Source organism: Variovorax sp. YR752 (genome assembly GCF_943372545.1).
In genome coordinates, this window is sequence record NZ_CALRZC010000043.1 from 1 (window position 1) to 45,972 (window position 45,972).

45 protein-coding genes and 1 tRNA gene are annotated in these 45,972 nt (G+C 70.0%); 25 read left to right on the plus strand and 21 right to left on the minus strand.

The window, feature by feature from the left end:
- The 7 genes from AAG801_RS12780 to pedF all read right to left on the minus strand — a co-directional run.
- Window positions 1-292: hypothetical protein (locus AAG801_RS12780; protein ID WP_341888706.1), on the minus strand; the 292-nt coding region annotated here is incomplete at its 3' end.
- A 3-nt stretch (window positions 293-295) separates the two neighbouring features.
- A complete protein-coding gene (locus AAG801_RS12785; RefSeq protein ID WP_341888707.1) occupies window positions 296-550 on the minus strand; it encodes a MoaD/ThiS family protein in 255 nt (84 codons plus the stop codon).
- Window positions 547-1,818 (minus strand): FAD-dependent oxidoreductase, encoded by a 1,272-nt coding sequence (locus AAG801_RS12790; RefSeq protein WP_341888708.1) that lies wholly within the window; start codon window positions 1,816-1,818, stop codon window positions 547-549. The genes AAG801_RS12785 and AAG801_RS12790 overlap by 4 nt, the downstream gene beginning before the upstream one ends.
- Before the next feature lie 68 nt (window positions 1,819-1,886).
- Complete coding sequence (locus tag AAG801_RS12795; protein WP_341888709.1) at window positions 1,887-3,734, minus strand: aldehyde ferredoxin oxidoreductase family protein; 1,848 nt, start codon at window positions 3,732-3,734, stop codon at window positions 1,887-1,889.
- 13 nt (window positions 3,735-3,747) lie between these two features.
- Window positions 3,748-4,224 (minus strand): 4Fe-4S dicluster domain-containing protein, encoded by a 477-nt coding sequence (locus AAG801_RS12800; RefSeq protein ID WP_341888710.1) that lies wholly within the window; start codon window positions 4,222-4,224, stop codon window positions 3,748-3,750.
- A 134-nt stretch (window positions 4,225-4,358) separates the two neighbouring features.
- Complete coding sequence (locus tag AAG801_RS12805; RefSeq protein WP_341888711.1) at window positions 4,359-5,177, minus strand: transporter substrate-binding domain-containing protein; 819 nt, start codon at window positions 5,175-5,177, stop codon at window positions 4,359-4,361.
- Window positions 5,177-5,659 (minus strand): cytochrome c-550 PedF, encoded by a 483-nt coding sequence (gene pedF / locus AAG801_RS12810; protein ID WP_341888712.1) that lies wholly within the window; start codon window positions 5,657-5,659, stop codon window positions 5,177-5,179. Before pedF ends, AAG801_RS12805 begins: the two co-directional genes overlap by 1 nt.
- Window positions 5,660-5,885: 226 nt before the next feature.
- On the opposite strand from pedF, the gene AAG801_RS12815 reads away from it, so the two are divergent.
- From AAG801_RS12815 to AAG801_RS12850, 8 genes are all read left to right on the plus strand, one after another.
- Entirely contained in the window at window positions 5,886-7,970 is a 2,085-nt protein-coding gene (locus AAG801_RS12815; protein ID WP_341888713.1) for a sigma-54-dependent Fis family transcriptional regulator, read from the plus strand.
- Between the two features lie 345 nt (window positions 7,971-8,315).
- Window positions 8,316-9,026, plus strand: a complete 711-nt coding sequence (locus AAG801_RS12820) for an MBL fold metallo-hydrolase (protein ID WP_341888714.1) — start codon at window positions 8,316-8,318, stop codon at window positions 9,024-9,026.
- Window positions 9,026-9,703, plus strand: coding sequence for a hypothetical protein (locus AAG801_RS12825; protein WP_341888715.1), 678 nt, complete (start codon window positions 9,026-9,028; stop codon window positions 9,701-9,703). Before AAG801_RS12820 ends, AAG801_RS12825 begins: the two co-directional genes overlap by 1 nt.
- Window positions 9,704-9,706: 3 nt before the next feature.
- Window positions 9,707-10,312 (plus strand): hypothetical protein, encoded by a 606-nt coding sequence (locus AAG801_RS12830; RefSeq protein ID WP_341888716.1) that lies wholly within the window; start codon window positions 9,707-9,709, stop codon window positions 10,310-10,312.
- Between the two features lie 10 nt (window positions 10,313-10,322).
- Window positions 10,323-10,817 (plus strand): hypothetical protein, encoded by a 495-nt coding sequence (locus AAG801_RS12835; RefSeq protein WP_341888717.1) that lies wholly within the window; start codon window positions 10,323-10,325, stop codon window positions 10,815-10,817.
- A complete protein-coding gene (locus tag AAG801_RS12840; RefSeq protein ID WP_341888718.1) occupies window positions 10,814-11,509 on the plus strand; it encodes a hypothetical protein in 696 nt (231 codons plus the stop codon). The genes AAG801_RS12835 and AAG801_RS12840 overlap by 4 nt, the downstream gene beginning before the upstream one ends.
- A gap of 10 nt (window positions 11,510-11,519) precedes the next feature.
- Window positions 11,520-12,737: a CaiB/BaiF CoA-transferase family protein gene (locus tag AAG801_RS12845; RefSeq protein ID WP_341888719.1), complete on the plus strand. Its 1,218-nt coding sequence runs from the start codon at window positions 11,520-11,522 to the stop codon at window positions 12,735-12,737.
- A gap of 76 nt (window positions 12,738-12,813) precedes the next feature.
- On the plus strand, window positions 12,814-13,404 hold the full coding sequence (locus tag AAG801_RS12850) for a lysophospholipid acyltransferase family protein (RefSeq protein ID WP_341888720.1): 591 nt from the start codon (window positions 12,814-12,816) through the stop codon (window positions 13,402-13,404).
- 9 nt (window positions 13,405-13,413) lie between these two features.
- Here the strand turns inward: AAG801_RS12850 and AAG801_RS12855 are convergent, their stop codons facing one another.
- The 3 genes from AAG801_RS12855 to AAG801_RS12865 are packed head-to-tail and all read right to left on the minus strand — an operon-like array spanning window position 13,414 to window position 15,187.
- Window positions 13,414-14,397, minus strand: a complete 984-nt coding sequence (locus AAG801_RS12855) for a sodium-dependent bicarbonate transport family permease (protein WP_341888721.1) — start codon at window positions 14,395-14,397, stop codon at window positions 13,414-13,416.
- Window positions 14,394-14,819 carry a TerB family tellurite resistance protein gene (locus AAG801_RS12860; protein ID WP_341888722.1) on the minus strand — a complete coding sequence of 142 codons (426 nt, stop codon included), beginning with the start codon at window positions 14,817-14,819 and terminating at the stop codon, window positions 14,394-14,396. The genes AAG801_RS12855 and AAG801_RS12860 overlap by 4 nt, the downstream gene beginning before the upstream one ends.
- 26 nt (window positions 14,820-14,845) lie before the next feature.
- On the minus strand, window positions 14,846-15,187 hold the full coding sequence (locus AAG801_RS12865) for an HPF/RaiA family ribosome-associated protein (RefSeq protein WP_341888723.1): 342 nt from the start codon (window positions 15,185-15,187) through the stop codon (window positions 14,846-14,848).
- A 100-nt stretch (window positions 15,188-15,287) separates the two neighbouring features.
- Here AAG801_RS12865 and AAG801_RS12870 point away from each other — a divergent pair, with 100 nt between their 5' ends.
- The 11 genes from AAG801_RS12870 to AAG801_RS12920 all read left to right on the plus strand — a co-directional run bounded on the left by AAG801_RS12870 (window position 15,288) and on the right by AAG801_RS12920 (window position 26,878).
- Entirely contained in the window at window positions 15,288-16,175 is an 888-nt protein-coding gene (locus AAG801_RS12870; protein WP_341888724.1) for a LysR family transcriptional regulator, read from the plus strand.
- Window positions 16,176-16,357: 182 nt separating this feature from the next.
- Entirely contained in the window at window positions 16,358-19,447 is a 3,090-nt protein-coding gene (gene fdnG / locus AAG801_RS12875; protein WP_341888725.1) for a formate dehydrogenase-N subunit alpha, read from the plus strand.
- 11 nt (window positions 19,448-19,458) lie between these two features.
- Entirely contained in the window at window positions 19,459-20,334 is an 876-nt protein-coding gene (fdxH, locus tag AAG801_RS12880; protein WP_341888726.1) for a formate dehydrogenase subunit beta, read from the plus strand.
- Window positions 20,334-20,960 carry a formate dehydrogenase subunit gamma gene (locus AAG801_RS12885; RefSeq protein WP_341888727.1) on the plus strand — a complete coding sequence of 209 codons (627 nt, stop codon included), beginning with the start codon at window positions 20,334-20,336 and terminating at the stop codon, window positions 20,958-20,960. The genes fdxH and AAG801_RS12885 overlap by 1 nt, the downstream gene beginning before the upstream one ends.
- Before the next feature lie 4 nt (window positions 20,961-20,964).
- Window positions 20,965-21,972, plus strand: a complete 1,008-nt coding sequence (gene fdhE / locus AAG801_RS12890; protein WP_341888728.1) for a formate dehydrogenase accessory protein FdhE — start codon at window positions 20,965-20,967, stop codon at window positions 21,970-21,972.
- The gene (gene selA / locus AAG801_RS12895; protein ID WP_341888729.1) at window positions 21,969-23,414 is read left to right on the plus strand and encodes an L-seryl-tRNA(Sec) selenium transferase; all 1,446 of its coding nucleotides are present in this window, start codon (window positions 21,969-21,971) and stop codon (window positions 23,412-23,414) included. The genes fdhE and selA overlap by 4 nt, the downstream gene beginning before the upstream one ends.
- Before the next feature lie 4 nt (window positions 23,415-23,418).
- On the plus strand, window positions 23,419-25,335 hold the full coding sequence (selB, locus tag AAG801_RS12900; protein ID WP_341888730.1) for a selenocysteine-specific translation elongation factor: 1,917 nt from the start codon (window positions 23,419-23,421) through the stop codon (window positions 25,333-25,335).
- Window positions 25,336-25,342: 7 nt separating this feature from the next.
- Window positions 25,343-25,435 (plus strand) — tRNA-Sec (locus tag AAG801_RS12905).
- A gap of 147 nt (window positions 25,436-25,582) precedes the next feature.
- Window positions 25,583-26,026 (plus strand): glycine cleavage system protein H, encoded by a 444-nt coding sequence (locus AAG801_RS12910; RefSeq protein ID WP_341888731.1) that lies wholly within the window; start codon window positions 25,583-25,585, stop codon window positions 26,024-26,026.
- On the plus strand, window positions 26,023-26,418 hold the full coding sequence (locus AAG801_RS12915) for a DsrE family protein (RefSeq protein ID WP_341888732.1): 396 nt from the start codon (window positions 26,023-26,025) through the stop codon (window positions 26,416-26,418). The genes AAG801_RS12910 and AAG801_RS12915 overlap by 4 nt, the downstream gene beginning before the upstream one ends.
- 61 nt (window positions 26,419-26,479) lie before the next feature.
- Complete coding sequence (locus tag AAG801_RS12920; RefSeq protein WP_341888733.1) at window positions 26,480-26,878, plus strand: hypothetical protein; 399 nt, start codon at window positions 26,480-26,482, stop codon at window positions 26,876-26,878.
- A gap of 11 nt (window positions 26,879-26,889) precedes the next feature.
- Here AAG801_RS12920 and AAG801_RS12925 read toward each other — a convergent pair whose 3' ends face one another.
- Complete coding sequence (locus tag AAG801_RS12925) at window positions 26,890-28,818, minus strand: sigma-54-dependent Fis family transcriptional regulator (RefSeq protein ID WP_341888734.1); 1,929 nt, start codon at window positions 28,816-28,818, stop codon at window positions 26,890-26,892.
- A 338-nt stretch (window positions 28,819-29,156) separates the two neighbouring features.
- Between AAG801_RS12925 and AAG801_RS12930 the strand changes: the two genes are divergently transcribed.
- A complete protein-coding gene (locus tag AAG801_RS12930) occupies window positions 29,157-30,677 on the plus strand; it encodes an aldehyde dehydrogenase family protein (protein WP_341888735.1) in 1,521 nt (506 codons plus the stop codon).
- Here AAG801_RS12930 and AAG801_RS12935 read toward each other — a convergent pair.
- Both AAG801_RS12935 and AAG801_RS12940 read right to left on the minus strand, forming a co-directional pair.
- Entirely contained in the window at window positions 30,647-32,152 is a 1,506-nt protein-coding gene (locus tag AAG801_RS12935) for a histidine kinase (protein ID WP_341888736.1), read from the minus strand. The two genes, AAG801_RS12930 and AAG801_RS12935, sit on opposite strands and share 31 nt — an antisense overlap.
- A 435-nt stretch (window positions 32,153-32,587) precedes the next feature.
- Window positions 32,588-34,327 carry a PQQ-dependent methanol/ethanol family dehydrogenase gene (locus tag AAG801_RS12940; protein WP_341888737.1) on the minus strand — a complete coding sequence of 580 codons (1,740 nt, stop codon included), beginning with the start codon at window positions 34,325-34,327 and terminating at the stop codon, window positions 32,588-32,590.
- A gap of 277 nt (window positions 34,328-34,604) precedes the next feature.
- Here AAG801_RS12940 and AAG801_RS12945 point away from each other — a divergent pair, with 277 nt between their 5' ends.
- Together AAG801_RS12945 and AAG801_RS12950 are read left to right on the plus strand one after the other, a co-directional pair.
- The gene (locus AAG801_RS12945; RefSeq protein ID WP_341888738.1) at window positions 34,605-35,057 is read left to right on the plus strand and encodes a phage tail protein; all 453 of its coding nucleotides are present in this window, start codon (window positions 34,605-34,607) and stop codon (window positions 35,055-35,057) included.
- Window positions 35,054-35,464, plus strand: a complete 411-nt coding sequence (locus tag AAG801_RS12950; protein WP_341888739.1) for a phage tail protein — start codon at window positions 35,054-35,056, stop codon at window positions 35,462-35,464. The genes AAG801_RS12945 and AAG801_RS12950 overlap by 4 nt, the downstream gene beginning before the upstream one ends.
- Window positions 35,465-35,468: 4 nt before the next feature.
- Here the strand turns inward: AAG801_RS12950 and AAG801_RS12955 are convergent, their stop codons facing one another.
- The 4 genes from AAG801_RS12955 to AAG801_RS12970 all read right to left on the minus strand — a co-directional run bounded on the left by AAG801_RS12955 (window position 35,469) and on the right by AAG801_RS12970 (window position 40,093).
- Complete coding sequence (locus AAG801_RS12955; RefSeq protein ID WP_341888740.1) at window positions 35,469-36,410, minus strand: quinoprotein relay system zinc metallohydrolase 1; 942 nt, start codon at window positions 36,408-36,410, stop codon at window positions 35,469-35,471.
- Window positions 36,407-37,198, minus strand: coding sequence for a quinoprotein dehydrogenase-associated SoxYZ-like carrier (locus AAG801_RS12960; RefSeq protein WP_341888741.1), 792 nt, complete (start codon window positions 37,196-37,198; stop codon window positions 36,407-36,409). The genes AAG801_RS12955 and AAG801_RS12960 overlap by 4 nt, the downstream gene beginning before the upstream one ends.
- A 245-nt stretch (window positions 37,199-37,443) precedes the next feature.
- Window positions 37,444-39,513, minus strand: coding sequence for a TonB-dependent receptor (locus tag AAG801_RS12965; RefSeq protein WP_341888742.1), 2,070 nt, complete (start codon window positions 39,511-39,513; stop codon window positions 37,444-37,446).
- 136 nt (window positions 39,514-39,649) lie between these two features.
- Entirely contained in the window at window positions 39,650-40,093 is a 444-nt protein-coding gene (locus AAG801_RS12970) for a hypothetical protein (RefSeq protein WP_341888743.1), read from the minus strand.
- 126 nt (window positions 40,094-40,219) lie between these two features.
- Between AAG801_RS12970 and AAG801_RS12975 the strand changes: the two genes are divergently transcribed.
- From AAG801_RS12975 to AAG801_RS12985, 3 genes are all read left to right on the plus strand, one after another.
- A complete protein-coding gene (locus tag AAG801_RS12975) occupies window positions 40,220-40,810 on the plus strand; it encodes a HupE/UreJ family protein (protein WP_341888744.1) in 591 nt (196 codons plus the stop codon).
- A complete protein-coding gene (locus AAG801_RS12980; protein WP_341888745.1) occupies window positions 40,807-41,403 on the plus strand; it encodes a HupE/UreJ family protein in 597 nt (198 codons plus the stop codon). The genes AAG801_RS12975 and AAG801_RS12980 overlap by 4 nt, the downstream gene beginning before the upstream one ends.
- Window positions 41,404-41,547: 144 nt before the next feature.
- Window positions 41,548-42,873 carry an SAM-dependent methyltransferase gene (locus AAG801_RS12985; RefSeq protein WP_341888746.1) on the plus strand — a complete coding sequence of 442 codons (1,326 nt, stop codon included), beginning with the start codon at window positions 41,548-41,550 and terminating at the stop codon, window positions 42,871-42,873.
- Here the strand turns inward: AAG801_RS12985 and AAG801_RS12990 are convergent.
- From AAG801_RS12990 to AAG801_RS13005, 4 genes are all read right to left on the minus strand, one after another.
- Window positions 42,836-43,666, minus strand: a complete 831-nt coding sequence (locus tag AAG801_RS12990; RefSeq protein WP_341888747.1) for a M90 family metallopeptidase — start codon at window positions 43,664-43,666, stop codon at window positions 42,836-42,838. The two genes, AAG801_RS12985 and AAG801_RS12990, sit on opposite strands and share 38 nt — an antisense overlap.
- A 57-nt stretch (window positions 43,667-43,723) precedes the next feature.
- Entirely contained in the window at window positions 43,724-44,725 is a 1,002-nt protein-coding gene (locus AAG801_RS12995) for an XdhC family protein (RefSeq protein ID WP_341888748.1), read from the minus strand.
- Between the two features lie 11 nt (window positions 44,726-44,736).
- Window positions 44,737-45,291: a carbon monoxide dehydrogenase subunit G gene (locus tag AAG801_RS13000; protein WP_341888749.1), complete on the minus strand. Its 555-nt coding sequence runs from the start codon at window positions 45,289-45,291 to the stop codon at window positions 44,737-44,739.
- A gap of 7 nt (window positions 45,292-45,298) precedes the next feature.
- Window positions 45,299-45,972: VWA domain-containing protein (locus tag AAG801_RS13005; RefSeq protein WP_341888750.1), on the minus strand; the 674-nt coding region annotated here is incomplete at its 5' end.

Consider the following 45,972-nt stretch of genomic DNA (forward strand, 5'->3'; position numbering starts at 1 on the left):
CCCCTCGCTGCGTGTACAGGTCGAAGTAGCGCATGAAGTCCTGGCGCTCGGCCTCCCCGACGCCCTCGAAGTGGAATGCGATCGCCAGCCGCGGCATGCGCAACAGCGCGATCTGCCGCGGCGGCATTTCGCGCCACGCGAGTTCGAGGCGGCCCGTGCCAATGGCCACCTCGGCCGAACGCGGCATGAGCCGCAGCGCGCAGCCATTCACCGCCCCCGGCAGCCACATCAGCAGCTCGGCCTCGGTGCAGCCCATCTCCCGCTTGAACTCGGCGGGGTAATACGCCTGCACCGGTCAGCCCCCGGCGATCGGCGGCCAGATGGCGAGCACGTCGCCGTCCGTCAGCACGTGGCTCAGGCGCTGCTCGGGCGGCACGTAGACCCCGTTGACGAGCACCAGGTGCACCAGCTTCTCCGGCAGGCCGAAGGGCTCGATCGCCTGCGCGACCGCACTGCCCTCGGGCAACTCGAGCGGCACACGGTTGTCGTAGCGGTTCTCGGCGGGCAGGTACTGCGTCAGGCTGGCGTAGAGCTTGAAGGTGATTTTCATTTCGGCGGGACGAGCGCGCGCGTGGCCTGCCCCTGCGCGCTGGCGAGATAGGCCTCCATCAGCAGCGTCGGGTCCTGCTTCAGCCGGTCCTTCCACTCGCCGAGCTTCACCTGCCCTTCGACCAGCCCGCGCATCACGCCGACGTGCTCCGTCCAGCCGATGCTGTTGCAGCCGACCATCACGTCGTCCTTGAACTGCAGGCTGAGGTGGCGGCCCGCCGGGCGGTCGGTCAGCTCGACGTGTTCGCCGCCGTCCACGCCCTGCCAATTGCCGAAGCTGGTCGAGATCAGGCCCAGCGTGTCCAGCACGTTGATCTGCGTGACTCCCTTGAGCACGGCCTTCCTGCCGACCATGTTCATGGCGGCGATGTAGGCCTGATCGGCCGCGTTCGGCTGGATCGCGCTGACGATGGTCTTGCCGCTGACGATGTCGAAGGCCTCGGCACAGTCGCCGGCCGCGTAGACGTTGGGCACCGTGGTCTGCAGGTGCTCGTCGGTCAGCACGCCGACCAGGCACTTGATCGGCGAATCCTTCAGGAAGCCGATGTTCGGCTTCACGCCGGTGGCGCTGATGACCAGGTCGACGTCCAGCGACTGGCCGTTGGAGAGCTTCACCGTCATCGCGCCGCCGGCCGCTGCCGTGATGGCATCGACCCGCGAGCCGGTGAAGACGCGCACACCCTTCTTCTCGCACCAGTCCTTGATCATGCCCCCGGCGGTGGGGCCCATCATGCGCGGCACCATGCGGTCGCCCATCTCGACGACGGTCAGCTCGACGCCGCGCGCCGCCAGCGCCTCCATGATGATGCAGCCGATGAAGCCGGCGCCCATCTGCAGCACGCGCGCGCCCTTGCCGGCGCGCTGCGCGATGGCGCGCGCGTCGGCCAGCGTCCAGCAGCTGTGTACGTTGGGCAGGTCCATGCCGGGGATCGGCGGGCGCACCGGGCTGGAGCCGGTGGCGATCAGCAGCCGGTCGTAGGGCAGCGAGCTGCCGTCTTCCAGGTGCACCTGGTGCCGCCCGGTGTCGATGCCCTTGGCACGGCCCTGCTTGCGCTCGATGCACAGCGACTCGAAGTGCCCGGCGCCGTGGCGCAGGTGCGTGCCCTCCTCCTGGATGTTGCCGATCAGCAGGTAGGGGATCGCCATGCGCGAGTAAGGCGCCTCCGGCTCGTCGCCGACGAGGATGATGCGGTCGTTGGGAGCGTGCTTGCGGATCGTCTCCGCGGCGATCACGCCGGCCGGGCCGGCGCCGAGGATCACGTGGTTCATGTCGTCGATTCCTTCAAAGAAAGAAGGCGGTCTTGCAACCGCCTTCGATCGTCAGCCGCGAACGTGGGTCAGAGTCCCAGGCGCGTGCGCGTCTCCGGCTTGAGCTGGCCGTCGGCGTCCCAGCCGCGTGCGGCGTAGTACTTCGGCAGCATCTCCGGCAGCTTGTTGACCAGGCCCTTGGCCGGGCCGGTCTTGGCCGGTTCGGTCAGCAGCCGCTTGGGCAGCGTGTCGTCCTTGGCGGTGAAGCCGGCGCGGTTGTTGAAGTCGCGCTCCATGTTCCAGATGCGCTCGCCGATCTTGGCCATGTTCTCCAGCGTGAACTCGGGGCCGCAGGCCGCGGCCACCTGCGGCGCCACGTCGGCCAGGCCCCAGGCGAAGCTGGTGAAGATGCAGATGCCGGCCGAGTCGAACGCGGCGGTGGCGTCCTGGAAGGCGATCACCAGTTCCGGCTTGCCCTCGGCGGTCAGCGGGTCGGTCTTGACCGGGATGCCGAGCACCTCGGAGGCCACGGTGTAGCCGCGCAGGTGGCAGGCGCCACGGTTGCTGGTCGCGTAGGCCAGGCCCATGCCCTGGATGCCGCGCGAGTCGTAGGCCGGGAACTCCTGGCCCTTGACGCTCATCGTCAGGTCGGGGTGGCCGTACTTCTTGGTCAGCCGCGCCGAGCCCTGGCCGATCTCCTTGCCGAAGCCTTCGCCCTTGGCCGTGATCTCGGCGAAGTAGGCTAGCGCCTGCGCGCTGCCGAACTTGGCGTCGATGCCGAGTTGCTCCTTGGTCAGCACGCCCATGTCGTAGAGCTCCATCACCGCGCCGACGGTGGCGCCGAAGGAGATCGGATCGAAGCCCTGCTCGTTGCACAGCAGGTTGGCGTACTGCAGCGCTTCCAGGTCGTTGACGCCGTTGGCCGCGCCCAGCGCCCAGGCCGCCTCGTACTCCAGGCCACCGGAGGCGCCCCAGTACTGCGGCTTGTTCTCGACCGTGAAGTGGCCCTGGTCCATCTTGCTGATGCGGCCGCAGGCGATCGTGCAGCCGAAGCAGGCCTGGTTGGTCACCAGGTGCTTCTTGCCGTCGGTCTTGCGCGGCGTGGCCATGGCCTCGGCGGAGATGTCCTTGGCGCCTTCGAACTGCACGTCGCGGTGGTTGCGGGTCGGCAGCGCGCCGATCTCGTTGATGACGTTCATCAGCACCTGGGTGCCGTAGGTCGGCAGGCCCTGGCCGGTGACGGCGTTGTCGGCGAGGATCTTCTTCTTCTCGAAGGTGACCTTCATGAACTCCTTGGGGTCGGCGACGTTGCCCACGCCCTTGGTGCCGCGCACCGCGATCGCCTTGAGGTTCTTGCTGCCCATCACGGCGCCGACACCGGAGCGGCCGGCAGCGCGGTGCAGGTCGTTGACGACCGCGGCATACAGCACCTGGTTCTCGCCCGCCAGGCCGATGCTGGACACACGCGCCAGCGGCTGCTGCAGCTGCTTCTTCAGCGTTTCTTCCGTCTCCCAGACGCTCTTGCCCCACAGATGGCCGGCATCGCGCAGTTCGGCGACGTCGTCCTCGACGTAGAGGAACACCGGCTTGGCCGAGCGGCCCTCGAAGATGACCATGTCCCAGCCGGCCATCTTCAGCTCGGCGCCCCAGTAGCCGCCGGAGTTCGAGCAGGCGATGGCGCCGGTCAGCGGCCCCTTGGTGACGACGGTGTAGCGGCCGCCGGTGGAGGCCATCGTGCCGGTCAGCGGGCCGGTGGCCCAGATCAGCTTGTTGGCCGGCGACAGCGGGTCGACCTTGGGGTCGACCTCTTCGACGATGTACTTGGTGGCCAGGCCGCGCGAGCCGAGGTAGGCGCGCGCCCAGTCCATGTTGAGAGGTTCCGACTTGACGGTGCCGGCGGTGAGGTCGACGCGGAGGATCTTTCCAGCCCAGGACATGTGTGTACTCCTCTTACGCGGCGGAGGGTTGATTGCCGAGCTTGTCGGCCCAGGCAGCCATCTTGTTCAGGCCCGTCCAGTTGGCATCGACGTAGGTGATGGCGCCGGTCGGGCAGGCGGTCGCGCAGGCCGGGTCGCCGCCGCACAGGTCGCACTTCTGCACCTTGCCGGTCTCCTGCACGTAGTTGATGGTGCCGAACGGGCAGCTGATCGTGCAGACCTTGCAGCCCACGCAGGTGGTCTCGTTGACGACCTTGGCGCCGGTCAGCTTGTCCAGCGTGATGGCTTCCACCGGGCAGGCATGCAGGCACCAGGCCTCGTCGCACTGCGTGCAGGTGTAGGGCACCTTGCGGCCGGTGTGATGGAAGTCGAACACCTTGATGCGCGACTTGGCCGTGGCGTAGGTGCCGTAGTTCTCGAACGAACAGGCCATCTCGCACTGGAGACACCCGGTACATTTTTCCGGGTTGATGTGGAGCGTCTTCTGCATGAGGCTTCCTCGGGTTTGGGCGTCAGCGCGTGCTATGCACGACTCTGCATAGCTTGCTGAGGCCGGGCGAGAGTCACCATCCGGGGGAAACCCTAGGATTTGCTCCAGCGCGTCACAGCGCCGGAGCCTTTCGGTCAGACAGGGCGCCAGGCCAGGTTGGCGCGGGCGAAGATCTCCGCCAGGCGGCCACTGCCGGCCAGCTGGTTGACCGCGGATTGAAGGGCTTGCGCCAGTTCGGTGGCGTCCTTCTTCACCGCCATGCCCACCGCCCAGCCGTCACGCGGTGCGCGCGGTGAGGGCAGCGGCTCGATGGCGAAGCGTGCATCGCCGCGCAGCACCGCCTGCAGTTCGGAGAGCAGCCCGGCGGCCGCCGGCACCTCGCCGCGCTTCAGGGCGAGCGCCGCCTCGACGCCGTCCTTCCACTGGGTGCGCAGGTTGTCGCGCAGCGCGCCACCGTCCGCGCCGATCAGCAGCCAGCCGGCCATCGACTGGCCGGGCACCGCCACTGCCTTGCCGGCGAGCTGCCCGAGCGACTCGAGCACCGGCAGCTGCTCGAGGTTGCGCGCGATGGCGACGCGCTCGCGCCAGTACGGCGCGAAGATGCTGACCTGCGGGCTGCCCTGCATCAGCGGGCGGTCCACCGGGACGTGCAGCATCACGTCGGCCGGGCCGAAGCCGAGGTAGTGGCCGCGCCAGACCATGTGGCGCAGGTCGTCCTCCATGCTCTCGTCGGCTGCGAAGGGCAGCAGCGAGAGCTTGACGCCCAGCGATTCGGCGAGTGCGGCTGCCAGTTCGACATCGATGCCCGCCCCCTCGGCATGGAAGGGCGGCATGTCCTTGTAGATCGCCACGGTCAGCACGCCTCGCGCCCTGACCTTGTCCAGCGGCGTGGCCGAGAGCAGCCTCGGCAGCGCGGCGAGGACTGCCGCTTCGAGCACCTGGCGCCGGCGCATCACAACGGCTTCTCGCGGCGCGTTTCCAGGTAGGCCTTGATCGACCAGACCGCCTCCTGGTTCATCATCCCTTCGAAAGGCGGCATGTAGACCGCGCCGTTGCGGGTGCGGCCCTTGCGCACGGTGCTGGCGAAGTACTCGTCGATCTCCTTCACGCAGGCCGCCTTCTTCTTCTCGTCCTTCAGCGTGGCGCACTCGTTGTCGAGCTTGCGCAGGTCGGGCGCGATGCCGCCGGAGATCGCCTCCAGGCCGTGGCAGCGCGCGCAGTTCTGGTTGTAGGCGGAGGTGCCGATCTTCACCGCCGCATCGTTCTTGCGGAACGGGTTCTCGGCACGCCAGGCGTCGCCGAGCTTGGGCAGGCCGGTGGTGTCTACCGCCTGCGGCGTGACGTCGCCGTGCGCCCAGGCGGCGCCCGGGCAAGCGGCGCCGATCAGCAGTGCGCCGGCAATGAGGAGTCGATGGCGGGAACGAGTGCGGAACATGGCTTGTCTCCTGGACGGTCGGTTTGGAATGGGCTCGCCGTCTGCAAACGTCATGCCATGCAAAGGTGTTGCAAACGTGAACAGTCGGGCCATTGCTGTCCGTGCTGTCCCTCGGTGGACAAACCGGTCCGCCGGGCCGACAGTCGCCTCCAACGTGCGCTTGTGCGCACGACGATGAAGCCGACGCAGACAACCTGCTCGACACGCAGGCAAGGAAACGGAAGTCATGTCCACGAGCCGGAATTCGGGCCACCGCAACTGGGGCGCAAGCGACGCCGCGGCGCCGCCGCCATCGAGCCAGCCCGCGCGCGACGGGCTGATCCAGCAGTCGCACGAGCGCTGCGCGGCACTCGGGCTGACGCGCATCGAGCGGCCCGACTACGCGCCGCTGATGCGCAGCGACCTGAACGTTGCGCGCGAGCGCAACCAGCGCCTGTTCGCGCACGCCGCACCGGTGATGGAGATGCTCTACGAGCAGATCGTCAACACCGAGAGCATGATCGTGTTGACCGATGCGAACGGCACCATCCTGCACTCGATCGGCGACAACGACTTCCTCGAACGTGCCGGCAAGGTCGCACTGCAGCCCGGCGTCAACTGGGCCGAGCAGAGCAAGGGCACGAACGCGATCGGCACCGCGCTGTTCGAGGAGCGGCCGACGCTCGTCCACGCCGACGAGCACTTCATGCACGCCAACCACTTCCTGACCTGCTCGGCGGCGCCGATCTTCGACCCGCGCGGCAACATGCTCGGCGTGCTCGACGTGTCGGGTGACCAGCGCAGCTACCACCAGCACACCATGGGGCTGGTGCGCATGTCGGCGCGCATGATCGAGAACCACTGGCTCTCGGACGACTACAGCAACCGGCTGCGCCTGCACTTCCACAGCCGTGCCGAGTTCATCGGCACGCTGCTCGAGGGCATCATCGTCGTCGGCTCCGACGGCAAGATCCTCGGCGCCAACCGCAGCGCGCTCGACCAGCTCGCGATGACCGGCATCTCGCTGCGCGGCCACACGCTGACGACGCTGTTCGGCACCACCGTGGCGGCGGTGCACGACCACTTCCGCGCGCCGCTGCCGGTGCCGATGACGCTGTCGGTGCCCACCGGCCTGCGCTTCCAGGTCAGCGCGCGCATCGACTGGTCGTCGCGCCGCGTGTTCGGTGGCCTGCCCGAGGGCTTCGACGACACCAGCAGCAGCGGCGTGCCGCGCGCCTCGGCGCCAGCGCCGACGCACTCCGGCGAAGCCGTGGCCAAGGCACCCGCCGGCCTGCAGTTCCTGCAGACCGGCGATGCGCAGATCCAGACGGTGGTGCAGAAGGTCAGGCGCATCCTCAACCGCGACATCCCGCTGCTGATCCTCGGCGAGACGGGCACCGGCAAGGAACTGCTCGCGCGTGCGGTGCACCAGGAGTCGAACCGCGCCAAGCAGGCCTTCGTGGCGGTGAACTGCGCGTCCATCCCCGAGTCGCTGATCGAGGCCGAGCTGTTCGGCTACGACGAAGGCGCCTTCACCGGCGCACGGCGCAAGGGCGCGGTCGGCCGCATCGTGCAGGCCAACGGCGGCACGCTGTTCCTCGACGAGATCGGCGACATGCCGCTGGCCCTGCAGGCGCGGCTGCTGCGCGTGCTGCAGGAGCGCTGCGTCACGCCGCTGGGCAGCCACAAGACGATCGCGGTGGACATCGCGGTGATCGGCGCGACGCACCGCAACCTGCGCGAGATGATCGAGCATCAGCAGTTCCGCGAGGACCTGTACTACCGACTCAACGGCCTGGTGCTGCGCATGCCGGCATTGCGCGAGCGCAGCGACCTCGGCGTGGTGGCGCGGCGCATCCTGCAGAGCGAGTGCCCGCAGGGCGCGCCGGAGATCAGTCCGGCGGTGATGGACCTGCTCGCCCGCTACCACTGGCCAGGCAACATCCGCCAGCTCGCCAACGTGCTGCGCACGGCCGCGGTGATGGCCTGCGGCGAGGCGCAGATCACCGAGGCCCACCTGTCTGACGACTTCCTCGAGGACGTTCGCCGCCTGCCGGCGCGCGACGCCGCACCCGCGAGCGCGTTGCCGGCGACACGATCGTTTCAGCCGGCGCCAGCCGCAGCATCGGCGGCGCCGCCGATGCCCGCTCCCGCGCAACCGGCGCCTGCGCCCGCACCCGTCACGGCCAACCGCACGCTCGAGGAGGTCGAGATCGAGATGATCCGCAGTGCGCTCGAAGCCGCCGGCGGCAACATCTCCGAGGCGTCCAAGCGCCTGGGCATCAGCCGCAACACCATCTACCGCAAGCTGCGCTGGAAGAAGCCGGGCTGATCAACGCGGGAAGGTGCGCTCCACCTCGCTCGGCACCGGCTGCTCGCGCGGGCGCCGGCACAGGCAGCGGCCGACGGAAGGGCGACTGCGGGCAGCAGGGCCGCCAGCGCATCCGTGCACAAGCCCCGGGATATCCCTGTGCCAGGGCCTGACGCGGCTGCTCCCGCATGGAGCAGGTGACGCCACGCCGGGCGCGGCATAGCGGGCGTCGCCCCCCGAGAGCGCGGCGGCATGGCTCTTGCAGCCTCGTGCCATGCAGGCGTACTGCGCAATGACTCGAACAACATGAAGATCCTCGTGCTCGGCGCGGAAGGCCGGGCGGTTTGCCGACAGTGTGCTCCGACCGTGCTGGCATCGCGACACCTGACGTCACGGACCTGCGGCACCATCGCCGTGGCCGGCGACGACGACCGCTGGCTGCTGGTCAACGCCTCGCCAGACATCGCCGATGACGCGCGCATCGACGTGGCCGCCGCCGCGGGCCGCGTCGCCGGCCTCGTGCTGCTCGATGCTCAGCTGGAACATGCAGGCACGCTCGCTCGCCTCGCCCGCGGAAGGACCCTCGATCTCTACGCCACACCGGGCGTGTTCGAAGAGTTGACCGGCCGGCTGCCGATGCTCGGCCTGCACGATGGCGGCGGCTCGCTGCGCTGGCACCTGGTGCCGGTGGCGGGCGACGTGCGCAGCGCGGAGTTCCGCGTCGAAGGGCTGGAGTCGCTGCGCTTCGTCGCGGTCGACGACGGTGGCTGCGCCGCGCCGGGCTCGCAGCGCCACCCGGAGGCGCTGGTCGGCGACAGCATCGCGCTGCTGATCGAGGACCGCCGCGCCGGCCAGCGCCTCGTCTACTCGCCGGGTGCGAGCAGCGGCGCGCTGCCGTGGATGGAGGGTGCCGACTGCCTGCTCGTCAATGGCTCGGGCTGCCCGATGTCTGTGCCGCAGCCCTCGCCCGACGCGCGATTCGCGGCCACCGGCGCGCGGCGCACGGTGTTCCTCCACTTCGGCGACGACGTCGAGGGCCTTGAACTGGCCTTCGCCGGCATGGAGATCGACCTGTGATGCTGTCCAGCGCAACGCCGCGCCCCGGCGCGCCGGCCATCGAGCCGATCTGGCTGGAGTGGTTCGCCCTGGCCGGCATGTTCGCCTTCGCCACCTGGATGCTCGGCGGCCGCGGCGTGTGGGCGCTGCTGCTGCACTCCGATCCGACCGGCCTGACGCTGGTGATCATCGTGGTCTTCGTCGCGGCGACCCTCTGGTGCGGCGCACGCGCGCGCGAACTGCAGCAGCAGCGGCGCTGGCTCGAAGCGGCACGCAGCGGCGGCTCGGCCAGCGGCTGGGCGGCCGACTACTGGGCCGCGCTGCGCGCAGCGCCGCGCGACGCCGGCGCGCCGCTGGACCTGCTGCTCGAGCGCAGCCACGGCGCCCATCACACCGCCTGGTGGGTCAACGGCATCCAGCTCAAGCTCGGCCTGCTCGGCAAGGTGATCGGCTTCTCCATCCTCGCCATCGAGATCGGCCAGATCCAGAACTTCGACGCCTCGCAGTCGCAGGAGTTGCTGCGCAGCCTGACCACCGGCCTGGGCGTGGCGCTGCTGACCACGATGGTCGGCCTGGTCGGCAACATCCTGCTCGGCCTGCAGCTCACGCGGCTGGATCGTTATGCCGACATGCTGGTGGCCGACGCGCAGCAGCACGGGCTGTCGCACGGCCTGGCCATCGACACAGGGGAGTGCTGACGCATGCGCCAGCGTCGCTTCTCCCGCGAAGCCGAGGTCGACCCGTTCTACGACATGTTGTTCAACATGCTGATCGCCTTCGTCTTCTGTTTCATCATCGCGCTGCTGGCGATGAACCCGAAGGCGCTGAAGGCCGGCGACATCCCCTCCAAGGCCGAGTACATCGTGAACGTGTCCTGGCCGGACCTGAACCCGAACGACATCGACACCTGGGTGCAGGACCCGGCCGCCAACCTGGTGTGGTTCCGCGCCCGCGAGGCCGGGCTGATGCACCTGGACCGCGACGACCGCGGCCTGGCCAACGACGTCATCGTGATCAACGGCAGGCAGGTCGCCAACCCGCTGAACACCGAGGTGGTGACGATCCGCGGCATCGCGCCGGGCGAGTACACCGTCAACGTTCACTACTACGAATCGGGCAACGGCCAGCCGGTGGAGGTGACGGTCTCGGTGATCAAGGTGAACCCGCGCGCCGAGGTGGTCTTCTACGGCAACGTCACGCTCTCACGCAAGGGCGACGAGGCCACCGCCGCGCGCTTCACGGTGCTGAGCGACGGCAGCGTGAGCAACGTCAACACCCTGCCCCGGACCCTGGTGCAACGCCTATGACGCAACGCCCATGACGACTGCCGTCGTGCTGAGTTTCGCCGCCCTCGTGCTGCTGTGCACGCTGGCGCTGCTGTGGTCGCGCTGGCCGGCCTGGCTGAAGGCCCTGCTGGTGGTCGGCGTGACCGGCTTCTACTTCTATGCCGACGGCCAGGTGCACGGCCTGGCCGGCTGGCCCCGCCGCGATGCGCTGCCCGAGCGCTTCGTGCTGCTGGCCGCCGTGATCGAGGAGCCGAACAGCAAGACCAAGGGTGCGCTGTACGTGTGGGTGAACGAGCTGCAGGACGGCAAGCCCTCCGCCCAGCCGCGCGCCTACCAGCTGCCCTACGCGAAGGACCTGCATGCGCTGCTCAACGAGGGCATGAAGAAGGTGCGCCAGGGCATCAGCCAGATGGGCACGGCCGAGCCGAAGACAGGCCCGAAGGGCTTCTCGTGGCTGCGCCCGGGCAGCGACGAGCAGAACGTCAAGATCCGCGACCTGCCTGTGCCGCAGTTGCCCGAGAAATGAAGCGCCTGCACCTCATCGGCCTGGCACTGCTGACAAGCGCCTGTGGCGCGCCGCAGGACGACTCCTACTTCCCGCTCGCCAGAGGCCACCGCTGGGCCTACGACATGCGCACGGAGTGGGAGAACCACATCGTCGAGCACGAGCAGCGTGTGATCGAAACGCTCGGCCTCGACGGCCTTGCCTCGGGCGAGGCCTGGCGTCGGCGCAGCGACAGCGGCGTCGACTACTGGCTCAGGAGCGACGCCAGCGGCATCTACCGCGTCGCCACCAAGAGCGAGCTGCAGGAGGAACCGGAGCCCGACAAGGAGCCGCGCTACGTGCTGAAGGCGCCGCTCGTGGTCGGCACCGGCTGGCGCGCCAGCACCACCGCCTACCTGCTGCAGCGCCGCCAGGAGTTCCCGCGCGAGATCCGCCACAGCCATCCGGACGTTCCGATGAACTACACCATCGAGGCCGTCGGCGAGAGGCTCGCCACGCGCGCCGGCAGTTTCGACAACTGCCTGCGCATCAAGGGCGTCGCCGCGCTGCGCCTGTTCGCCGACCCGGTGGTCGGCTGGAAGGACATGATGCTGACCACCACCGAGTGGTACTGCGCCGGCGTCGGCCTGGTGAAGCTGGTGCGCGAGGAACCGGCGCAGTCGACCTTCCTGACCGGCGGAACGCTGACAATGGAGCTGGTCGATTGGCATTGACGGCTCCTCCTTGACTCACACCGCCACGCTTCCCCTGTCCGGCATCCGCGTCGTCGAGTTCACCCACATGGTGATGGGCCCGACCTGCGGCATGGTGCTGGCCGACCTCGGCGCCGAGGTCATCAAGGTGGAGCCGCTGGCGGGCGATTCGACACGCCGCCTGCTCGGCTCGGGCGCCGGCTTCTTCGCGATGTTCAACCGCAACAAGAAGAGCATCGCGATCGACGCCAAGGACCCGCGCGGCCGCGAGATCGTGCTCAAGCTGATCGCCGGCGCCGACGTGTTCAGCGAGAACTTCAAGGCCGGCACGATGGAAGCGCTGGGCCTCGGGCCGCAGACGCTGCAGCGCCTGAACCCGCGCCTCGTGCATGTCGCGCACAAGGGCTTCCTGCCCGGTCCCTACGAGCACCGCACCGCGCTCGACGAGGTGGTGCAGATGATGGGCGGCCTGGCCTACATGACCGGCCCGGAAGGCCGGCCTCTGCGCGCCGGGACGAGCATCAACGACATCATGGGCGGCCTGTTCGGCGCCATCGGCGCGCTGGCCGCGCTGTGGCAGCGGCAGCGCACGGGCCACGGCCAGGAGGTGAGCAGCGCGCTGTTCGAGAACAACGTCCTGCTCGTCGCGCAGCACATGATGCAGTTCGCGGTGACCGGGCAGCCCGCCGCACCGATGCCCAGCCGCATCAGCGCCTGGGCGCTGTACGACGTGTTCACCGTGAAGGACGGCGAGCAGATCTTCCTCGCCGCGGTGAGCGACACGCAGTGGGCGGCGATGTGCCGCGCCTTCGGCTTCGACGACCTGCTCGCCGATGCGCGCCTGGCCTCCAACAACGATCGCGTGCGCTCGCGCGAGTGGATGCTGCCGCTGCTGCGCGAGCGCTTCGCCGCGTTCGGCGCAGCCGAACTCGCTGCGCGCTTCGAGGCCCACGCCCTGCCCCATGCGCCGATCACCCGGCCGCAGGAGCTGTTCGACGATCCGCACCTCGCCGCCACCGGCGGGCTCGCTCCGATTCACGTGCCGGCCGATGCCAGCGTGGCCGGTCATGCACTCGACACGCGAGCGCCCTTGCTGCCGATCACGATGGACGGGCAGCGCCTGCCGGTGCGCGAAGGCCCGCCGTCCATCGGCGAGCACACCGGCGCCGTGCTGCGCGAGGCCGGCTATGGCGACGCCGAGATCGCCGCACTGCGCACTGCCGGGGTGATCGCCGGCGATTGCGCCTGATCAAGCCCCGCATGGGGCCGCGGCCGACGGGGCCTGCGCAGGCCCGACAATGCGCGGCCCGCAGCCCCCGCAGACCATGCACCTCACCCTCTTCAGCACGCCCGTCGTCAACCGCGTGCTGCGCGCCATCTCGCTGACCTTTCTCAGGCTCAACGGCTGGACCATCGAGGGCAGCCTGCCCGCGAGCGCCGCGAAGTCGGTGCTCATCGCCGCGCCGCACACCAGCAACTGGGATCTGCCCTACACGCTGATGACCGGCTTCGCGCTCAACCTGAACCTCTACTGGATGGGCAAGGCCAGCCTGTTCGCGCCGCCCTTCGGGCCGGTGATGCGCTGGCTCGGCGGCATTGCGGTCGACCGCTCGAAGAGCAACAACCTGGTCGCCGCCTCGGCGCAGGCACTGCGCGATGCCGACGGGCCGGTGCAGCTGGTCGTGCCGCCGGAAGGCACGCGCGGCCGCACGCGGCAGTGGAAGACCGGCTTCTACTTCATCGCGCTGGAAGCAAAGGTACCGATCGTGCTGGCCTACATGGACTACGAGCGCAAGGCCGCCGGCCTGGGCCCGCTGTTCGTGCCGACCGGCGACGTCGAGCGCGACATGGAGGAGATCAAGCGCTTCTACGCCGGCGTGAAAGGCCGCAACGCGGACCAGTTCGAAGCGCAGTGACGGGCTGCCTCAGCCCAGCACCCGCTGCGCGATGGCCACGTACAGCGGGATGCCCAGCAGGATGTTGAACGGGAAGGTCAGCCCGAGCGACATGCCGACATACAGCGACGGGTTGGCCTCGGGAATCGCCTGCCGCACCACCGCCGGCACGGCGATGTAGGAAGCGCTGGCGGCCAGCACCATCAGCAGCGCGCCGTCGCCCGCCGACAGGCCGAGTGCGCGGGCCAGGCCGAGGGCCAGCGCGGCATGCGCCAGCGGCCCGAGCAGCGCATAGCCGAGCAGCCAGGGCGACTTGCCCTTCAGGTCGCCCATGTGGCGCGCGGCGAGCAGGCCCATGTCCAGCAGGAAGAAGGCCAGCATGCCCTTGAACAGGTCGACCGCGAAGGGCTTCATCGCCGACTCGCCGGCCTCGCCGGTGAGGATGCCCACCACCATCGCGCCGAGCAGCAGCAACTGCGCGCCGTCGGTGAAGGACTCGTGCAGGATCTGCCGCAGCGCAGGCGCCGGCCGAGCGGGGCCGGCCGACGCGCCGCCCGCTGCGGCCTGGCGCTGCCGGGCCAGGTTGGCCAGCACCACGGCCATGACGATCGCCGGTGATTCCATCAGCGCCATGGCCGCCGCCATGTGGCCGCCGAAGGCCACCCCATGGGTGTCGAGGTACTGCACCGCGGTGATGAAGGTCACCGCGCTCACCGAGCCATAGGTGGCGGCGATCGCCGCCGCGTCGAAGCCGCCGAGCACGCGGCGCAGCAGCAGGTAGCCGATGGCGGGAACGACGAGGGCCAGCAGCAGCGCGGCCGCCAGGCTGATCGTGACCTGCGTCGTCAGGCCCGAGGCCGACAGCGCGAAACCGCCTTTCAGGCCCAGCGCCATCAGCAGGTACAGCGACAGGAAGCGCGAGATCGGCGCCGGGATCTCGAGGTTGGAGCGCAGGCCGCCGGCCAGCAGCCCGAACACGAAGAACAGGATCGCCGGATCGAGGAAGCTGGTCACGCAGGCTGGGCGACCGCGTCACCGGCGAACATCTCGCGCTGCAGGCCCCATTGTTCGACGGCGGCGCCGAGCACGATCGCCTCGCCGTCGGCGACGTGGTCGTCCGCCTGCACGACCTTCAGGCACAGCCGCAGCACCTTCAGACGCAGGCCCGGATCGTCGACCTCGGCCATCAGCTGCGCCAGCGTGCGCGGGTCGATGCGGCAGGTGTCGTCCCAGCTCAGGTGCGCGCTGTGCAGCAGGTCTTCGCAGAAGCCGTGCAGCACGGCGTGCAGGTCCTCACGGGCCAGGCCGAGCTGCTCGTGGGCACCACAGCGCTCGAGCGCGTCGAGCTCGGACTTGGCGAGATGGCCATCGGCCAGCAGCGTCAGCGCGACGATGCGGGCGGCGGCCTGCGGGCTGTTGGTGGGGTAGCTGCGCATGGCGGATCCTTGGTGGTGGGGGGAGGTCATTCGGAGGCGCCGAGCGCCACGGGCCGATGGCGTGCACGCCCGCGGCCGCGGTGCAGCAGGCGCACCAGCGCCCGCGCCGCTCGGGCCAGCGCGCTGTCCAGTGCCGTGCGCCAGTCGCGAGCGATCGAGGTGATGACGACGCTGCGGTCACCGTCGGTGCGCAGCTCGACCTGGCAGCGCTTGTCGACGCCGCCGCGCGGGCCGTTGATGTCGGACAGCAGCACCTTGGCGCGCGGCACCAGCCAGGTCAGCCGGCGCATCACGAAACGCACACGCTGTTCGGCCAGCGGGCGCAGCCGGGCGCCCTCGGGATCGCGGGACTCGAAGACCACTTGCATCGCTGAATCTCCATGGGTGGGCGGGAGCCTGGAAGATAGGGGCGGGAGGCCACGTCAAAAAGCAGACAATCGATGATGCTCACTTCGAGAAAAGCTGACGATGAGCCTGCACTACAGCTACCGCCACCTTTACTACTTCTGGGTCGTCGCCAAGGAGGGCGGCATGGCGCGCGCCGCCGCGCGCCTGGGCATGGCGGTGCAGACCGTCAGCACGCAGGTGCGCGAGCTCGAGCGTTCGCTCGGGCATGCGCTGTTCAAGCCGGCCGGCCGCGGCCTGGCCCTCACCGACGCCGGGCTCGCGGCGCTCCGCCAGGCCGAGCAGATCTTCCAGCTCGGCGAGCAGTTGCCCGGCCTGGTGCGCGACGCCGCCACCACCCAGAGCGTGCGGCTGGCGGTGGGCATTGCCGACAGCCTGCCCAAGCTGGTGGTGCAGCGCCTGATGGCGCCGGTGATCGCCGAGCCGCAGCTTCGCCTGCTGTGCCACGTCGACGAGTTCGAGGACATGCTGGCCGAACTGGCGCTGCACCGGCTCGACGTGGTGATCGCCGACCGGCCCGCGCCGCCGAACGCCAACCTGCGGCTCTACGGCCACCGGCTCGGCAGCAGCCCGCTGTCGTGGTACGCGCCGCCCTCGCTGTGGGCGGCGGCGCGGCGCGACTTTCCCCGCTCTCTGGCCAAGGTGCCGGTGCTGCTGCCGACCACCCACGCCGCGGTGCGCGCCCGGCTGGAGCAATGGTTCGAGCGCGAGGGCCTGGAGCCGATGCGCGTCGGCGAGTTCGAGGACAGCGCGCTGCTCAAGACCTTCGGCGCCGAGGGCATGGGCGTCTTCCCGGCGGCCGACCTGATCCACGCGGACCTGCTGCGCCGCTACGGCGTCAGGCGGATCGGGCCCTGCGAGGGTGTCGAGGAGCACTACCACGCCATCGGCACGGAGAAGAAGGTGGCGCACCCGCTGGTGCAGCGCCTGCTGGCGCACCGCAAACCCTGAGGCCGGTGGCGGCGCGCAGCGCGACAACTTGTCGCACGGCCCGAGCGCAAGGCCTGTGAAGGAGGATTCATAAGGGTTCGCGGGCATCGGGTCGTGCCCGTGCGTCGGTTCAAATCTGCGCAGCTCTGCCGTGACGCAGGCCTCATTTCGCCGAGCCGCAGGCTCGCAGGAGATCGACTGAGATGGACATGAACCGGAGGCAATTCTTCCGGGTCAGCGGAGCGGGGCTGGTGGGTTCCAGCCTCGTCGCGTTGGGCTTCTCGCCCACGGCGGCACTCGCCGACACACGCAACTTCAAGCTGGCTCGCACCACCGAAACCCGCAGCACCTGCCCGTACTGCTCGGTCAGTTGCGGCCTGGTGATGTACACGCTCGGCGACAAGGCGAAGAACGTCAAGTCGACCATCATCCACGTCGAGGGCGACCCCGACCACCCGGTCAACCGCGGCACGCTGTGCCCCAAGGGCGCCGGTGTGATGGACATGATCCAGTCGCCCAACCGCGTCAAGGTGCCGCAGGTGCGCGAGGCCGGCTCGAACGAGTGGAAGAACATCTCGTGGGACGAGGCGCTGACGCGCGTGGCCAGGCACATGAAGGCCGACCGCGACGCCAACCTCGTCAAGACGGTCGAGAAGGACGGCAAGCAGATCACGGTGAACCGCTGGAACAGCACGGGCTTCCTGATCTCCTCGGCGTCCTCCAACGAATCCGGTTACCTCGCTGTCAAGGTCGCTCGCGGCCTGGGGATGGTTGCACTCGATACGCAAGCACGTATCTGACACGCGCCGACTGTGTCCAGTCTGGGCCAGACCTTCGGTCGCGGTGCGATGACCAACTCGTGGACGGATATCAAGAACACCGATCTCGTCCTCATCATGGGCGGCAATGCCGCCGAAGCACACCCCTGCGGCTTCAAGTGGGCGGTGGAGGCCATGCAGCAGCGCAAGGCGAAGCTGATCGTGGTCGACCCGCGCTACACGCGCAGCGCGGCGGTGGCGGACATCTACGCCCCGATCCGGGTGGGCACCGACATCGCCTTCCTGGGCGGTGTCATCAACTACCTGATCTCGAACAACAAGATCCACACCGAGTACGCCAAGTTCAACACCGACCTGACCTTCCTGACCAAGCCGGACTACAAGTTCGACAACGGCCTGTTCAGCGGCTACGACGAAGGCAAGCGCGCCTACAACAAGGCGAGCTGGGGCTATCAGCTCGGTGAAGACGGCTATGTCAAGGTCGACGAGACGCTGCAGGACCCGCTGTGCGTCTACCAGCAGCTGAAGAAGCACTTCAGCCGCTACACGCCCGAGCAGGTCAGCCGCATCACCGGCACGCCGAAGGAGTCCTTCCTGAAGGTGTGCGAGGCGATGGCCGAGACCTCGGCGCCGGACAAGGTGATGACCATCCTGTACGCGCTGGGCTGGACGCAGCACACGGTGGGCAGCCAGAACATCCGCACGATGGCCATGATCCAGCTGCTGCTGGGCAACATGGGTCGTCCGGGCGGCGGCGTCAACGCGCTGCGCGGCCACGCCAACGTGCAGGGCATCACCGACATGTGCGCCTACTCGGAGACGCTGTCGGGTTACATGGGCGCCCCCACCGACGCCGACCCCGACTACGCCACCTACCTGTCCAAGCGCACGCTCAAGCCGCTGCGCCCCAACCAGATGAGCTACTGGCAGAACTTCCCGAAGTTCCAGGCCAGCCTCATGAAGGCCTACTACGGCAACGCGGCGACCAAGGAGAACGGCTTCGCCTACGACTGGCTGCCCAAGCGCGACGGCGCCTACGACGTGCTGGCAATCTTCGAGCGCATGCACCAGGGCAAGATGAACGGCTTCCTCTGCCAGGGCTTCAACCCGCTGGCCGCGGTACCGAACAAGAAGAAGCTGTCGGCGGCGCTGGCCAAGCTGAAGTACCTGGTGGTGATGGACCCGCTGGAGACGGAGACCAGCGAGTTCTGGAAGAACTACGGGCCGATGAACGACGTCGACCCGAAGCAGATCCAGACCGAGGTGTTCCGCTTCCCGTCGAGCTGCTTCGCCGAGGAGACCGGCTCCTTCACCAACTCCAGCCGCGTGCTGAACTGGAAGGAGAAGGCCGTCGATCCGCCGGGCGAGGCCAAGGTCGACAGCGAGATCGTCGCGCGCCTGTTCATGAAGCTGCGCGGCATGTACGCCAAGGACGGCGGCACGCTGCCCGAGCCGGTGGCGGCCTTGACGTGGCCCTACATCAACCCGAACGTGCCGTCGCCCGCGGAACTGCTGCGCGAGATCTCCGGCAAGGCGCTGACCGACGTGCTGGCCCCGCCGGACCCGAAGGACCCGAAGGCGCCGCCCAAGGTCCTGGTCAAGGCGGGCGAGCAGGTGGCCGGCTTCGGCCTGCTGCGCGACGACGGCAGCACGAGCTGCGGCAACTGGCTGTACTCGGGCTGCTGGAGCCAGGCGGGCAACCTGACCGCGCGGCGCGACAACAGCGACCCGACCGGCCTGGGCGTGTTCCCGAACTGGGGCTACTCGTGGCCGGCGAACCGGCGCATCCTCTACAACCGTGCCAGCGCCGACCCGTCGGGCAAGCCCTGGGATCCGAGCCGCAAGTACCTGGCCTGGAACGGCACGTCCTGGGGCGGTGCCGACATCCCGGACATGCGGCCGAACGCCGCCCCCGAGGAAGGCGTGGGCTCGTTCATCATGACGCCCGAGGGCGTGGCACGGCTGCACGCGATGGGCATGGCCGAGGGCCCGTTCCCCGAGCACTACGAACCCTTCGAGACGCCGCTGGGCGTGAACCTGATGTGCCCGGACAACCCGAAGGCCACCAGCAACCCGGCCGCGCGCGTCTACAAGGGCGACCTCGAGGCCTTCGGCAAGAAGGAGGACTTCCCCTACGCCGCCACCACCTACCGCCTGACCGAGCACCTGCACTACTGGACCAAGCACTCGCGCAGCAATGCGATCGTGCAGCCGGCGCCCTTCGTCGAGATCGGCGAGGAGCTGGCCAAGGAGAAGGGCATCAAGCAGGGTGACCAGGTCAAGGTGCGCAGCAACCGCGGCGAAGTGGTCGCGGCCTGCGTGGTCACCAAGCGGATCAAGGCGCTCGACGTGGACGGCAAGAAGGTGCACCACGTCGGCATCCCGATCCACTGGGGCTTCAAGGGTGTGACGCAGAACGGCTACCTGGCCAACGCACTGACTCCTTTCGTCGGCGACGCGAACTCGCAGACGCCGGAGTTCAAGGCGTTCCTCGTCAACATCGAGAAGGCATGAGGTAGCACACGATGGCCAGTCTTCAATCACAAGACATCGTGGCGCGCTCCGCCACCACCACCCCCAGCCCGCAGGTGCGCACCAGCGCGCCGCAGGTCGCCAAGCTCATCGACGAGTCCAAGTGCATCGGCTGCAAGGCCTGCCAGGTCGCGTGCATGAACTGGAACGACCTGCGCGACGAGATCGGCACCAACATCGGCGTCTACGACAACCCGAGGGACCTCACGCCGACCTCCTGGACGGTGATGAAGTTCTTCGAGGTCGAGCCGAAGGAAGGCAGCCTCGAGTGGCTGATCCGCAAGGACGGCTGCATGCACTGCGAGGATCCGGGCTGCCTGAAGGCCTGCCCGGCGCCGGGGGCGATCGTCAAGCTGTCCAACGGCATCGTCGACTTCATCTCGGAGAACTGCATCGGCTGCGGTTACTGCGTCAAGGGCTGCCCCTTCGACGTGCCGCGCATCAGCGCCAAGGACAACAAGGCCTACAAGTGCACCTTGTGTTCAGACCGCGTCGGTGTCGGCCTGGAGCCGGCCTGCGTGAAGACCTGCCCGACCGGCGCGATCGGCTTCGGCACCAAGGACGACATGGTCGCCTACGGCGAGAAGCGCGCCGGCGAGCTGAAGGAGCGCGGCTTCCAGAACGCGGGCCTCTACAACCCGCAGGGTGTCGGCGGCACGCACGTCATGTACGTGCTCAAGCATGCCGACCGTCCCGAGCTGGAAGACCTGCCGAAGGATCCGACCATCAGCCCGATGGTGTCGCTGTGGAAGGGCATCGCCAAGCCGCTCGCGGTGGCCGGGATGATCGGCGCGGTGCTGGTCGGCTTCCTGCACTACATGAAGGTCGGCCCGATCGAGGAGAAGACCGACGAGAAGGAGAACGCGTGATGAGACAACAGAGCCTGCTGATGCGCTACAGCGAGAGCGAGCGCATGAACCACTGGGTCATCGCGCTGTTCTTCGTCTTCGCCGGCCTCACCGGCCTGGCGTTCTTCCACCCGGCGTTCTTCTTCTTCACCCACCTGTTCGGCGGCGGGCCGTGGGCGCGCATCCTGCACCCGTTCTTCGGCGTGATCATGGCCGTCTCCTTCCTCGGGCTGTTCGTGCGCCTGTGGCGCGAGAACGTGATGACGCCGGCCGACAAGGAATGGCGCGCCCACACCGGCGACATGCTGCGCGGCGACAAGTCGAAGATGCCGCCGGTGGGCAAGTACAACGCCGGGCAGAAGGGTGTGTTCTGGGCGATGGCGCTCAGCCTCGTGGTGCTGGTGATTACCGGCGTGATGTTCTGGCGGCCGTGGTTCGCGCCCTACTTCCCGATCGTCGCGATGCGCGCCGCGGTGCTGCTGCACGCGATCGCGGCGGTGGTGCTGATCCTGGCCACCGTCGTGCACGTCTACGCGGCGATCTGGGTCAAGGGCACGGTGCGCGCGATGACGCGCGGCACCGTCACCGAGAGCTGGGCCAAGCAGCACCACGCGCTGTGGCACCGCGAGATGACGCGGGGGAAATGAGGCGATGACGATGACGGCCACGGTGCGGGTGATGACGCCGGAGGAAATCGCCGCGCGCGGCGGTGGTGAGACGGCGTTCCTGCACCTGCCGCAGCGCGGCACGCTGTTCGCGCAGCGCGCGATGCGCCTGCGCCAGCTCGCCAGCGGGCATCCGATGGGCGACTTCCTGCGGTTCATGGCCGAGCTGGCGCAGGCCCAGCAGGACCGGCTGGAGAGCCTCCCCGGCGTGCCGCTGCCCGACGCCGATGCGCTCGACCGCGCCGCGAAGCTCGGCGCGCCGCCGCTGCCGGCCGCCGACTGGCCGCGCGACCCGGTCTGGCATGGCGTGGCCAAGGTGCTCGCGGCCGACTTGCGCGCGCATGCCCCGGCACCGGCACAGGCGGCGCTGGAGCAGATCGCCGCCGGTGCCGACGACTGGTTCGAGCGCCAGGCCGACTGCCTGCTGACCGGCGTGATGGAAGGCCTGGACCTGGCCACCGCGCCGGTGATCGGCGCCGCCCTGCAGGTCTACTGGACGCACATGGCGACCACGCTCGCCGCACACGACGACGGCCGCGGCCAGCCCTTCGGCCGCATCGACGACGAAGGGGCCTGCCCCTGCTGCGGCAGCCGGCCGACGGCGAGCATCACGCGCAGCAACGGCGAGTCGCTCGGCCAGCGTTATCTGCACTGCTCGTTGTGCAGCCTGCAATGGCACCTGGTGCGCATCAAGTGCCCGGCCTGCCTGAGCACGAAGCGGCTGGCCTATCACTCGCTCGATGCCGCCGGCGCCGACGCGCCGGGCGACAGCCGTGCCGCCAGCGCCTCGCTGCAGGCGGAAAGCTGCGACGACTGCGGCGCCTACCTGAAGATCATGCACAGTGACCGCGACCCCTTCGTCGAGCCGGTGGCCGATGACCTCGCCAGCATCACGCTGGACCTGCTGGTCTCGGAGGCTGGCTACCAGCGTCACGGCGTCAACCTGATGCTGCTGTTCGGCGCGCCCGACGCGCCACCGGACCCCAGCCCATGACCGCCCGGCCCGACGAATCCGTGGTGCACGGTTCCAAGGCCAGCGCGAAGGACCTCCCCTCCGTCGATCGCCTGATCCGTTCGCCCACGCTGGCCGCGCTGCTGGCCGAGCATGGCCACACGCTGGTGGCCGGCGAAGCGCGTGCGTTGCTCGACACGCTGCGTGCGCAGGCGCTCGCCGGCGCACTGGACGCACCGGCCGTGCAGTCGGCCGCGCTCGAAGCCACGCTGAGGCAGCGCATCGAGGCACGCCTGGCGCCGCGCATGCGCCGCGTGCTGAACCTGACCGGCACGGTGATCCACACCAACCTCGGCCGCGCGCTGCTCGCCGACGCCGCGCTGCAGCACCTGCTGGCGATGATGGCCGGGCCGAACAACCTCGAGTACGACCTGGCTTCCGGCGGCCGCGGCGACCGCGACAGCATCGTCGAGGAGCTGCTGTGCAGCATCACCGGCGCGCAGGCGGCCACGGTGGTCAACAACAATGCGGCGGCGGTGCTGCTGACGATCGCGGCGATGGCGCGCGGCCGCGAGGTGATCGTCTCGCGCGGCGAGCTGGTCGAGATCGGCGGTGCCTTCCGCATGCCCGACGTGATGGCCTCGGCCGGCGCCACGCTGGTCGAGGTGGGCACCACCAACCGCACCCACCCGGCCGACTACGAGCGCGCGATCGGCGAGCGCACGGCGCTGGTCATGAAGGTGCACACCAGCAACTACGCGGTGCAGGGCTTCACCGCGGCGGTCGACGAGACCACGCTGGCCGCCATCGCCCACGCGAAGGGCGTGCCGCTGGCCACCGATCTCGGCAGCGGATCGCTGGTCGACCTGGCCCACTACGGCCTGCCGCGCGAGCCGCTGCCGCAGGAGATGCTCGCGGCCGGCTGCGACGTGGTCACCTTCAGCGGCGACAAGCTGCTCGGCGGCCCGCAGGCCGGGCTGATCGTCGGCAGCAAGGAGGCCTTGGGCCGCATCCGCAAGTTCCCGATGAAGCGTGCACTGCGCATGAGCAAGCTGCCGCTGGCCGCGCTGGAGGCGACGCTCATGCTGTACCTGCGCCCCGAGCGGCTGGCGCAGGACCTGCCGACGCTGCGCCTGCTCACACGACCGGAAGCGCAGATCCGCGAACTGGCCGAACGCCTCGCGCCGCAGCTCGCTGCCGCGGTCGCGCCACGCTTCGGCGTCGAGGTCGCATCGATGCAGGGCCAGATCGGCTCCGGATCGCTGCCCGTCGAGCGCCTGCCCTCGGCCGGCCTGGCGATCGCGCCGGCGCAGAAGAAGGGTGCCGGCCGTGCCCTCGATGAGCTGGCCGCCGCACTGCGCGCCCTGCCCTTGCCGGTGATCGGCCGCATCGCCGACGACCGCCTGCTGCTCGACCTGCGTTGCCTCGAGGACGTCCAGCCGTTCACCGATCAACTGCCGGCGCTGCACGAAGCGCTGGCCTGACACCATGATCGTCGGCACCGCAGGCCACATCGACCACGGCAAGTCCACGCTGGTGAGGGCACTCACCGGCGTGGACACCGACCGCCTGCCCGAGGAGAAGCAGCGCGGCATCAGCATCGAGCTGGGTTATGCCTTCCTCGACGTGCCCGGGTCGCCGCGGCGCATTGGCTTCGTCGATGTGCCGGGTCACGAGCGGCTGGTGCACACGATGATCTCCGGCGCGACGGGCGTCGACTTCGCGCTGCTGCTGGTGGCCGCCGACGATGGGCCGATGCCGCAGACGCGCGAGCACCTGGCGGTGCTGTCGCTGCTCGGCCTGTCACGCGGCGCGGTGGTGGTGACCAAGACCGACCGCGCCGAGGCGGATCGTGTCAACGCAGTGCGCGCGGAAGTGGCGGCGCTGCTGCAGGGCACCTCGCTCGAGGGCGCGCCGGTGCTGGCGGTCAGCGCGCACAGCGGCGCCGGCCTGGCGGAGCTGAAGTCGCTGCTGTTCGACGCCGCGCGGGCGCTGCCGCCACGCAACGCAAGCGGCGAAGCATTCCGCCTGGCCATCGACCGTGCCTTCACGCTGACCGGCGTGGGCACCGTCGTGACGGGCACGGTGCATGCCGGAACGGTGAAGCTCGGCGACACGCTGCGCCTCGTGCCCGGCGACCGGGAGGCGCGCGTCCGCAGCCTGCATGCGCAGAACCAAGCCGTGACGCAGGCCGGCGCGGGGCAGCGCTGCGCGGTCGCCCTGGTCGGCCTGGCCAAGGAAGACATCGCGCGCGGCCAGTGGCTGGTGGCGCCCGAGGCCGCGCTGGCCACCGACCGGCTCGATGCCGAGCTGAGACTGTGGCACGAGGAAGCGAAGCCGCTGCGCAGCGGCATGGCGGTGCACGTGCACATCGGCGCAGCCGCCGTGCCCGGCACCGTGGCCGTGCTCGACGGCGACAGCGTCGCCGCGGGCGAGCGCGCGCGGGTGCAGGTCGTGCTGCGGGCACCGGTGGGTGCCTGGCATGGTGAACGCATCGTGCTGCGCGATGCATCGGCCAGCCGGGCATTGGCCGGCGGCACGGTGCTCGACCCGTTCGCCCCGCAGCGCTACCGGCGCACGCCGCAGCGGCTGGCCGAGCTCGACGCGCTCGCGCTCGATGACCCGGCGGCACGCCTGGCCGCCACGCTGGCCTCGGCGCCGAACGGCGTCGACCTGCGCCGCTTCGCCGCGGCGCAGGCGCACGTGCTGGCCATCGACGCCGTGGGCGCGCTGCGCCATGCAGACGCTGCCGGCGACTGGGCGCTGGGCGCAGCCCATGCGGCTGCCGCGCGCAGCACGGTACTGGCCACGCTGGCGGCCTGCCACGAACGTTCGCCCGAAGAGATCGGCCCCGATGCCGCGCGGCTGCGCCGCCTGGCGCTGCCTCGCCTGCCCGAGCCGTTGTGGCGTGCCCTGGTCGACGCGCTGCGCACGGAAGGTTCGCTCGCACTGCGCGGCGCCTTCGTCCATCTGCCCGAGCACGGCGTGCGACTGTCGGCCAGCGAGGAGCGCATCGCGCAGAAGGTGGCCGTGCCGCTCGCGCAAGCCGGCTTCGAAGGCGCCTGGGCGCGCGACCTGGCGCGCGACGGCGGCGAGTCCGAGGCGCTGATGCGAACGACGCTGGCACGGCTCGCGCAGCGCGGCGAGCTGCACCAGGTCGTCAAGGATCTGTACTACCCGATGACCACGATCACCAGGCTCGCGGACATCGCGCGCCAGGTCGCCCGCGGTCCGGGATCGGGCGAGGTCAGCGCGGCGCAGTTCCGCGACGCCACCGGCCTGGGCCGCAAGCGTGCGATCCAGATCCTGGAATACTTCGACCGCATCGGCCTGCTGCGCCGCGTGGGCGACGTGCACAAGCTGCGTGCCGATTCGACGCTGTTCGTCGAGGAGGCGATGCAATGAGTTCAACGGAGGGGAAACGATCCTGGTGGATCGGCCGGGCTTCAAACCCGGTGGGTGGCGCCATGCGCTGCCGGGCGGGTTCGACTCCCGTTCCCCTCCGCCGCCGGCCGTTCATCCGGCTGCTGCGCGCGCCGATCTCGCGCCTGCGCGGCTCGCCGTACCGGTGTACGGCTGCGCTGCTCGGCACGACCTCGGCGCGCTCGCGACGCCGGCTGAACGACCGACGTGGCGCGGCTCTCGCGGCATCATGAAAGCAGCCGGCCTCGAGTTCCCCGACGATCTGCACTACCTGGTCGACCACCAAGTGTGGGCGCGGCTGGAAGGCGACGGCACGGCGACGGTGGGCATCACCGCGCTGGGCGTCGTGCAGGCCGGCGAGATCTACATGTGCCGGCCGAAGACGGTGGGCAGCGAGGTCGAGCAGGGCCGCTCGATCGCCGTCGTCGAGCTGGCCAAGTCCATCGTCTCGGTGAAGTCGCCGGTGCGCGGCACGGTGGTGGCGATCAATGCCCTGCTGGCCGACACGCCGGAGCTGGTGCATCGCGATCCGTATGGCCAGGGCTGGCTGGCGCGGGTGCGGCTCGCCGATCTCGAGGCCGACCGCAGCGCACTGCTGCACGGCGAGCCGGTGCTTGCAGCGATGCAACACCAGGCCTGGCTCAGCCGCGTCGAGGACGGCGACAACTCATGAGCTTCGTCGACGAGCCGGTGGACGGCATCGCCATCCTGCTGTGGGCTGCCGACCCCGACACTCCGCAGCGCCTGGCCACGCCCTTCTTCCATGCGGCTGCCGCCGCCGCGATGGAGATCCCTGTCGAGATCTACTTCACCGCGCGCAGCGTGCAGTTGCTGGCGCCTGGCGTCGCTGCGCAGCTCCGCGCGAGCGAGCGCCACGACAAGACCGTGCTGGAGTCGATGCGCGAGGCGGTGTCGCAGGGCGTGTTGTTCTACGCCTGCAGCGATGCGCTCGACGCCCATGGCCTCGAGCTCACGGCGCTGATCCCCGAGTGCCACGGCCGCGGCGGCGCCGTGCAGTTCATGGCGCGTGCAGCCGACCGGCGCTGGCGCACCCTGGTTTTCTAGGGCCTTTTGACGCCACGGGAGGGGTAAGCTGCGCTCTGAGCTTCTGCCCGGGAGACCCGCGATGCAGACACGATCGGCCTGCGCAGCAGCCCTGACCAGCCTCGCCGCAGCAGGTGCCGCCGCGGCCCCGCCAGCGGCAGAGATGACACTGCGCAGTTGCGTCAGCGGCAGCCCCGCATTGCGTGTCCCTGCGTCGGCCGAGCGTGCCACGCTCGATGCCGCCGACAGCCAGCGCTTCGACGCCGCGGCACAGGCGCGCTATCCGCTCTACCAGCGCGGCGGGTTCGCTCCCTACCAGGTGCTGATGCTGCGCCGCGGCGGGCAGTGGCTGTACGTGACCCTGTGGCGGGACGGCCGTTCGAGCCCCTGCTTCTCCGCCGTGTTCGCTGCCGACCGGTTCGACTTCACGCCAGGCTGGCTCGCCAAGTATCAACCGCGCGCGCACGAAACCGCGGACTGAGCGCGCGCGCCTCAGCGCAGCCCGAGCTCGTCCAGCTTGCGGTACAGCGTATTGCGGCTGATGCCCAGCCGCCGTGCGGCTTCCGACAGATTGCCCTCGCAGGCCTGCACGGTCTGGCGCACGGTGCGTTCGGACTGCATCCGCAGGTCGGCTGTGTCGTCCAGCACCGCGCGCGGCGCGCTGGTGTCGCGCAGCTCGGCAGCGAGGTCGTCGGGCAGCTGTGTCCAGCCGATCTCGGCCTCGCCCTCGTCGAGCAGCGCGCAGGCCGTCTGCAGCGCGTTGTGCAGCTGGCGCAGGTTGCCCGGCCAGCGGTAGCGCGACACGGCCTGCGCCAACTCGGGCGCGAGCTGCAGGTCGCGGCCCGGGGCGATCTCGCGCAGCAGCCGCTCGATCAGCGCGAGCTGGTCCTGCCGCTCGCGCAGCGGCGGCAGCGTCAGCGTCAGGCCGTTGAGGCGGTAGTAGAGGTCCTCGCGGAAGCGCCCGGCGTCCAGTTCGCTGCGCAGGTGGCGGTGCGTGGCGCAGATCAACCGGAAGTCCACCGCCACCGGCTTGCCACCGCCCAGCGGCACCACCTGCCGGTCCTGCAGCACGCGCAGGAGGCGAGCCTGCATGGCCAGCGGCATGTCGCCGATCTCGTCGAGGAACAGCGTGCCGCCGTGGGCCTCGCGGATGCGCCCCGGCGCGCCCTCGCGGCTGGCGCCGGTGAAGGCGCCGGCGCGGTAGCCGAACAGTTCGGCCTCGATCAGCGACTCGGGCAGCGCCGCGCAGTTGACGGCGACGAACGGCCCGTCGCGGCGCGCACTGCTGGCATGCACGGCGCGCGCGAACACTTCCTTGCCCACGCCCGACTCGCCGTGCAGCAGCAGCGCGATCGGCTTGTCGAGCACACGCCGCGCGCGGTCCACCGCGGCATGCATCGCGGCGTCGCCACTGTCGAGTGCGGCCAGCGGATCGCCGGTCATCGCCACGCGCGGCACCGGCCGCGTGGTCTGCAGCGCCAGCACCGTGCGCCCGGCCTCCACGCGCAGCCACAGCACGCTGCCGTCGTGGCGGCGCGCCACGTGCGGCGCACTGCCGCCCTGGCGCGCCCAGGACCACAGCGCATCCATGCCGAGCTGCAGCACATGCTCGATGGTGCGCGCGCTGCAGTCCCCGGGCTGCAAGCCGAGCATCGACCGTGCGGCCGCGTCGGCACCGGTGATCCAGCCGTCGTCGGACAGCGCGAGCAGCCCTTCGGCCACCGTGCCGATGCCCTCGGGCTGAGCATGCAGGCGCACGCGCAGGCCGGCGGCATGGCGCGTGTCGAACAGGCGGTGTTCGATCATGCGCGCCGCCGAGCGCACCAGGGCCAGCGTGTGGCGGTGGTAGCCGCGGTGGTCGCCGGAGATGTCGAGCACGCCGAGCACGCGGCCGCAGGGGTCGGCGATCGGCGCCGCGGTGCAGGTCAGGAAGCCGTTGCGCTCGAGGTAGTGCTCGCCGGCATGCACCACCGCCGGTGCCGCATCGGCCAGCGCCGTGCCGATCGCATTGGTGCCGCGCCATTGCTCGTGCCAGTTCGCGCCGGGGCGCAGCGCCACGCGCTGCGCACGATCGACGAAGCTGGCGTCGCCCAGCGACTGCAGCAGCATGCCCTGCGCATCGGCGAGGATGACCATGCTGTCGGTGTCGCGCGTCTGGTCGAACAGGTACTCCATCACCGGCCGCGCGTGGGCCACCAGTTCGCGCTGGTGGTCCAGCGCACGCACGAGTTGCGGCCCCGAGGCGTGCGGCGCGCCGGGCATGCGGCCGCTGGGCGCGAGGCCGAAGCGGGCGCTGCGTTGCCAGCTGCGCTGCAGGTCGGGCGCGATCAGTCCGTCCTCCACGTCACCTTGTTCGAGAAGCTGGCGGCGTGCCGCGCGCAGGCGTGCGGCGGGAATGCGGTGGGCGATGGCGTGCGTCATCCTTGTCTCCAGTGGGGCTTCTGCCGAGCCCTGGCGTGTTTCCGGTAGTCCGGCAACTACGCAAGCTTCGAGCCTAGCCGCCCGCTGCGCACGCGCAAGCATTTCGGCGGAAATCGGGGCCTGCGCTGTCCCGCTTCGTGACAGTGCCACGCGCCAGGACAGCGACGACGCAGTCTGCCGCCCCTGGCTGACCCGCTTCTTGCGCCGGATCAGCCGTTTGCTGCACGAACCGCGCTGGCACGCCGCGTGCGATGCAGCCCACCCAGTTCCGCGCGGCATCCGGATTGCGCGGCGCACGACAACACCCAGCCCACCCACCATCCGGACGGAGACACACCATGATCTACGCACAACCGAACCAGCCCGGCGCGCCGCTCGAGTTCAAGGCCGCCTACGACAACTTCATCGGCGGCAAGTTCGTCAAGCCGCTGAAGGGCCAGTACTTCGACGTCATCACGCCGATCAGCGGCAAGGTCTACACCAAGGCCGCTCGCTCTGGCGCCGAGGACATCGAGCTGGCGCTGGATGCCGCCCACGCCGCCACCGCGAAATGGGCCGCCACGTCCGCCGGCGAGCGCGCCAGCATCCTGCTGAAGATTGCCGACCGCATCGAGCAGAACCTCGAGCGCCTGGCCTACGCCGAGACGGTGGACAACGGCAAGCCGATCCGCGAGACGCTGAACGCCGACATCCCGCTGGCGGCCGATCACTTCCGCTACTTCGCCGGCTGCCTGCGCGCGCAGGAAGGCGCGCTCAGCGAGATCGACCACAACACCATCGCCTACCACTTCCACGAGCCGCTGGGCGTGGTCGGCCAGATCATCCCGTGGAACTTCCCGATCCTGATGGCGGCCTGGAAGCTGGCGCCGGCACTCGGCGCGGGCAACTGCGTGGTGCTCAAGCCGGCGGAGAGCACGCCGGTCAGCATCCTGGTGCTGACCGAGCTGATCGCCGACCTGCTGCCACCGGGCGTGCTCAACGTCGTCAACGGCTACGGCCGCGAAGCCGGCATGCCGCTGGCGCAGAGCAAGCGCATCGCCAAGATCGCCTTCACCGGCTCCACCGCCACCGGCCGCGTGATCGCGCAGGCCGCGGCCACCAACCTGATCCCGGCGACGCTGGAGCTGGGCGGCAAGAGCCCCAACGTGTTCTTCGACGACGTGATGGCACAGGACGATGCCTTCCTCGACAAGGCGATCGAGGGCCTGGTGCTGTTCGCCTTCAACCAGGGCGAGGTCTGCACCTGCCCGAGCCGCGCGCTGATCCAGGAGTCGATCTACGACAAGTTCATGGCCCGCGCGCTCGACCGCGTGAAGGCGATCAAGCAGGGCAGCCCGCTGGACACCGAGACGATGATGGGCGCGCAGGCCTCGGCGATGCAGATGGACAAGATCCTGTCCTACCTCGAGGTCGGCAAGCAGGAAGGTGCGCAGCTGCTGATCGGCGGCGAGCGCGCGCAGATGGGCGGCGAGCTGGCCGGCGGCTACTACGTGCAGCCGACGCTGTTCAAGGGCGACAACTCGATGCGCATCTTCCGCGAGGAGATCTTCGGGCCGGTGCTGGCGGTGACCACCTTCAAGACCGAGGCCGAGGCGCTGGCCATCGCCAACGACACGCCCTACGGCCTGGGCGCCGGCGTGTGGACGCGCGACGGCAGCCGCGCCTTCCGCATGGGCCGCGGCATCCAGGCCGGCCGCGTGTGGACCAACTGCTACCACGCCTACCCGGCGCACGCGGCCTTCGGCGGCTACAAGGAATCGGGCATCGGCCGCGAGACGCACAAGGCCATGCTCGACCACTACCAGCAGACCAAGAACCTGCTGGTGAGCTATTCGCCGGACAAGCTGGGCTTCTTCTGAACCTCGGGCGCCGCGACCTGCAGCGTCGCGGTCAGCACGAGGCCCGGCCGTTCGTGGCCGGGCCTCGCCGCTTTGAGCTGTAGGTCGCCGCCGAAGGCCCAGATCCGCTCCTTGATGCCCGCCAGGCCGTTGCCGCGGCGCAGTGCCGCATCCGGGTCGGCCAGGCCCACGCCATCGTCGGCGACCGACCACTCGATGGACTCGCTGCCGGCAGGCCAGCGCAACAACACCGTCACTTCGCGGGACTGCGCATGGCGTGCCACGTTGGTCAGCGCTTCCTGGCTGATGCGGTACAGCGCCAGCGCCAGATCGCGCGGCAGCCGGCGTTCGGGCTCCGCATCGATCAGCAGCCCGACGCGCAGCGCACCGCTGGCGCTCCTGCGCCAGCCCTCGGCCAGGCCTTGCAGCAGTTCGGCCAGCGTCGCCACCGTGGCGTCGCCTTCACCCTCGACGGCGCCGCCCAGCGGCTGCAGCCGTGCGAGCAGCGTGCGCACGTCGCTCTGGATCGCTGCGCACTGTTCGGACATGCCCTGCACCACCGGCTGCACGTCGGGCAGGTCCTTCAGGCGCTGCGCCAGCCAGGCGGCGTCGACGCGAATGGCCGTGAGCCGCTGCCCGAACTCGTCATGCAGCTCGCGCGCCAGGCGCATGCGCTCGTCCTCCTGCAGCGACTGCACCTTGTGGCCGAGCAGGCGGCGCTCGGCCTCGGCGGCGTCGAGCGCCTCGCCGAGCGAGCGCAGCGCGGCGGCGATCTGCTCCAGCTCGCCGATCGGCATGGCCGGAATCGAGCGCGCCGCCGCGGTGTCGCCGGACTGGATGCGGCCGATCGCCGCCAGCAGGCCTTCGAGCGGCCGGAACGCCGAGCGCACGTTCCAGCGCATCACCACAAGCATCGCGGCCATGCCCGCGGCCAGCACGCCGAGCAGGCTGACCAGGTAGACCACGGCCTCGCGCCGCTCACTCTCCGGCTGCGCCGCCAGCGTGAGGATCCACCCCGGCTTGCCGGCGCGCGACACCAGCCAGGTGACAGGCTCGAAGGTCTGCCCGGGTCGCAATTGCCGATGCAGGCTCGTCAGCGCCTCGAAGAACGCCGAGCCCGCAGGCGCGGGCAGGCGGCCGACGAGCAGGCGGCCCGTCCCGTCACGCAGCGACAGCGACAGGTGGCGCAGCGGCGTGTCCCGTTCGCGTTCGGTGAGCACGGCCACGAGCTGCGCATCACTGAGCTCCGCGGCGCGCGCCAGCTGCGCCATGGTGGCTGCCAGCGACATCGCCGCACGCACTTCGCCGTCGATGTCCTCGTCGGTGCGGGCCAGGCCGAAGCCCACGGCGGCGGCCAGCGTCAAAGCGGCCACCGCCAGGGCCCGGCGCATCACGCGGCGCGGCAGGTCGAGGGGAACGCGCGGACCGTTGGAACTCATCTCGACGAGCGCTTCGCTGCGCAAGGGCCGGGTACGGTGCATGGCCAATGGTGCCATGCGGTGCCGCACCATCCGCCAAAGAAGAAGACCGCTGCCCAGGAGATAGCAAGGCAGCGGTCCAAATCAGCTTGATGCCGATGATGCGAATTGTGCTCAGGGCTCTGTGGTGTCGACTCCACGGGCAAACCACCAAGACACGCGCGGAGTGTGGCCCTCGCGTCGAACACGCACCAGGGAATGCTTCCCGTTGTGCAACCTCGCTGGCCGGTGGGTGCGTTGCCTTCCCTGACCACAGTCATGTTTCGGTGCAGCGTGAACTTGCTGTCCGCTCATCGACCCGGAGCAATCACATGAACAAGATCATCATGACCGCTGTCCTCGCCTTTGCCGCGGCATCCGCGCTGGTGGCCCAGGCCAGGTAATCAGGCTGCGGCCTCGCCATGACGAAGGCCGCCCGCGGGCGGCCTCCGTCGTTTCAGCAGCGGGTGGTGATCACTTCATCAGCTTGAACACCCACACCGAGCCACCCTGCTCGAGGTAGTTGACCTTCTTGGCGACGTCGCCGCCCCACAGCGGCACCGCGCCGCCCCAGCCGGAGACCACGGCGACGTACTGCTCGCCCTTGTCCTCCCAGGTCACCGGGGGCGCCACCACGCCGGAGCCGGTCTGGAACTTCCAGACGATCTTGCCGGTCTTCGCATCGGCGGCCTGCAGGAAGCCTTCCGGCGTGCCCCACCACACCAGGTTGCCGCCGGTGGTCAGCACGCCACCCCACAGCGGCGCGTTGTTCGGCGCTTCCCAGACGATCTTGCCGCTCTTCGGGTCGATCGCGCGCAGCGCGCCGATCGGGCCGTCGCTGTTGGTCTTGATCGTGAAGCCGGCACCCAGGTAGGCCGCACCCTTCTTGTAGGTGATGGGCTCGTTCCAGATCTCCATGCCCCACTCGTTGGCCGGCACGTAGAACAGCCTGGTCTCCGGCGAGTAGGCCATCGGCATCTGGTTCTTGCCGCCGAGGAAGGACGGTGCCGAGTAGACGACGTTGCCCTTCTTCGCGTCGGCGCCGGCGGTCGGGTCGCCCGGGCGGTTCTCGGGCACGAAGTTCGGCCGGCCGGTCTTCAGGTCGATGCCGGTGGCCCAGGTCACCTTCTTGACGAACGGGAAGGCGTTGAGCAGCTTGCCGGTCTTCGCATCGTTCACGTAGAAGAAGCCGTTGCGGTCGGCCTTGCCGCCGAGGATCTGGCCGCCGTCGTCGTAGGTCACGAACTCGTTGACGCCGTCGAAGTCCCAGCCGTCGTTCGGCGTGTTCTGGTAGTGCCAGACGATCTGGCCGGTCTTCACGTCGATCGCGACGGTGGAGCAGCTGAACAGGTTGTCGCCCTTGCGCAGGTGGCTGTTCCACGGCGCCGGGTTGCCGGTACCGAAGTAGGCCAGGCCGGTCTTGGCGTTGTAGGTACCGCCCAGCCAGGTGGCCGCGCCGCCGGTCTTCCACAGGTCGCCCGGCCAGCTCTTGCCGGTGGTGCCGCTGATGCCGTTGTCCTTCTTGTTGCCGTCCTTGTCGAAGGTGTAGCCCATGTGGCCTTCGACCACCGGGCGCGTCCAGACCATCTGGCCGGTCTTCGGGTTGCGTGCTTCCACGCGACCGACCACGCCGAACTCGCCGCCGGACACGCCGGTCAGCAGCAGCCCGCCGGCGATCAGCGGCGCGGCCGAGGCCGAGTAGCCGGCGGCGTAGTCGTCGATCTTCTCCTTCCAGACCACGTCGCCGGTCTTCTGGTCGAGCGCGACGAGCTGCGCATCGAGCGTGGCGAAGATGACGAGGTTGTCGTAGAGGGCCGCGCCGCGGTTGATCACGTCGCAGCAGGGCATGATGCCGTCGGGCAGGCGGTGCTCGTACTTCCACAGCTTGGCGCCGGTCTTGGCGTCGAGCGCGAAGATGCGCGAGTACGAGGCCGTCACGAACATCTTGCCGTCGTGGATCAGCGGCTGCGACTCCTGGCCGCGCTGCTTCTCGCCGCCGAACGAGAACGACCAGGCCGGCACCAGCTTGCCAATCGTCTGGGCGTTGATCTGCTTCAGCGGCGAATAGCGCTGGCCCTGCTGGCCGATGCCCCAGGAGACGATGTCGCCCGGGGTCTTCGCATCGTCTTCGATCATCTTGTCGGTCACCGCCGACTGGGCACTCATCGTGCCCAGCGCCAGCGCGACCCACACGGTCAACTGATTGATTCGCATCGTGTCTCCTCGAGGGTTTGAGAGGGTTGGGGGCAGCCTCGCCGGCTGCTTCTCCAGACCCTGAGGGGGCAACATGCGTGCCACGCGCATGGAGCACCACCGCAGCGGCGAAACGCTGCCATCGGCGCCCGCGGGCCGCCAGAATCCCAGGGTTTCCCCTGCAAGCTGTCACGGCGCGGAGCAGCCGGCACGCGCCGCGCTGTGACAGCCTAGGGAGCACCGCGGCGGCGCGGCGGTGCCACACTCGCCGCGTTCCGACGACCCGTGAGGACACACCATGGCCACGCTGCGCGACCGCCCCTACACCTGCTTCAACTTCCTCGTCGACCTCGGCGACGGCAACACCGAGGGCCCGCATGCCGGCTTCTCGGAGGTCTGCGGCCTGGGCATGGAAGTGCAGATGATCGAGTACCGCACCGGCAACTCGAGAGAGAACCAGGTGATGAAGATCCCCGGGCTGACGAAGACCAGCGACGTGACGCTCAAGCGCGGCCTGATCGGCTCGCTCAACCTCTACCAGTGGCTGGACCAGATCCGCAACGGCGACCCGAACGCGATGCGCACCGTCACCATCCAGCTGCAGAACGAGGATCACACGGCCATCGTGCAGACCTGGAAGCTGCTGCGCGCACGCATCGTCAAGCACACCAGCGGGCCGCTCAACGCCAAGGGCAACGACGTCGCCATCGAGGAGGTGGTGCTGTCCTGCGAGCGGCTGGAGATCGAGTGAACCCCGCCGAAGCGAGGCCAGTTGCCGGCTGCCACTTCCGCGTCGAGCTCACCGACGGCAACGGCCGCTCGATCGAGATCGCCTGCTCGGAGGTGCTGTTCCCGCCGCTGTCGGCCCGGCCCGATGCGAGCGAGGCGCATGCCGACGAGCACCTGGTGCTGCGCCGCGCGACCAGCGCCGACAGCGCGCTGCACGACTGGTGGGAGAAGACCCGGCGCGGCCGCGCCCCGCAGCGCCGCACGGTGCGCGTGGTGCTGCTCGCGCCTGACCATGAACGTGTGGTCAAGCGCTGGCGCTTCCGCAACGCGCGGCCGGTGACGCTGCACTACGCGCCGCTGAACGCAATGGAGAACTCGCTGGTGATGGAGTCGCTGGCGATCGCCTTCGACGGCGTGGAGATCGACTGACTCGCTAGGGCCTCGTGCCCCTCAGCACCGCCGCCTCGTAGCGCGGGTAGAGGTGCGCCACGTTGCGGGTGTACTCGGTGCCGAAGGCGGCCCAGCCGCGGAACTCGGCCGGCACCTCGGCGCGCAGCACCTCGTTGACCTCGGCGCCCTGCTCGGCGAGCACGCGGAAGCTGCGGTCCAGCCACTGCAGATAGCGCTGCGTTTCGGCCACCGCGCTGGCATCGCTGCGCACCGGTCCGTGGCTGGGCACCAGCGTCTTCAGCGGCAGCGCGGCGAACGCCTGCAGGCTCTGCAGCCACACCCCGAGCTGCGCGTGCGGCGTCGTCGGCACGCGCTGCGCGAACACCAGGCCGCCGGCGAACACCACGCCGCTGGCCTTGTCGATCAGCACCAGGTCGCTGTCAGTGTGGCCGGCGTATTCGCGCAGCATGAGTTCGCGCGTGCCGAGACGAAGGGGCCCGAGCGAGACCGTGCCGCTGGGCAGCACGGCCTCGGTTCCCTTCATCCAGTCGCCGCACAGGCGGTAGAGGTTGTCCTCGTAGGCGCGTGCCTCTCGTGCCATGCCGGCGCGCGTGCTGTCGGTGGCCAGCCGCGGCACGTCGGCGAAGGCCTGGTTGCCGAGGAAGTAGTCGGGGTGCAGGTTGAGGTGGAGCACCTGCACGACGGGTTCGTTGGTCGTCTTCGCGATCAGCGCGCGCAGTTGTTCGCCGTAGCGCTTCGACGGCCCGGTGTTGATCACCAGCACGCCGGCGCCGGTGGCGATGAAGCCGGTGTTGATGATGTTGCAGCCGTTGGCCGGGCTGAAGTCGGCGTTGGCCCCCTCGACGACCCAGACCCCCGGCGCCAGCGAACGCGCACTCAGGGCGTAGTCGAGCCGGGCAAGATCGACCGCTGCCGCGGCGCCGGCGAACGCGGCTGCGAGCACGAGCACGGCGAGGCGTCTCATTCGATGTGGCTGTCGATGCGGTTGCCGTTGTTGTCGCTGCCGACCAGGCGCAGGCCGCCGGCCACGCGGCCGGGGAAGTCGAAGCTGAACACCGGGTTCTCGCTGACCGGCTCGAAGCTGGACAGGCGCAGCAGTTCGCGGCCCTGCGCGTCGCGCACGCTGAGCCGGTTGACGTAGAAGGCCGGGATGCCGCCGACCAGGCCGGTGTCCATCGGGTGCATGACCATCACGCGCAGCCGCGACGCGCCGGGCAGCGAACTCGCCTCCGGCAGCGGGCTGCTGGCGAACAGCTTGCCGCTGGCGCGACCGAGCGTCGCCGCCCAGCTGCCGTCCTTGCGCGTCGCGCCGGCCACGGTGCAGCCGCCACCGGCCGAGTCGACCAGCGTGCCGCCGACGTGCCAGACACCGTCACGCGTCTTCGCCGCGGCGCGCACCGGGCTGGCCTGCTCCAGCTTGAAGCGAAAGCCCACGCTGGCCAGCGCCGCCCGCGGCTCGAACTCCAGCACCTTGCGGATCGGGTTGCGGTCGACGAAGACGACCAGCGTCTCGATCTCCGCCAGCCCGAGCGCCGCGACGCTGATCGGCACGTTCATCGGGTCCTCGGCGAAGGCCGGGCCGCGCACCTTGACACGATCGTCGAACACCACCGGCGCATTGCCGAAGAACTCGCGCCGCAGGTCGGGCCACTGCAGCGAGCGGAACGGATCACCGCCGCTCGGGTCGGCGTGAGCGAGCGGGCTCAGGCCGCTCGTGGCGAGCAGGATCAGGGCGGCACGGCGGCAGAGCATGGCCGGTATCGTGGCGGCGCAGGTGCAGCCACTCCAGTCGGGGCGAACCCGCAGCCGATGCGCCAGAACGAATCAACAGCCTGCGAACGGCCTCTCAAGGAAACGCCGGGCCGCCCCAAGTTTTCTCGACCCCCGCGGGGGGCCGAGCCCGGACGCAAGGGCCCGGCAGGGGCCTTGCGCCTAGCGAGGGCCATCGGGCCTGCAAGCCCGATGGCGGGCTGGGCGCAGCCCGGCCCTGGGGGTGCTCAGAAGTTCATCGTCAGCGCGAGCCTCACCGAGCGTGACTCGATCGGATGGAAGTGGATGTCTTCCACGCCCTGCGCCGGCTCGCCGGGCAGGCGCGAGCTGTAGAAGTAGTCGATCGCCGAGACCTTGCGGTCGGTGAGGTTGAACACCTCCAGTTCGATGCGCGCGTTCGAGCCGATCTTGTAGCCGACGCTCGCGTTGGCCAGCGCCGTCGCCTTCGAGCGCACCGCGTTGTTCTCGATCAGCGGCCGCGGGCCGAAGTAGCGCCACTGCAGCGCGCCGAACCACGGGCCGATGCGGTCGACTGCCAGCGCCAGCGAGGCCACACCCTCGACGGCACCGGGGATGCGATTGCCTTCGGGCGCGCTGTCGCGGAAGCGCGCGCGTGCGAAGGCCAGGTCGGCATCCAGGGTCAGCCAGTCGTCGAGCTTGTAGTAGTTCGCCAGCTCGAAGCCGATGCGCCGGCTCGGCCGGCCCGCCTCGGTGGTGCCGGCGTCGCCGACGAAGACGAGCTCCGAGTCCAGGTCCAGCCCGTACACCGACAGCGCCGTCTGCAGCCCCGGCAGGGGCGAGGTGCGCAGGCCGAGTTCGTAGCCCTTGGAGCGGGCCAGCGGCGTGACCGGCTCGGCCGGGTCTCCGCTCTTCGGGTCGGTGCGGATCACCGTGCCGCGCGCATCGTTGCTGTGGAAGCCGCGGCCGAGGTTGACGTAGAGCTCGCTCTTCGCCCACGGGCCGAAGACGAGGCTCAGCTTGGGGCTGAGCACGCTGGCGCTGCGCTGGCCGGAGTTGGCCGCCAGGTCGCTGCGCACGTCGAAGCGGTAGTGGTCGGCACGCAGGCCGGCGACCGAGCGGAACGTCGGCGTCCAGCGCACCGCGTTCTCGAACCAGGCACCGACACTGGTCTCGACGATGTGGTCACGGCGTACGTCCGACAGCGTCTGCCGCGCACGTGTGTTGAGCAGCGCGTTGTGGATGTTGTCGCTCTGGATCTGCACGCCGGCCTGGTTCTCGCCCTCACGGCCGAACCAGTCCGAAGCCCAGCTGTGGCGGGCGTTCAGCGCCGTCATCGTGCGCCGGTCGGGCTGGGCGAACTGGTCGCCGTCGACCGGGTTGTCGAGGAAGTAGGTGAAGTTGGAGAACAGCTCGAGGTTCCAGTGTGCGATGTAGGCCTGAACCTCGGTGGACGAAGCCTCGCTGCCGCGCCGCCAGGTGCCCGACAGGCTGTAGCGATGGGCCTCGCCACCGTCGGTCGGGTCGATCAGGCCGAAGCGGCCGAGCGTGCCGTCCTGCACCGCGCGCAGCGGAATCTGGTCGGTCGCATTCCATTTGCCGGTGTAGGCCATGCCGGTGAGGTTCCAGCCGTTCGCGGCGTCGCCCTGCGCATAGCGCAGCACGCCGTTGAACTTGCGGAAGTCGTCGGGCCGCTCGAACGGCCCGTCGTTGCGCAGCGCCTCCACGGCATAGAGCAGCGAGCCGCCCATCCACTGCGGCGAGTCCGCCAGCAGCGCGCGCTTGTAGCCGTTCTGGCCGAAGCCGAGCTGGGCGAGGCCGGCATCGAGCCGGTCCGCGTAGGTGATCTCCACCGCGCCGGCCGACGAGAAGTCGCCCTCGGCGGCGTAGTACGGCCCCTTCTTGTAGCGCAGGCCGGTGGCGAGTTCGGGGATGACGAAGTTGAGGTCGGTCCAGCCCTGGCCGTGGCCATGGCTGCGCTGGTTGACCAGCATGCCGTCGACGCTGGTGCGCAGGTCGGTGCCGTGGTCGAGGTTGAAGCCGCGCAGGTAGAACTGGTTGGCCTTGCCCTCGCCGCTGTGCTGGCTGACGACGAGCCCGGGCGCCGCCTCCAGCAGTTCGCCGGGGCGGTAGGCGGTGCGTGCCTCGAGCTGGGCGCGTGTCACGGTGCCGACGTTGGCCGAGTCGGCCACGCCGACCTGGCCGGTCGCGTTGCCGGTGACGATGACCTTCTGCAGTTCCTGCTCGCCGCCGGCATGGGCGGCAATGCACAGTGCAGCGCCGGCCAGCAGCGCGAGCACACGCTGCGGCCGGCGGCACGCGAATGAAAGACGCTTCAAGGAAGTCTCCTCGCCGGACGACGCGCCGCCGCCCGGCCGAATGAACGGGTTCGAGCCGATCCAGCACGCCGCGCAGGCGTGGACCGTGGCCGGATCGAATGAATGGAAGCGGAACGGCGCAGCAGCGCCGGCAGCCTCAGGCCGCGGGTGGGCGCTCGGCGGGTGCAAGCACCACCGAGCGGATCAGCGGCGGCGCGTCGTCGCGACGCGGTTCGCGCTCGAGCGCCAGCGGGCGCGGTGCAGCCGCCGGCAGCAGCTTGTCGAGGTCGCGGGCCTGCGGCAAGGGGTTGGAGGGGGCCGGGTCGTGCCGCTCCTCGTCGAGGTACAGCACGCTCGCATCACCCTCGTCGTGATCGTGGGCGAGGCCGTGTGCGTGGGCATGTTCATGGTCGGTGTCGAGCGGCACGAAGGGCGCAGCGGTCTCCGCCAGGTGGACGTGCGCATGCCCGGCACCCCGCTGCATCGACAGCTCGAAGCCCTGCAGGACAACGACGACGGCCATCAGCGCCAGCACGCCGCGCTTCATGGCCACGCCGAGGCGGCGCGCCAGGGTCGGTGACGGAAGGCGGTGGAGAAGCATCGATGGGCAGGCGTCGTGCACGGGTCGCGGCGAGGTGGCAGGGTGACTACGCGCAGATGCCGCCGCCGGATGCGAAGTCAGGCACCGCCCGCAGTCTGTCACGAAGCCGCCCTAGACTAGCCGCCCATGATGACACCTGTACTGCGCCTCGCCGCCGTGACGCTGCTCGCCGCCGCGGCAGGTCCCGCATCGGCCCACTCCGCCGAAGGCCTCGGCGGTGGCTTCGCGGCCGGCTTCATGCATCCGCTGCTCGGCTGGGACCACGTCGCCGCGATGGTCGCCGTCGGCCTGTGGGGTGCCTTCCTCGGCCGGCCGGCGATCTGGCTGCTGCCCGTCGTCTTCCCGCTGGTGATGACGGTGGGCGGCGCGCTGGGTGTGCTCGGCGTGCCGCTGCCGGCGGTGGAACTCGGCATCGCGCTGTCGGCGGTGCTGCTCGGCGCCGCTGTCGCCTTCGCGCTGCGCCCGCCGCTGTGGCTGGCGGGCGTGCTGGTCGGCGTGTTCGCCATCTTCCACGGCCACGCGCATGGCACCGAACTGCCCGAGGCCGCCCACCCGCTGGTCTACAGCCTGGGCTTCGTGATCGCCACCGGCTTGCTGCACCTGGCCGGCATCGCCATCGGCGAGGCGGTGCGCTGGCGCCATGGCCGCACGCTGGTGCGCGTGGCCGGTGGCCTGATCGCCGCGGTCGGGCTGGTGTTCGTCAAGGGCTCGCTTTGAGGGGTGCGAGGGGCGCGGGCGGTCTGCTGACGCTGGCCCTGCTCGCTCTGCCCGCCACGGCCTCGGCCCACGGCGCGGTCAAGGGCATCGGCGCGTTCTATGGCGGGCTGCAGCATCCCTTGCTCAACCCGGCGCAACTGATCGCGCTGCTGCTGCTCGGCCTGGCCTTCGGGCAGCGCGGCGTGGCGGCCAGCCTGCGTGCCCTGGCCGCGCTGGCGCTTGCCCTTGCGCTGGGCCTGCTGGCCAGCGCCAACCTGCCTGCGCTGCCCACCGACACCCCCCTGCTCGTGCTCGCGGCACTGCTCGGCCTGCTCGTCGCCGCGGCATGGCGCGCGCCCGAGGCGGTGTTCGTCGCCTTCGCCGCGCTGCTCGGGCTGGGCATCGGCCTGGGCTCGGTGATCGACGCGGCACCCGGCGGCGGCGCGACGGTGATGCGCCTGGGCAACTGGATCGGCGCGACGCTGTGCGCCGCCTGCGTCGGCGGCTTCGCCGACAGCGCGAAGAGCGGCTGGCCGGCGATCGTCCTGCGCGTGATCGCCTCCTGGCTGACAGCCGGCGCGCTGCTCGCGCTCGCGCTGGCGATCTCACGCTGACGAAGACGCTGCTGCCGATGCGCCACGCCAGTTCCGGCCGGGGCGCGATGTGGCCGTCCGAGGTGGGCGCGGCGAGCAGACACGGCGGCGTCGGCCTCCGCTTCGCGACGTTGCAGGGCAAGGCCGGGCGATGAAGGAAAATCGGTGGCCGCCCCGCCGACCCCGATGTTCAGCGACCTGATCACCCCGCCGCCCGCCGCCCAGGCCGATGCCCTGGAGCGCTTCACCCGCCTGCTGCACACGGCCTGGGCCGACGGCAGCTTCGTGTCGCTGCTGCTGAGCCGGCACATCGGCGCCGACGAACAGCTGGAGCGGCTGACGGTGCGCGAGCTGCACCTGCGTGGCGAGCGCCAGCTGTCTTTCCTGTGGCGCTACCGGACGCGGGACGTCACCAAGAACCATCCGGGCGCCGAGGGCCTGGCGCAGATCGCCGCCCTGCTGGGCCGCGAGTTCCAGAACGCCCACCTGCACACGCGCTCGCAGGAGGTCCAGCTCGCCTTCAGCCGCAAGGGCAAGCCCAGCCTGCGCACGGCGCGGGCCGCCGCCCCACTCACCGTCGAGCCGGCCGCGCACGACAAGCCCAAGCAGCGTCCGCTGGCACTGGACACGGCGTTCTGGCTCGACCTGGGCGTGACCCACGAGGTGCGGGGCGAACGCCAGCTGGTGCCGGCGATGTCGCGCAAGTGGAAGCAGATCAACAAGTTCATCGAGGTGCTGGGCGCGGCGCTGGGCAGCAGCCCGCTGGCCGACCGCCGCGAGGTGCACGTGACCGACTTCGGCTCGGGCAAGGGCTACCTGACCTTCGCGATGCACGAGTGGCTGCGCAGCCAGGGCAAGGCGCCTCAGGTCACCGGCGTCGAGCTGCGCGCCGACATGGTCGCGCTGTGCAATGCAGCCGCGGCGCGGCACGGCCTGAGCGGCCTGCGCTTCGACCAGGGCGACGTGCGCAGCTACACGCCGACCCGGCTGGACGTGATGATCGCGCTGCACGCCTGCGACACCGCCACCGACCATGCCATCCACCTCGGGCTGCGCGCCGGCGCCTCGATCATCATGTGCTCGCCGTGCTGCCACAAGCAGATCCGGCCGCAGATGCAGACCCCGCCGCTGCTGCGTCCGATGCTGCAGCATGGCATCCACCTCGGCCAGGAGGCCGAGATGGTGACCGACTCGCTGCGCGCGCTGCTGCTCGAGGTGCAAGGCTACGAGACGCAGGTGTTCGAGTTCGTGGCGCTGGAGCACACCAGCAAGAACAAGATGATCCTGGCGGTGCGCAAGAGCGGCGCCGCGCTGGCGGCCGCCGAGCAGCGCCGGCCCGAACTGCTGGCGCAGATCGCCGAGATCAAGCGCTTCTACGGGCTGCGCGAGCACTGCCTGGAGAGCCTGATCGACGGCGACGCCCGCGCTGCGCACGCAAACGCGGGCGTCGCCCCTACCAGGACGCCGGATCCAGCCGGTAGCAGCGCCTGAGCTGCTCGTACAGCGCCGGCCGCTCGGCGGCCAGCGCCGCGGGCCGCTCGAAGAACAGTTCGCTGGTGACGGCGAAGAACTCGGCCGGGCTGGTGGCGGCGTAGGCATCGACGATGCCGGGCTCCTCCGCGCGAGCCAGCCGGGCTTGCAGCAGGTCGAACTCGGCGCCCATCACCCGCGCCCAGACCTGCTGAATCGCGCCGCGGCCCACATACGGCGCCCCGTTGGCCGCACCGCGGTCCTGGTCGAGCTGGTGCGCGAACTCGTGCACGACGACGTTGGCGCCGTCGTGCGGATCGGCCGCGCCGTCCAGCACCGCGTCCCAGGCGAGGATGACCTGGCCGCGCTCCCAGCTCTGCCCGGCCAGCACGTCGCGGCCTTCGTGCACCACCCCGCCGGCGCCTGTCGCGCTGCGCGGCGCGACGAAGTGACCCGGGTAGACCAGCACCTCGCGCAGGTTGCCGAACGAGCCGCCGCGCCCGAGCAGCAGCAGCGCCGCCTGCGCGGCGATGGTGACGCGCATCTCGTCGTCGAGCACCAAGCCGGCGCAGCCGATGAACGGCACCTCGGCCAGCAGCACCTGGATGTGCTTCTTCAGGTGCAACTGATGAGCCGCCGGCAGCTCGCGCACCAGCGGCACGCGGCGGCGCAGGATGTCGCGCCACGCAGCGGGGAACGGTCGCCGGGCGATGCGCTGCCGGCGCCACAGCCGGGCCAGCGTCGGGCCGGCCAGCGCGCCGCCGATCAGCGCGGCGGCGAGGAGAAGCACCCCGAAGGCGATGACGATACTCATCGCCCCATGTGGGCGGGGCTCAGGCCGAATTCAAGCCGGCGGACAGCCTCGATGTGCTCAGAAGCGTGCGCAGACGCCCGATGACTCCGGCAGCGCCGAGCCTTCCTTCTTCTGCACCAGCGCCACGCCGTTCTTCACGGCGACGATCTCGGCGACGATGGAGACGGCGATCTCCGCCGGCGTCTTGCTGCCCAGGTCCAGGCCGATCGGGCCGTGCAGGCGGTCGATCTCGGCCGGGCTGAGGTCGAACAGCGCCAGCCGCTGCTTGCGCGCCGCCGTGTTGCTGCGCGAGCCGAGCGCGCCGACGTAGAAGGCCGGCGACTTCAGCGCCTCGAGCAGCACCATGTCGTCGAGCTTGGGGTCGTGCGTGACCGCGACCACCGCGCTGTGCGGGTCGAGCTGCAGCTCGAGCACCAGGTCGTCGGGCATGGCCTTGCTGAACGTCGTGTTCGGGATGTCCCAGGTGAGGTGGTACTCCTCGCGCGGGTCGCAGCAGATCACCTCGAAGTCCAGCGCCAGCGCCATCTGCGCGACGGCACGCGAGAGTTGCCCGGCGCCGATGATCAGCAGCCGCCAGCGCGGGCCGAACAGTGCGCGCAACTGCTTGCCGTCGAACTGGAACAGCTCGCCGCGCGAGGCCGGCTCGATGGCGACGACACCGGTCTCCAGGTTCAGCGTGCGGGCGACCAGTTCGTGGCGCGCGGTGCGGTTCAGGATCTCGTCGACCCAGGCGGTGTCGGTCAGCGGCTCCTGCACCAGGCGCAGGTTGCCGCCGCAGGGCAGGCCGAAACGTGCCGCCTCTTCCTTGCTGACGCCGTAGGTGATCAGCGAAGGCTTGCCGACCCGCTCGCCCTTGCGCACACGGTCGATCAGGTCGTCCTCGACGCAGCCGCCGGAAACGGAGCCGACCACCAGGCCGTCGCCGCGCATCGCCAGCAGTGCGCCGGGCGGGCGCGGCGCCGAGCCCCAGGTCTCGATGACGGTGACCAGCCACACCGGCTGCCCCTGCGCGTGCCACTCGCGCGCCTGCTGCAGCACCTGGAGATCGAGACTGTCCATGTTCCTGTCCTCTATCGAGTCAGCAGCCAGATGGCGGCGATGACCACCACCGCGCCGACGATCCACCACACCATCTTGTTGCCGCCCGCGGCCGGCACCGGTGCAGCCTCGGCCACCGCACCCTCGGCGGGCTTGAGCGCCGCCTCGAAGGCGGTGAAGAAGTCCTCGGCGATCTTGCCGGCGGCGGCGTCGATCAGCCGTGAACCCACCTGTGCCATCTTGCCGCCCACCTGGGCACGGGCAATGTAGCTGAGCTTGGTTCCCCCTGCTTCGGGTGCGAGTTGCACCTCGGCCGAGCCCTTGCCGAAGCCGGCCACGCCGCCCTGGCCGTCGAAGTTGATCGTGTAGCTGTTCGGCGCCTGGATGTCGGTCATCTTCAGGTTGCCCTTGAACTTGGCACTGACCGGGCCGACACGCACCGCCACCAGCGCCTGGAAGGCATCGTCACCGGTGCGTTCGAGCGACTCGCAGCCAGCGATGCAGGCCTTGAGGATCTCGGGGTTGTTGAGCGCGGCCCAGGTGGTGTCGACCGGGGCCGGAATGAGACGTTCGCCTTTGAGTTCCATGGGTTCTTCAGTGCAGCAATGTGGAGGGATTCAGGGCCGGCTTCTGCAAGGCGCCGGCCAGGTCGGCCAGGCTCGCCAGGTTGTGCACCGGCAGGAAACGGTCGACGTGGGCGAGCAGCGTGCGGATGCCGGCGGCGCGCGGCTGGAAGCCTTCGAAGCGCAGCAGCGGGTTGAGCCAGACGAGTTGGTGGGCCATGCGGTGCAGCTGGCCGGCAGCGCGCGCGAGCTGGCCGTCATCGTCGCGCTCCAGCCCATCGCTGACCAGCAGCACCGCGGCGTTGCCGCCGAGCACGCGGCGCGCCCAGTGGCGGTTGAAGTGATCGAGGCTGCTGGCAATGCGCGTGCCGCCCTTCCAGTCGTGCACCTGCGCATCGGCCATCTTCAGCGCAACGTCGGGGTCGCGGTGGCGCAGGCAGCGCGTGATGTTGCTCAGCCGCGTGCCGAAGGTGAAGGTGTGCACCTTCAGGTGCCGGCGCGTCAGGCCGTGCACGTAGTGCAGGAACAGGCGCGAGTAGCGGTCCATCGAGCCGGAGATGTCGAGCAGCACGACGATCGGTGGCAGTTCCATGCGTGCATGGGTGAAGGCCGGCGTCAGCGTGTGCGGCTGACGCGCCATGCCCTGCAACGTGCGGCGCAGGTCCAGCGTGCCGCGCGGCCCGGCCTCGTGGCGGCGGCGCCTGA

Excerpts from the sequence above, each read along its gene's own strand:
- pedF (WP_341888712.1), bottom strand. The coding sequence starts at position 5,659 with ATGTTCCGCACTCGTTCCCGCCATCGACTCCTCATTGCCGGCGCACTG.
- selA (WP_341888729.1), top strand. The coding sequence starts at position 21,969 with ATGACCGCCCGGCCCGACGAATCCGTGGTGCACGGTTCCAAGGCCAGC.
- AAG801_RS12960 (WP_341888741.1), bottom strand. The coding sequence starts at position 37,198 with ATGCTCTGCCGCCGTGCCGCCCTGATCCTGCTCGCCACGAGCGGCCTG.
- AAG801_RS12870 (WP_341888724.1), top strand. The coding sequence starts at position 15,288 with ATGAGCCTGCACTACAGCTACCGCCACCTTTACTACTTCTGGGTCGTC.
- AAG801_RS12825 (WP_341888715.1), top strand. The coding sequence starts at position 9,026 with ATGCTGTCCAGCGCAACGCCGCGCCCCGGCGCGCCGGCCATCGAGCCG.
- AAG801_RS12945 (WP_341888738.1), top strand. The coding sequence starts at position 34,605 with ATGGCCACGCTGCGCGACCGCCCCTACACCTGCTTCAACTTCCTCGTC.
- AAG801_RS12940 (WP_341888737.1), bottom strand. The coding sequence starts at position 34,327 with ATGCGAATCAATCAGTTGACCGTGTGGGTCGCGCTGGCGCTGGGCACG.
- AAG801_RS12925 (WP_341888734.1), bottom strand. The coding sequence starts at position 28,818 with ATGACGCACGCCATCGCCCACCGCATTCCCGCCGCACGCCTGCGCGCG.
- AAG801_RS12815 (WP_341888713.1), top strand. The coding sequence starts at position 5,886 with ATGTCCACGAGCCGGAATTCGGGCCACCGCAACTGGGGCGCAAGCGAC.
- AAG801_RS12910 (WP_341888731.1), top strand. The coding sequence starts at position 25,583 with ATGAAAGCAGCCGGCCTCGAGTTCCCCGACGATCTGCACTACCTGGTC.
- AAG801_RS12995 (WP_341888748.1), bottom strand. The coding sequence starts at position 44,725 with ATGGACAGTCTCGATCTCCAGGTGCTGCAGCAGGCGCGCGAGTGGCAC.
- AAG801_RS12835 (WP_341888717.1), top strand. The coding sequence starts at position 10,323 with ATGACGACTGCCGTCGTGCTGAGTTTCGCCGCCCTCGTGCTGCTGTGC.
- AAG801_RS12915 (WP_341888732.1), top strand. The coding sequence starts at position 26,023 with ATGAGCTTCGTCGACGAGCCGGTGGACGGCATCGCCATCCTGCTGTGG.
- AAG801_RS12860 (WP_341888722.1), bottom strand. The coding sequence starts at position 14,819 with ATGCGCAGCTACCCCACCAACAGCCCGCAGGCCGCCGCCCGCATCGTC.
- AAG801_RS12885 (WP_341888727.1), top strand. The coding sequence starts at position 20,334 with ATGAGACAACAGAGCCTGCTGATGCGCTACAGCGAGAGCGAGCGCATG.
- AAG801_RS12805 (WP_341888711.1), bottom strand. The coding sequence starts at position 5,177 with ATGCGCCGGCGCCAGGTGCTCGAAGCGGCAGTCCTCGCCGCGCTGCCG.
- AAG801_RS12800 (WP_341888710.1), bottom strand. The coding sequence starts at position 4,224 with ATGCAGAAGACGCTCCACATCAACCCGGAAAAATGTACCGGGTGTCTC.
- AAG801_RS12850 (WP_341888720.1), top strand. The coding sequence starts at position 12,814 with ATGCACCTCACCCTCTTCAGCACGCCCGTCGTCAACCGCGTGCTGCGC.
- AAG801_RS13000 (WP_341888749.1), bottom strand. The coding sequence starts at position 45,291 with ATGGAACTCAAAGGCGAACGTCTCATTCCGGCCCCGGTCGACACCACC.
- AAG801_RS12785 (WP_341888707.1), bottom strand. The coding sequence starts at position 550 with ATGAAAATCACCTTCAAGCTCTACGCCAGCCTGACGCAGTACCTGCCC.
- AAG801_RS12865 (WP_341888723.1), bottom strand. The coding sequence starts at position 15,187 with ATGCAAGTGGTCTTCGAGTCCCGCGATCCCGAGGGCGCCCGGCTGCGC.
- selB (WP_341888730.1), top strand. The coding sequence starts at position 23,419 with ATGATCGTCGGCACCGCAGGCCACATCGACCACGGCAAGTCCACGCTG.
- AAG801_RS12795 (WP_341888709.1), bottom strand. The coding sequence starts at position 3,734 with ATGTCCTGGGCTGGAAAGATCCTCCGCGTCGACCTCACCGCCGGCACC.
- fdhE (WP_341888728.1), top strand. The coding sequence starts at position 20,965 with ATGACGATGACGGCCACGGTGCGGGTGATGACGCCGGAGGAAATCGCC.
- AAG801_RS12830 (WP_341888716.1), top strand. The coding sequence starts at position 9,707 with ATGCGCCAGCGTCGCTTCTCCCGCGAAGCCGAGGTCGACCCGTTCTAC.
- AAG801_RS12975 (WP_341888744.1), top strand. The coding sequence starts at position 40,220 with ATGATGACACCTGTACTGCGCCTCGCCGCCGTGACGCTGCTCGCCGCC.
- AAG801_RS12920 (WP_341888733.1), top strand. The coding sequence starts at position 26,480 with ATGCAGACACGATCGGCCTGCGCAGCAGCCCTGACCAGCCTCGCCGCA.
- AAG801_RS12935 (WP_341888736.1), bottom strand. The coding sequence starts at position 32,152 with ATGGCACCATTGGCCATGCACCGTACCCGGCCCTTGCGCAGCGAAGCG.
- AAG801_RS12970 (WP_341888743.1), bottom strand. The coding sequence starts at position 40,093 with ATGCTTCTCCACCGCCTTCCGTCACCGACCCTGGCGCGCCGCCTCGGC.
- AAG801_RS12990 (WP_341888747.1), bottom strand. The coding sequence starts at position 43,666 with ATGAGTATCGTCATCGCCTTCGGGGTGCTTCTCCTCGCCGCCGCGCTG.
- AAG801_RS12840 (WP_341888718.1), top strand. The coding sequence starts at position 10,814 with ATGAAGCGCCTGCACCTCATCGGCCTGGCACTGCTGACAAGCGCCTGT.
- AAG801_RS12930 (WP_341888735.1), top strand. The coding sequence starts at position 29,157 with ATGATCTACGCACAACCGAACCAGCCCGGCGCGCCGCTCGAGTTCAAG.
- fdxH (WP_341888726.1), top strand. The coding sequence starts at position 19,459 with ATGGCCAGTCTTCAATCACAAGACATCGTGGCGCGCTCCGCCACCACC.
- AAG801_RS12955 (WP_341888740.1), bottom strand. The coding sequence starts at position 36,410 with ATGAGACGCCTCGCCGTGCTCGTGCTCGCAGCCGCGTTCGCCGGCGCC.
- AAG801_RS12790 (WP_341888708.1), bottom strand. The coding sequence starts at position 1,818 with ATGAACCACGTGATCCTCGGCGCCGGCCCGGCCGGCGTGATCGCCGCG.